General features: G+C 57.9%; 50 protein-coding genes and 1 pseudogene (1 of these 51 cut by a window edge). 21 read left to right on the forward strand and 30 right to left on the reverse strand.

What is annotated here, in order from left to right; all coding sequences use genetic code 11:
* On the reverse strand, positions 1–57 hold the 5' end (the start) of the coding sequence (locus AB4Z23_RS20645; protein WP_025591615.1) for a hypothetical protein. The gene continues 249 nt to the left of window position 1, outside the view; only the first 57 of its 306 coding nucleotides appear in the window; the start codon lies at positions 55–57; its stop codon lies beyond the left edge, outside the window.
* Positions 58–99: 42 nt separating this feature from the next.
* Here AB4Z23_RS20645 and AB4Z23_RS20650 point away from each other — a divergent pair, with 42 nt between their 5' ends.
* From AB4Z23_RS20650 to AB4Z23_RS20685, 8 genes are all read left to right on the forward strand, one after another.
* Positions 100–612, forward strand: a complete 513-nt coding sequence (locus tag AB4Z23_RS20650) for an RNA polymerase sigma factor (RefSeq protein WP_441360710.1) — start codon at positions 100–102, stop codon at positions 610–612.
* Between the two features lie 32 nt (positions 613–644).
* Positions 645–1,586 carry a FecR family protein gene (locus tag AB4Z23_RS20655; RefSeq protein ID WP_441360711.1) on the forward strand — a complete coding sequence of 314 codons (942 nt, stop codon included), beginning with the start codon at positions 645–647 and terminating at the stop codon, positions 1,584–1,586.
* Between the two features lie 133 nt (positions 1,587–1,719).
* Positions 1,720–4,161, forward strand: a complete 2,442-nt coding sequence (locus tag AB4Z23_RS20660; RefSeq protein ID WP_244561985.1) for a TonB-dependent siderophore receptor — start codon at positions 1,720–1,722, stop codon at positions 4,159–4,161.
* A 67-nt stretch (positions 4,162–4,228) separates the two neighbouring features.
* Positions 4,229–5,053 carry an ABC transporter substrate-binding protein gene (locus tag AB4Z23_RS20665; RefSeq protein ID WP_051365478.1) on the forward strand — a complete coding sequence of 275 codons (825 nt, stop codon included), beginning with the start codon at positions 4,229–4,231 and terminating at the stop codon, positions 5,051–5,053.
* Positions 5,050–7,029 (forward strand): Fe(3+)-hydroxamate ABC transporter permease FhuB, encoded by a 1,980-nt coding sequence (gene fhuB, locus AB4Z23_RS20670; RefSeq protein ID WP_441360712.1) that lies wholly within the window; start codon positions 5,050–5,052, stop codon positions 7,027–7,029. The genes AB4Z23_RS20665 and fhuB overlap by 4 nt, the downstream gene beginning before the upstream one ends.
* A 111-nt stretch (positions 7,030–7,140) precedes the next feature.
* Positions 7,141–7,866, forward strand: coding sequence for an ATP-binding cassette domain-containing protein (locus tag AB4Z23_RS20675; RefSeq protein ID WP_025591605.1), 726 nt, complete (start codon positions 7,141–7,143; stop codon positions 7,864–7,866).
* Between the two features lie 522 nt (positions 7,867–8,388).
* Complete coding sequence (ggt, locus tag AB4Z23_RS20680; protein ID WP_080850348.1) at positions 8,389–10,146, forward strand: gamma-glutamyltransferase; 1,758 nt, start codon at positions 8,389–8,391, stop codon at positions 10,144–10,146.
* A gap of 295 nt (positions 10,147–10,441) precedes the next feature.
* Positions 10,442–10,672: a BrnA antitoxin family protein gene (locus AB4Z23_RS20685; protein WP_003517125.1), complete on the forward strand. Its 231-nt coding sequence runs from the start codon at positions 10,442–10,444 to the stop codon at positions 10,670–10,672.
* Between the two features lie 282 nt (positions 10,673–10,954).
* On the opposite strand, the gene AB4Z23_RS20690 is transcribed toward AB4Z23_RS20685, so the two are convergent.
* The 3 genes from AB4Z23_RS20690 to AB4Z23_RS20700 all read right to left on the reverse strand — a co-directional run bounded on the left by AB4Z23_RS20690 (position 10,955) and on the right by AB4Z23_RS20700 (position 14,104).
* Positions 10,955–11,854, reverse strand: coding sequence for a sugar phosphate isomerase/epimerase family protein (locus AB4Z23_RS20690; protein WP_441360713.1), 900 nt, complete (start codon positions 11,852–11,854; stop codon positions 10,955–10,957).
* A 133-nt stretch (positions 11,855–11,987) separates the two neighbouring features.
* Positions 11,988–13,160 carry a Gfo/Idh/MocA family protein gene (locus AB4Z23_RS20695; RefSeq protein WP_065687609.1) on the reverse strand — a complete coding sequence of 391 codons (1,173 nt, stop codon included), beginning with the start codon at positions 13,158–13,160 and terminating at the stop codon, positions 11,988–11,990.
* Between the two features lie 20 nt (positions 13,161–13,180).
* A complete protein-coding gene (locus tag AB4Z23_RS20700; protein ID WP_441360714.1) occupies positions 13,181–14,104 on the reverse strand; it encodes a sugar phosphate isomerase/epimerase family protein in 924 nt (307 codons plus the stop codon).
* Positions 14,105–14,237: 133 nt separating this feature from the next.
* On the opposite strand from AB4Z23_RS20700, the gene AB4Z23_RS20705 reads away from it, so the two are divergent.
* The gene (locus AB4Z23_RS20705; protein WP_441360715.1) at positions 14,238–15,251 is read left to right on the forward strand and encodes a LacI family DNA-binding transcriptional regulator; all 1,014 of its coding nucleotides are present in this window, start codon (positions 14,238–14,240) and stop codon (positions 15,249–15,251) included.
* 394 nt (positions 15,252–15,645) lie between these two features.
* Here the strand turns inward: AB4Z23_RS20705 and AB4Z23_RS20710 are convergent, their stop codons facing one another.
* Entirely contained in the window at positions 15,646–16,662 is a 1,017-nt protein-coding gene (locus AB4Z23_RS20710) for an NADP-dependent oxidoreductase (protein WP_441360716.1), read from the reverse strand.
* Between the two features lie 91 nt (positions 16,663–16,753).
* Here AB4Z23_RS20710 and AB4Z23_RS20715 point away from each other — a divergent pair, with 91 nt between their 5' ends.
* Positions 16,754–17,656, forward strand: a complete 903-nt coding sequence (locus AB4Z23_RS20715; RefSeq protein WP_025591593.1) for a LysR family transcriptional regulator — start codon at positions 16,754–16,756, stop codon at positions 17,654–17,656.
* A gap of 116 nt (positions 17,657–17,772) precedes the next feature.
* Here AB4Z23_RS20715 and AB4Z23_RS20720 read toward each other — a convergent pair whose 3' ends face one another.
* Positions 17,773–18,639: an aldo/keto reductase family oxidoreductase gene (locus AB4Z23_RS20720; RefSeq protein ID WP_025591590.1), complete on the reverse strand. Its 867-nt coding sequence runs from the start codon at positions 18,637–18,639 to the stop codon at positions 17,773–17,775.
* Positions 18,640–18,756: 117 nt separating this feature from the next.
* Here AB4Z23_RS20720 and AB4Z23_RS20725 point away from each other — a divergent pair, with 117 nt between their 5' ends.
* Positions 18,757–19,686 carry a LysR family transcriptional regulator gene (locus AB4Z23_RS20725; protein WP_025591588.1) on the forward strand — a complete coding sequence of 310 codons (930 nt, stop codon included), beginning with the start codon at positions 18,757–18,759 and terminating at the stop codon, positions 19,684–19,686.
* Between the two features lie 11 nt (positions 19,687–19,697).
* On the opposite strand, the gene fhuF is transcribed toward AB4Z23_RS20725, so the two are convergent.
* From fhuF to AB4Z23_RS20740, 3 genes are read right to left on the reverse strand one after another with little or no spacing between them, the layout of a single operon-like run.
* Positions 19,698–20,495, reverse strand: a complete 798-nt coding sequence (gene fhuF / locus AB4Z23_RS20730) for a siderophore-iron reductase FhuF (protein WP_025591586.1) — start codon at positions 20,493–20,495, stop codon at positions 19,698–19,700.
* Between the two features lie 14 nt (positions 20,496–20,509).
* On the reverse strand, positions 20,510–21,331 hold the full coding sequence (locus tag AB4Z23_RS20735; RefSeq protein ID WP_025591584.1) for an iron-siderophore ABC transporter substrate-binding protein: 822 nt from the start codon (positions 21,329–21,331) through the stop codon (positions 20,510–20,512).
* Between the two features lie 44 nt (positions 21,332–21,375).
* Positions 21,376–23,487, reverse strand: a complete 2,112-nt coding sequence (locus tag AB4Z23_RS20740; RefSeq protein WP_421446051.1) for a TonB-dependent siderophore receptor — start codon at positions 23,485–23,487, stop codon at positions 21,376–21,378.
* 367 nt (positions 23,488–23,854) lie between these two features.
* Here AB4Z23_RS20740 and AB4Z23_RS20745 point away from each other — a divergent pair, with 367 nt between their 5' ends.
* Genes AB4Z23_RS20745 through AB4Z23_RS20755 form a run of 3 tightly spaced genes read left to right on the forward strand, consistent with a single transcriptional unit; the run spans position 23,855 to position 27,431 of the window.
* A complete protein-coding gene (locus AB4Z23_RS20745) occupies positions 23,855–24,601 on the forward strand; it encodes an AraC family transcriptional regulator (RefSeq protein WP_025591580.1) in 747 nt (248 codons plus the stop codon).
* Positions 24,598–25,455, forward strand: a complete 858-nt coding sequence (locus tag AB4Z23_RS20750) for an ABC transporter ATP-binding protein (RefSeq protein WP_025591578.1) — start codon at positions 24,598–24,600, stop codon at positions 25,453–25,455. Before AB4Z23_RS20745 ends, AB4Z23_RS20750 begins: the two co-directional genes overlap by 4 nt.
* Positions 25,452–27,431: an iron ABC transporter permease gene (locus AB4Z23_RS20755; protein ID WP_421446054.1), complete on the forward strand. Its 1,980-nt coding sequence runs from the start codon at positions 25,452–25,454 to the stop codon at positions 27,429–27,431. Before AB4Z23_RS20750 ends, AB4Z23_RS20755 begins: the two co-directional genes overlap by 4 nt.
* Positions 27,432–27,540: 109 nt before the next feature.
* On the opposite strand, the gene AB4Z23_RS20760 is transcribed toward AB4Z23_RS20755, so the two are convergent.
* The 4 genes from AB4Z23_RS20760 to AB4Z23_RS20775 are packed head-to-tail and all read right to left on the reverse strand — an operon-like array spanning position 27,541 to position 31,023.
* The gene (locus tag AB4Z23_RS20760) at positions 27,541–28,446 is read right to left on the reverse strand and encodes an efflux RND transporter periplasmic adaptor subunit (RefSeq protein ID WP_025591575.1); all 906 of its coding nucleotides are present in this window, start codon (positions 28,444–28,446) and stop codon (positions 27,541–27,543) included.
* 2 nt (positions 28,447–28,448) lie between these two features.
* Positions 28,449–28,655 carry a DUF1656 domain-containing protein gene (locus AB4Z23_RS20765; protein WP_025591573.1) on the reverse strand — a complete coding sequence of 69 codons (207 nt, stop codon included), beginning with the start codon at positions 28,653–28,655 and terminating at the stop codon, positions 28,449–28,451.
* Positions 28,652–30,655, reverse strand: coding sequence for an FUSC family protein (locus AB4Z23_RS20770; RefSeq protein WP_025591570.1), 2,004 nt, complete (start codon positions 30,653–30,655; stop codon positions 28,652–28,654). Before AB4Z23_RS20770 ends, AB4Z23_RS20765 begins: the two co-directional genes overlap by 4 nt.
* A complete protein-coding gene (locus AB4Z23_RS20775) occupies positions 30,652–31,023 on the reverse strand; it encodes a hypothetical protein (protein WP_025591568.1) in 372 nt (123 codons plus the stop codon). The genes AB4Z23_RS20770 and AB4Z23_RS20775 overlap by 4 nt, the downstream gene beginning before the upstream one ends.
* Before the next feature lie 71 nt (positions 31,024–31,094).
* Here AB4Z23_RS20775 and AB4Z23_RS20780 point away from each other — a divergent pair, with 71 nt between their 5' ends.
* Positions 31,095–31,901 (forward strand): AraC family transcriptional regulator, encoded by an 807-nt coding sequence (locus AB4Z23_RS20780; RefSeq protein ID WP_025591566.1) that lies wholly within the window; start codon positions 31,095–31,097, stop codon positions 31,899–31,901.
* 781 nt (positions 31,902–32,682) lie between these two features.
* Here the strand turns inward: AB4Z23_RS20780 and AB4Z23_RS20785 are convergent.
* From AB4Z23_RS20785 to AB4Z23_RS20825, 9 genes are all read right to left on the reverse strand, one after another.
* A complete protein-coding gene (locus AB4Z23_RS20785; RefSeq protein ID WP_025591565.1) occupies positions 32,683–33,444 on the reverse strand; it encodes an SDR family NAD(P)-dependent oxidoreductase in 762 nt (253 codons plus the stop codon).
* Between the two features lie 3 nt (positions 33,445–33,447).
* Positions 33,448–35,130 (reverse strand): SMP-30/gluconolactonase/LRE family protein, encoded by a 1,683-nt coding sequence (locus tag AB4Z23_RS20790; RefSeq protein ID WP_025591564.1) that lies wholly within the window; start codon positions 35,128–35,130, stop codon positions 33,448–33,450.
* Positions 35,127–36,110, reverse strand: a complete 984-nt coding sequence (locus AB4Z23_RS20795) for an NAD-dependent epimerase/dehydratase family protein (RefSeq protein WP_025591563.1) — start codon at positions 36,108–36,110, stop codon at positions 35,127–35,129. The genes AB4Z23_RS20790 and AB4Z23_RS20795 overlap by 4 nt, the downstream gene beginning before the upstream one ends.
* The gene (locus AB4Z23_RS20800; RefSeq protein WP_013637454.1) at positions 36,107–37,189 is read right to left on the reverse strand and encodes an ABC transporter ATP-binding protein; all 1,083 of its coding nucleotides are present in this window, start codon (positions 37,187–37,189) and stop codon (positions 36,107–36,109) included. The genes AB4Z23_RS20795 and AB4Z23_RS20800 overlap by 4 nt, the downstream gene beginning before the upstream one ends.
* A 2-nt stretch (positions 37,190–37,191) precedes the next feature.
* The gene (locus tag AB4Z23_RS20805; RefSeq protein WP_003492168.1) at positions 37,192–38,022 is read right to left on the reverse strand and encodes a carbohydrate ABC transporter permease; all 831 of its coding nucleotides are present in this window, start codon (positions 38,020–38,022) and stop codon (positions 37,192–37,194) included.
* A gap of 10 nt (positions 38,023–38,032) precedes the next feature.
* Positions 38,033–38,959, reverse strand: coding sequence for a carbohydrate ABC transporter permease (locus AB4Z23_RS20810; RefSeq protein ID WP_013637453.1), 927 nt, complete (start codon positions 38,957–38,959; stop codon positions 38,033–38,035).
* Between the two features lie 67 nt (positions 38,960–39,026).
* The gene (locus tag AB4Z23_RS20815; protein WP_142851296.1) at positions 39,027–40,298 is read right to left on the reverse strand and encodes an ABC transporter substrate-binding protein; all 1,272 of its coding nucleotides are present in this window, start codon (positions 40,296–40,298) and stop codon (positions 39,027–39,029) included.
* Between the two features lie 24 nt (positions 40,299–40,322).
* On the reverse strand, positions 40,323–41,489 hold the full coding sequence (locus tag AB4Z23_RS20820) for a mandelate racemase/muconate lactonizing enzyme family protein (RefSeq protein ID WP_142851297.1): 1,167 nt from the start codon (positions 41,487–41,489) through the stop codon (positions 40,323–40,325).
* Positions 41,486–42,394, reverse strand: a complete 909-nt coding sequence (locus AB4Z23_RS20825; RefSeq protein WP_441360717.1) for a dihydrodipicolinate synthase family protein — start codon at positions 42,392–42,394, stop codon at positions 41,486–41,488. The genes AB4Z23_RS20820 and AB4Z23_RS20825 overlap by 4 nt, the downstream gene beginning before the upstream one ends.
* A gap of 115 nt (positions 42,395–42,509) precedes the next feature.
* On the opposite strand from AB4Z23_RS20825, the gene AB4Z23_RS20830 reads away from it, so the two are divergent.
* Entirely contained in the window at positions 42,510–43,421 is a 912-nt protein-coding gene (locus tag AB4Z23_RS20830; RefSeq protein WP_142851298.1) for a 2-dehydro-3-deoxygalactonokinase, read from the forward strand.
* A 66-nt stretch (positions 43,422–43,487) separates the two neighbouring features.
* The gene (locus tag AB4Z23_RS20835; protein ID WP_142851299.1) at positions 43,488–44,114 is read left to right on the forward strand and encodes a GDSL-type esterase/lipase family protein; all 627 of its coding nucleotides are present in this window, start codon (positions 43,488–43,490) and stop codon (positions 44,112–44,114) included.
* A 464-nt stretch (positions 44,115–44,578) separates the two neighbouring features.
* Here the strand turns inward: AB4Z23_RS20835 and AB4Z23_RS20840 are convergent, their stop codons facing one another.
* Entirely contained in the window at positions 44,579–44,998 is a 420-nt protein-coding gene (locus AB4Z23_RS20840) for a DUF4112 domain-containing protein (RefSeq protein WP_333711597.1), read from the reverse strand.
* Between the two features lie 434 nt (positions 44,999–45,432).
* Here AB4Z23_RS20840 and AB4Z23_RS20845 point away from each other — a divergent pair, with 434 nt between their 5' ends.
* Positions 45,433–47,337, forward strand: a complete 1,905-nt coding sequence (locus tag AB4Z23_RS20845) for an AI-2E family transporter (protein WP_236774647.1) — start codon at positions 45,433–45,435, stop codon at positions 47,335–47,337.
* Between the two features lie 266 nt (positions 47,338–47,603).
* Here the strand turns inward: AB4Z23_RS20845 and AB4Z23_RS20850 are convergent, their stop codons facing one another.
* Genes AB4Z23_RS20850 through AB4Z23_RS20865 form a run of 4 tightly spaced genes read right to left on the reverse strand, consistent with a single transcriptional unit; the run spans position 47,604 to position 52,434 of the window.
* Positions 47,604–48,416: an inositol monophosphatase family protein gene (locus tag AB4Z23_RS20850; protein ID WP_333711596.1), complete on the reverse strand. Its 813-nt coding sequence runs from the start codon at positions 48,414–48,416 to the stop codon at positions 47,604–47,606.
* A gap of 1 nt (position 48,417) precedes the next feature.
* A complete protein-coding gene (locus AB4Z23_RS20855; protein WP_441360718.1) occupies positions 48,418–49,479 on the reverse strand; it encodes an ABC transporter ATP-binding protein in 1,062 nt (353 codons plus the stop codon).
* Complete coding sequence (locus AB4Z23_RS20860; protein ID WP_441360719.1) at positions 49,472–51,478, reverse strand: ABC transporter permease; 2,007 nt, start codon at positions 51,476–51,478, stop codon at positions 49,472–49,474. Before AB4Z23_RS20860 ends, AB4Z23_RS20855 begins: the two co-directional genes overlap by 8 nt.
* A complete protein-coding gene (locus tag AB4Z23_RS20865; RefSeq protein WP_441360720.1) occupies positions 51,475–52,434 on the reverse strand; it encodes an extracellular solute-binding protein in 960 nt (319 codons plus the stop codon). The genes AB4Z23_RS20860 and AB4Z23_RS20865 overlap by 4 nt, the downstream gene beginning before the upstream one ends.
* Positions 52,435–52,646: 212 nt before the next feature.
* Between AB4Z23_RS20865 and AB4Z23_RS20870 the strand changes: the two genes are divergently transcribed.
* The 3 genes from AB4Z23_RS20870 to AB4Z23_RS20880 are packed head-to-tail and all read left to right on the forward strand — an operon-like array spanning position 52,647 to position 55,720.
* Positions 52,647–53,891, forward strand: coding sequence for an ROK family protein (locus AB4Z23_RS20870; protein ID WP_441360721.1), 1,245 nt, complete (start codon positions 52,647–52,649; stop codon positions 53,889–53,891).
* Between the two features lie 37 nt (positions 53,892–53,928).
* A complete protein-coding gene (locus tag AB4Z23_RS20875; RefSeq protein ID WP_065662742.1) occupies positions 53,929–55,089 on the forward strand; it encodes a Gfo/Idh/MocA family protein in 1,161 nt (386 codons plus the stop codon).
* Positions 55,055–55,720, forward strand: a complete 666-nt coding sequence (locus tag AB4Z23_RS20880) for a GNAT family N-acetyltransferase (protein ID WP_441360722.1) — start codon at positions 55,055–55,057, stop codon at positions 55,718–55,720. Before AB4Z23_RS20875 ends, AB4Z23_RS20880 begins: the two co-directional genes overlap by 35 nt.
* A 279-nt stretch (positions 55,721–55,999) precedes the next feature.
* Here AB4Z23_RS20880 and AB4Z23_RS20885 read toward each other — a convergent pair whose 3' ends face one another.
* The 3 genes and pseudogenes from AB4Z23_RS20885 to AB4Z23_RS20895 all read right to left on the reverse strand — a co-directional run.
* Positions 56,000–56,497, reverse strand: a complete 498-nt coding sequence (locus AB4Z23_RS20885; protein WP_019565755.1) for a GNAT family N-acetyltransferase — start codon at positions 56,495–56,497, stop codon at positions 56,000–56,002.
* Positions 56,494–56,790 (reverse strand): type II toxin-antitoxin system TacA family antitoxin, encoded by a 297-nt coding sequence (locus AB4Z23_RS20890; RefSeq protein WP_019565754.1) that lies wholly within the window; start codon positions 56,788–56,790, stop codon positions 56,494–56,496. Before AB4Z23_RS20890 ends, AB4Z23_RS20885 begins: the two co-directional genes overlap by 4 nt.
* 182 nt (positions 56,791–56,972) lie before the next feature.
* A pseudogene (locus AB4Z23_RS20895) lies at positions 56,973–57,400 on the reverse strand (DDE-type integrase/transposase/recombinase); the annotation flags it as partial.
* Positions 57,401–57,503: the final 103 nt, after the last annotated feature.

The raw sequence follows: 57,503 nt of genomic DNA on the forward strand, positions 1-57,503 counted from the left end.
AAATCGGCTGCAATACGCAAGCGCTTGGCGGCGTAAAAACTTGATTGCAAATTTCATCTTATCTTGATTTGATCCCGAGCCAATGGTAGCAGCGTTTTCATGGAAAGCGCAAAACACCCTGAAATCCTCGAGACCTTTATGGGCGTACGCTCTCGTCTGATGCGCGTCATCTACCGTCGGGTCCATTGCCCGGCGACAACTGCCGATCTCCTTCAGGATACTTTTCTTCGCTTTTGGGAACGGCCGGGCCTGTTACGTGATGTTGTCGACCTGGCAGCCTATTTCATGATTACCGGCCGCAATCTTGCGCTTGATCACGAACGCCGCCGCAAGATTGCCCCCTTTTCGGACGGAATCGAAGGCCTTGAATCCATTGGTGATCCCGCACCATCTGCGGAAGCAGCTACCATCAGCCGTCAGGAACTGCTTCGCGTTCAGGCCGCACTGGAACACATGCCTGCCCGCGCCCAGCAGGTTTTTATCCTCGCTCGTATTGACGGCCTGACATATGTCGAGATTGGCGAACGACTGGGAATATCGCCCAAAACGGTCTTTGGTCACATGGTCGTGGCGCTTGAGCGGTTGCGTGCAGAGGTCAACTACGAGCGCTAAAAGTCGCATGGCGGCTAAGAATGAGGCGGCGGATGCAGGATTTTTCCCTTCAGGAGCACTGTCCTGACAATGATCCAGAGATATCACGCCGTGCAGCCGAATGGTTCGCGCTGCTTCTCGATGACAGCGCGACACCACTCGACCGTGCCAATTTCAGGGTTTGGCTCGAACAAAGCCCGGCCCATGCAGGAGCCTATGCCGAACTGGAACGTTTGTGGCTTGGAGCCTCGGCCCTGCCAGAGGTATCAAGCCCTGCATCTGTCAGACGGCGAAAAATCCTGAAATCCGGCGGTGCACTTGCTATCCTGACCGCCGCCGGGCTTGGGACGCACGCATATTTAAGGCAGCAAACAGATTACCGGACAGGCGTCGGAGAGACCGCGCGCTTTTCCTTGCCCGACGGATCGGTTGCCGAACTGTCGACGGCGAGCGCCATATCGTTAAATTTCACGGCGGGCCAGCGACACGTCATTTTACAACAAGGCGAAGCGTTTTTCACCGTCGCGCGGGACGCTGCTCGACCGTTCTCTGTTGATTATAAGGACCTCAGAGCTTTAGCGCTTGGCACTCAGTTTTCCGTTGGGATGCATGAGGAAGGTATCGTCGTCGCGGTTGCAGAACACACGGTAAAGGTCTCATCGTTGAGCCAAGAGCGGATCGTCCAGGAGGGGCAGTCCGTGCTTTTCGCCAATGACAAACTGTCGGTGCCATCACAGACGGATATTGAGACGAGACTCTCGTGGCGAAGCGGAAGGCTCGTTTTCATCTCGGCTCCGTTCGAGGATGTCGTTGCTGCCCTGTCAAAATGGCGCTACGGCAAGATGATTGTCATGGACAGAGCCCTGGCCCGCCGGCCGATCAGCATCATCGTGGACGTGCGCAGGGCCGGTCGGATACTGGAAAGTCTGGAGCACGGCCTGCCTATCCGTATTGCGAGCTACTCGCCTTTGCTGACGTTGATCTATCCGCAATAAAAATCAGAAAATCGACCGAGGTTTTTTCCAAGCTGAAACGTCCCCTGTTCAGAAGCCCGAAAATGCTCGGGTATTGGTCCGTTTGCAGGGGGCAAAACGAGTGACACATAAAAACCAAGCCGGCGGCTTTCGCATGAGACTGTACCGTATAATGTTGTTGGCGGCCTGCGCCAGTTTCACCACCGTCGTCTTGTCAACAGGAGCAGTTGCTCAGACCGCCAAGAGCTACGAATTTGCGATCTCCGGTCAGCCCCTGTCGGCTGCGCTGGTGCGCTTCTCATCGGTGACCGGTATCGATGTCGCTTTTGACGGTCCTCTGCCGGCAAACCTGCGCAGCGTCGGTACAGCCGGAAATCTCTCGGCTGAGGGCGCGCTCAGACGTCTTCTCGCGGGCACAGGCCTGACCTTCCGATTTACGACCGCAAATACGGTCCTTTTGATCAACCCGCAAAACTCCTCGTCAAGCGCCAGTGCGGTTGGCGCGACAATCCTTGAGCCCATCGTTGTGCAGGGAGAGAACGCTCGTGGGCCTGTAGAGGGGTTTGTCGCCACACAGAGCGCCACAGCGACGAAGACGGGCACCTCACTCAAAGACACTCCACAGGCCGTCAATGTTGTAACGAAAGACCAGATTGCTGCTCAAGGTTCGACCACGCTGACCCAGGCTCTTCGCTATACGCCAGGCGTCATCAGCCAATATGGCGACGATTCCCGCTATGACTGGTTTACGATACGTGGATTTCGACCAAGTCGATATCTGGATGGCCTGCGCCTACCGTTTGGATCGCGCGGCTATGCCCAGCCACGTGTCGAACCGTTCAGCCTCGAGCGCGCCGAAGTCCTGAAGGGTCCGGCATCGGTCCTCTATGGCCAGGGCGATCCCGGCGGTCTGATCAACATGGTATCAAAACGGCCGAGCGCAACTGCTCTCAATGAAGTGGAGATGCAGTTCGGCACCGATAAGCGTATACAGACAGCATTCGATCTCGGCGGTGGCGCTGGTGACGATGACAGTTTCCTCTACCGCATCGTCGGCGTCGGCCGGTTGACCGATACCCAGTATGACTATGTGCGCGAGAAGAAGGGATATATTGCGCCTTCATTCACTTTCAAGGCGGATGAGGGAACATCACTGACGGTTTACGGTAGCTATCAGCACATCGACTCTCCCGGCGGCGGCGGAGCGCCGGCGCTTCCCGCGAACGGCACACTCTATACCCGCATGTATCCGGAATTGCCCCGCAGTGCATTCCCAGGCGAACCGGGTTACGACCACTACAAGAGCGACCAGGCATCTGTCGGTTACGAGTTCGAACACGAAGTCGATGACACCTGGACCATCAGACAGAACCTTCGCTACTCCTATATCGGAACAGACACTCAGCGCGTTCAGCCCTATTGCCCGGCAGCCTGCAATCCCACGGCCTTCTACCGATATGCCTGGGCGTTTCCCGAAAGTGCCCGCGCCGTCACCGTGGACAATCAAGCGATCGGAAATTTCCAAACGGGGGACGTCGCTCATACCGCATTGTTCGGCCTCGACTATTCCTACGAAAGCAGCCGCTACGAAGAGTCCGCGCTTTCCCCAATTTTCACTCCCTTCAATGGACTTGACCCCGTCTACGGCGCAACGGCGATCACGCGCCCGCCGATCGCAACACGGATCGATCAGGACCGCAGCCAGATCGGGCTCTACGCTCAGGATCAGATGGAGTGGAACAATTTCGTGTTCTCGCTCGGTGGCCGCTACGACTGGGCAAATACAGATACGAGGACCCGGACGAGCGTCGCTGACAATCAGGTCGATCAGAGAGACGGCAAGTTTACCTGGAGGGCCGGCCTCGTCTATAATTTTGACAACGGTTTGTCGCCATACGCCGGCTACTCAACCTCCTTCAATCCGGCCAGCGGCACCGACCGTTTGGGTAACGCCTTCGAGCCTACTACCGGTGAACAGTTCGAGGTTGGGGTCAAGTACCAGCCCAACGGTAGCAACAGCTTCGTCACCCTTTCTGCCTATCACCTTATACAGGACAATGTCCTGTCGCCAGATACGAGCCCCGGATTCACGAACTACAGTGTGCAGACGGGCCAAGTCAGGATGCGCGGTGTCGAACTTGAGGGCAAGGCGGAAATCACAGACGCGTTCTCTGTCTTGGCATCTTATGCATACACCGACAGCGAGATCACCAAAGCCAATCCAAATGCTGCCGGTATCAGCAACGAGGGCAATCGCTTTGCCTTTGTCCCACGCCAGCAGGCATCGCTTTGGCTGGACTACACACTGCAGACATCGACCATCTGGGATGGTCTGAGCTTTGGCGGTGGCGCCCGTTACACTGGTCAGACTTTTGGCGACAATGCCAACAAATTCGACATCCCCTCATACACCGTATTTGATGCTGCCGTTCGCTACGATTTCGGCAAGGCAGACCCGAAGCTGGAAGGTTTGAAGGCGTCGCTGAATGTCAGCAACATATTCGACCGCAAGTATGTCTCGACCTGCATTGCTGCGACGGGATGCTATTGGGGCGAGGGTCGCACCGTCTACGCTACTCTCAAGTATAGCTGGTAGGATTGTGTCTGACGCTCGTTACCCAAATCGTGATTACAGGCTGACGCGGCGGCAATTCACCGCCGGGTTGGCTTCCGTTTTCCTGCCAGCAGTTGCAACAGCAAGCACGGAAACGCGTCGGCTCGCCGTGTTGGACTGGGGATGGGCAGAAAGCCTTCTCGCTCTGGACTACAAGCCATTTGCTGTTGCCGAAGCCCCTCTTTACGGTGACCGCGTTGTAACACCTGCACTTTCGACAGACACGATCGACCTTGGCCTGAGATCATGGCCGAACGTTGAACTGCTAAGAGCCCTGAAACCCGAGCTGATCGTGTCTCAAGCCGGATATGGTATCTCTGCTGAACGTCTCGGCGCGATTGCTCCCACCCTTGCGCTGCCACTTTACGGCCCCGCCCGGCAACCATTGCTTGCCGCAGAACACGCCCTCAAGGAGATTGCACGTCGCATTGGCAGGGAAGAGCGTGCGACAGATTATTTGGAACTATCCTACGCGAGACTGAACGCGATAGCTCACAACGCAAAAGACTACGACGGGCGCGCCCTTTTGATCATCAAGTTTACGGATGACAGGCTTATCGATATCTACGGCGCAGGTGGCTTGTTCGATGATGTCCTGAAACGGATCGGCATTGCCAACGCATGGGATGGCAAGACCAATAACTGGGGCTTTGCAACGGCGGGATTGGAGGCGATCGCGCGCTATCCTGAAGCAAGACTGGTCATCATCGAGCCGGGTCCACCGGGCCTTTTTTTGCAAAGCGCACTATGGAACGCCTTGCCGGCCGTACGGAATGGTCGTGTAGCGATGATTCCACCCACATGGGTATTTGGCGCGTTTCCATCAGCGATGCGGTTTGCCGAAGTCCTGCGGCAGAGTCTCGGCATCGCATGAGAAACCGTTTCATCACCCCACCGCGCCTCGCCTTTACCATCACACTGGCAGCGATCGCGCTCCACGCCTTTGCCGTTGTTCACTATGTGGCCATCTCCGACATTCCAGGGGCCTTATGGCAGCCGGATCCAGCTTCGTTCGGCCAGATCTATGTCTATTTCTCGATTGTCCCACGGTTCCTCGTCGCTCTGCTGGCTGGTGGTGCGCTTGCTTTCACGGGTGTAATATTCCAGCAGCTCCTGAAAAACCCTCTGGCAGAACCCTCGACGCTCGGGATACTTTCTGGCGCTCAGTTGGCGATCACCCTTCTTTCCCTTTCTACAGTTGCAGTTACGGCAGGCGAGCGCGAGATAGCCGGGCTTGTGGGCGGCCTCGTCGCCGTAACACTCGTTGCGGGACTGGGAAAAGCTTCAAACTTCGCACCGATGACACTCCTTCTCTGTGGGATGGTGATCAGCTTTTCCGCCGGCTCGGCCTCCGTCATACTAGCCTTGTTTCACCACGAATATCTGCGCGGGGTGTTCATCTGGGGAAGTGGTTCACTCATCCAGAATGACTATTCCAACGCGACCGCATTGGCCTTGCGCATGATCGTGCTGATACCGCTGCTGTTGCTGTTCTTTCGACCGCTTTCAGTTATCGGTCTTGATGAAAGCCGTGCCCGCAGCCTCGGACTGTCCCCGGGCGGGTTGCGCGCGGCGGTACTGTTTATCGCAACCGTACTGTCGGCTGTTGTTGTAGCCCGCGTCGGCGTCATCGCGTTCGTCGGCCTTGCAGCCACCAACCTCGCCCGAATAGTTGGCGCTCGAACGCTCCGCCAACGACTGCTGTGGGGAGGACTGCTTGGTGCCGGCCTCCTGCTGTTCGCTGACAGTCTCGTGCTTGCTGGAGCGCCCGTCGTCGGTGAGGTGCCGACGGGTACCGCCACCGCAATCGTCGGCGCCATAGTGATGTTGGTACTCATCAAACATGTACCCCATTCCATTGACCAGCTTAACAGCAATGCCCTGAACCAAAGAGAGATCCCTCTGGCAGGCTGCTTTTTGCTGCCTGGTTCTCTTGCCATTGCTGCCGTTATCGCGTTGTTCTCGCTGACCGAGAGCTTCATAGCTGGCGGGGTGGAAACATCCGTGTTGTTTGCCGGTCGATGGCCAAGGGTCCTGACCTCGGCAAGTGCTGGCGCAATGCTGGCCATTGCGGGTTCCCTCACACAAACGATCACGCGTAATCCCATAGCGAGCCCGGAAGGGCTCGGCATCAGCGCCGGAGCCGGACTGGGGATTATCGCAGCTTTCTTCGCCGGAGGAATGGCGTCGCCTATTTTGCCGCTTGCCGGCGGCATAACCGGTGCAGTCGCCGCGTTTGCGATCATTCTGCTTGTGGCAAAAGGGAAAAGCTATGCGCCTGGACCTGTTCTTCTGTCTGGCATAGCCATCAGTGCGCTCGCGACTGCGATAATTTCGCTCATTGTTGCCAGTGGCGATCCGCGCGCAAGTTACATTCTGGCGTGGACCATGGGTCCTACCTTTCGTGCGACCAGCTTCGTCGCGAGCATCGCTGCAGCGTTGGTTTTGATCGGGCTGGCCATCTCGCCACTCTTGCGCCGCCCGCTAGAGGTCTTGGCGCTTGGGGACAGCACTGCACGCTCTCTTGGACTCAATCCGGCGCGATCCCGCCTCGTGCTTTTGCTGTTCATTGCTGTCCTGACGGGAGCTGCGACCGTAATTGTTGGCCCGTTAAGCTTCGTCGGCATGATGGCACCGCACATCGCCCGAGCGGCCGGGGCACGCGGCCAAATCCTGACGCTTCTCACGGCGAGCGCGGTCGGCGCAACGCTGATGATCTCAGCCGACTGGTTGGGACGGGCTGCCGACTTTCCCTATGAGATTCCCGCAGGCGTCATCGCCGCCTTTATCGGGGGGCCATACTTTCTGTGGGTGATCCGCTCGCGGGGCAGACAAAGCCCCAGGCTCTAAAATGAGGTAACAGCCTTGGTTCAGATATCCGAAGACAGCAGAACGAGAACCATCTCGAGGATACCCCTTTTTGAGTTGGAGCGGGCCAGTTTCTCCGTCGGAACTCGGGTTTTGCTCGAACCACTGACAATAAGTTTGCCAGCACGGCGAATTATCGGCCTGATCGGGCACAATGGCTCTGGCAAGTCGACATTGATCAAGCTCCTGGCCCGCCAAAATCCACTGAGTGCTGGCAAGATTTCCTTTGATGGAAAAGACTTGCATGAATGGGGCAGCAGGCCATTCGCTCGTAAGGTGGCCTATTTGCCCCAGCAGGCGCCCGATACTGCAGGTATGCTTGTCAGCGAGCTAGTCGCGCTCGGACGATATCCATGGCACGGCGCTCTTGGCCGGTTTGGCCTTGAGGACAAGATGAGGGTGGAGGAAGCGATGAGGCTGACAGACGTGGCGCGTTATCGCGCCCGCTTCATCGACACGCTTTCAGGTGGGGAGCGGCAGCGGGTCTGGCTCGCGATGCTCGTTGCGCAAAACCCCGATTGTCTCCTCCTTGATGAGCCGACCTCGGCCCTTGATATCGCCCACCAGATCGACATTCTCACGCTTGTTCGCCGGCTCGTTGACGAGCGTGGACTTGGGGCCATTGTCGTGCTCCACGACGTGAACATGGCGGCTCGCTTTTGTGACGAAATCCTGGCACTTCATTGTGGAAAACTCATTGCACGTGGAGGACCAGAGGACATCGTGGCCCCGGATCAACTGCAAGCAATCTACGAGACCCGAATGGGCGTTATGCGCCATCCTGATAGCGGTCTACCGCTAGCATATCCACGCAGTTGAAAGGGTCAGAACCGGCGACGCCGTTATTAAGGCAGATGCGTGGAGACAACAGCGCCCGCATTTACTACCCTTGCGCTCCGTCCTATGTCATTAGCTCCAGCTCGTGGCCTGGATGAACACCAAACTGCCCATCTATACTGTCGGAAAAATAATGCGAGCCTGCCTTCCGGTTTCCTGAAGAAGGCAGAGAAGTCCGCCGCCATATACCAACTCGAAAGGCTTGTCGGATGGGAAATGAGCAGATTTCCGTTTTCCAACGACAGGTCGACCCTTCGACATGATGGACATGCGGCGAGACAGCCACCATAGTGCCGAAAAAGAGCGGCGCGCCAGACAGACGCTTAACAGCGGAGCGAGCCAACGGACGGGGCTGAAATACCGGTGAAGGCCGAAGCTTTGCAGCAGTGAAGGAAGAGTTCTAAAAGTGGCCGTGCCGTGGTCGATAAAGGTTCGGCCTGCCTGCTGGCTCAGTTGAATGCCCTGCTACATTAACGAGTTGTACGTCGCTGGAGGATTTGGCTGATGAAAATGAAATTTCTCGGTGAGGCATTTTTCGCCTTGATGCTTTCCACCGCAGTCGCCTCCGCGCAGCAGGCGTCCGACACGGTGGCGCCCGAAAAAGCGACCGATATTGGGGCTGCCAAACGCATCGAGGCAAAGAGCTTCATGGTAGCGGCGGCCAATCCGCTGGCGACTGAGGCAGGGCGTGATGTGATTGCCAAGGGCGGTAACGCCATCGATGCAATGGTGGCGGTGCAGGCCATGCTCGGCCTCGTTGAACCGCAGAGTTCCGGTCTCGGTGGGGGTGCCTTCCTCGTCTATTACGACGCAAAAAGCGGCAAGTTGACCACGTTTGACGGCCGCGAGACGGCGCCGATGGAAGCCACACCGAAGCTATTCCTGGATGACAAAGGTCAACCGCTAAAATTCATGGACGGAGTGGTCGGCGGCCGCTCTGTTGGCACGCCGGGAACGGTGCGACTTCTGGAGGAAGCCCACAAACGCTATGGAAAGGCCGAATGGGCAAGCCTGCTGAAGCCGGCGGAAACGCTGGCTACAGAGGGCTTTAAGGTGTCACCGCGTCTTGCCTCCCTCATCGCGTCCGAGGGAGACCGGTTGAAGAAATATACAGAACCCCGGTCCTATTTCTTTGACACCTCCGGGGCCGCCCTGCAGGCCGGCGCTCCTTTGAAGAACCCGGCCTATGCCGAGACGCTTGCGGCGCTGGCCAAAGGCGGCGCCGATGCCTTTTACAAAGGGCGAATTGCCGAGGCGATCGTCAAGACTGTGCGCGAGGCGGCCGACAATCCCGGCGTGCTGTCGCTGGCCGATCTTTCCAACTATCGGGTCGTCGAGCGCGAGCCGGTCTGCTTTGTCTATCGTGCTCTTGACGTTTGCGGCATGGGGCCGCCGTCGTCGGGCGGAATCGCCATCGGCCAGATTCTTGGTCTGGTGGAGAATTTTGATCTCAAGGCGCTTGGGCCAAAAAATGTCGACAGTTGGCGCATTATCGGCGACGCCCAGCGTCTCGCCTTCGCCGACCGCGAGCGTTACGTCGCTGACACCGGTTTCGTGCCACTGCCGATCAAGGGCCTGTTGGACAAGACCTATTTGGGCGGGAGGGCAAAGCTGCTCGACGGCGATAAGGCGTTGACCAACGACGCCGTCAAGGCCGGCGAGCCGGAATGGGACCACGCGCTTCTTTTCGGCCGGGATGCGGCGATCGAGTTGCCCTCCACAAGCCATTTTGTCATCGTCGACAAGGACGGCAACGTGGTCTCGATGACGACAACGATCGAAAGTGGCTTCGGCTCGCGTCTGATGACGAACGGCTTCCTGCTCAATAATGAGTTGACGGACTTTTCCTTCAAGACCCATGATGGCGGTCTGCCGATCGCCAACCGCGTTGAGCCAGGCAAACGACCGCGCTCCTCCATGGCCCCGACGATCGTGATGAAGAATGGCAAACCGCTGCTCGCCATCGGTTCGCCGGGCGGCAGCCAGATCATCGGCTATGTAGCGCAGGCGCTGATCGCCTATATCGATTGGGGCATGCCTGTAGAGGCGATCGTCTCCCAGCCGCATCTCATCAACCGCTTCGGCACCTACGACATCGAGGCCGGTACAAGCGCGGAAGGTCTGGCAGGGCCACTGAAGGCGCTGGGTTACGAGGTGAAACCGGGCGAGATGAATTCCGGTTTGCATGCCATCGAGATAACCGCCGAAGGTTTGATCGGCAGCGCGGATCCACGACGCGAGGGAGTGGCGGCAGGGGAGTGAAATGATCCGCCAGCGGAAAGGGCATGAGAATAGATCAACACGAAGGGTGTGTATCTCGCCAAGGGGCGCTAACACCTTGACAAGAACCTGCGGCCTCCGAATGCAATTGTCGATAACGGTGCACGATCTCTTCCAGATTGCGCGGGTGAGGCTGACGGTTTATCTGCAGCAATTACGTTCTTCCGGCTAACCACTACACGTGGGTTGCGACCACCGCTGTGTTTAACATACAGCCTGCAAACAGAAACTGACAGGCTGCGCTGTTCGAGCGCACGACACAAGAGGATATATGACCATGGCAACACCCCGACGACCGTCCAATCCGAAAGACGCAGCCGAGGCGCTGTTCAAACCGGCAAAGAAGGTCGCAGCGCCAGCCGTTGAACGGCCTGCAATTCCTAACACCAAAGAGCTTGTATCATTGAAAATCGACAGCGATGTGCTCGCGCATTTTCAAGCCGACGGTCCGGGCTGGCAAGAGCGCATCAACGATACCTTGCGAGCCGCAATGAATGGGTCCAATTAAGCTCTTGAAGGGTCCCGACCACGTACTTCGTCAATAGCTGCCGCTTCTCGGCCTCGCGGCTCGGTGGGCAAGCGTGGCGCAATCATGCGCCATTCACAATCAGCCCGGACCTCTGTCGAAACGAGAAGGCCTTCTCCGCGTTGAAGGCGCTCGTACCAGAGGTGGCCCAGTGAAAGATCCCGCGACTGTGGGATAGCATCGAAAGGCCAGTTGATCTGGTCGAGCCACAAAAGCCTGGTCATATCGCAGGGCCTTTTCGACCACTCCGCGATTGCGGAGGAGTTATTTTGGCCAGTACTTGTTCACATACATCTGTGTCTCACGAAGCATGAAACGGGCACTGTCTTCGGCTCGGTCCTCCCACGCGAAAACGCAATTTGAAAGGACACCGTCGAATTTCATGTCGGCAAGAGTTGAGAAGAGTACTTCCCAGTTGATCTCACCTTGGCCGAAGTCGGTGTGTTGATGGACGCGCACCTTCGCTCCAGGCGGATTTACAATGTAGCGCAGTTGCGAAGACTTGTTATGGTCATAGGTGTCTGCGAGGCGCACATGTGCAAGAAGCCCCTCGGTCGCTCGCAGGTTAGCAACCATGTCGGGACCGTAGAAGAAGGTATGGGGCGCGATGAACGATGCCTTTACGGCCTTTGAATTGATCGTCTTGATGATATCGATGGCAGGGGCGATTTCCTCAATCCAGTCCTCTGGATGCGCTTCGAGCGAAAGGATCAGCCCTTCGCGCTCCAGAATTGGCACGAGGATATCCATCGCACGGAAAAACTGCCCCTCACACGTCTCTGGACGATGCAACCCACTGCGGTCATTCAGGCTTCGATCCGGGGATCCCCCTCGCCCGAACTCCGAGACCAACATCGGGCACTCCATCTCAGCCGCAATTTCGATGGCACGCTTCCAGTTCTCCATCGCCGTTTCCCATTCGTCTTGGTATGGGCTGGCCCAGCGGTACATTGGCTGCAGCGTTGCCAGGCCCACCCCATGGTCCTTGAGGGCCTTCTTGAAGCTCTTTACCCTCTCGGGATAAACCTTCGGACGCGTCCACCAGGAGAGAAAATCCGGACGGGGTGAGAGCTCAACATAGTCGTATCCCAGCTCGGCGGTCTTTCGGCAAATTTCCTCCAGAGATAAATGACGGATCATGTGCGGATCGAGTGTGTGTTTCATCAAAACCTCCTGATAATATAAATTCGCCCCTTCACGGGAGCGTCGATGCGGACAAGCATCGCTTGCTGGACCACGTCGCGTGGGTGGCAATCATTTATGGAGCTGCGCCAATGGTGCTGCTCCCTCCATCGCGCTACCGATAATCGACCCAGACCCCGCCGAGATCGGCGGAACGAACGCAGTTCTCAACCCAGCGAACGCCCTCAACCCCTGCCGCAATCCCCGGAAACCGGAGGCTCGCAAGGCGTTCGCCATCGTTTTCGTTGCGCGCCTCCATAGCGATAGCAAAGCGGTCGTAGAGGTTAGCCCAGGCCTCGAAGAGGCCCTCGGGATGGCCTGCACCGATACGATCGTCGGCAAGTGCCTTTGCGTGCAGGTAGCCCATGCCACGCTCAAGAATGCGTACCGGCTCGCCCTGAACCTCAAATCGTAGCTGGTTTGGCTGCTCGTCCCACCATTCGATCGAAGCCTTTGATCCGACGACGCGCACCTTTTGTCCATGCATGGAACCCGCATTGATGGCGCTCGACCAGACGGTGCCAAACGCGCCATTGTCATATTCCATCAGGGTCATGGCGTTGTCTTCGAGCGGTGCACGCGTCTTGACGAAGCTCTGCCGGGTGCACAGAAGCCGTTTGATACGGAGGTCGGGCAGGATGACCTCGGAAATATAAAGCGGATGTGTACCGATATCGCCGAGCACATAACTTGGACCTGCGAATTTCGGATCGACGCGCCAGCGGGTCGCCGGGTTTTGAAGCTCGACAGCCTCGTTGTGAAACCCGTGGGCGAATTGCAGGTTGACCAGACGAATTTCCCCGAGCTCGCCGGCAGCAACGAGCTCTCGGGCATGCTCGATGACTTGGTGGCCGCTATAGCCGTAGGTCACTCCAACAATACGGCCGCGCTCTGCGGCGATACGCTGAAGATCCTCGGCCTCGGCCACCGTGAAGCACAGTGGCTTTTCACACACAACGTGCAGCCCGCTTTCCAGTGCAGCCTTGGTGATCTCGTAGTGGGTATTGTTGGGCGTTGCGATCGATACTGCCTCGATCCCATCCGGACGCTTTGCCTCCTCTGCGAAAAGCGCACGCCAGTCGGCGTAGCATCGCGAGGGCTCGAGCCCCAGTTCAACACCGAAGGCGCGGCCGCGATCGGCATCGAGGTCGAAGGCGCCAGCGACCAGATCGAAGTAGCGGTCACGCAGGGCGGCGCTGCGGTGAATATAGCCGATCTGACTGCCGCGACCACCACCCACCATAGCCCAGCGAAGAGGTCGTTTTGTCTGACGCGTTCCGTAAATCATGAGGTTTCTGTCCCGGATTGTTAGAAGCCAGCCGACTTGAGATAGTCACGGCTGAGTTTTACGTCGGCGAGGCTACCGCCCGCGTTGCGCGGATCACGCTCCTGCTCAACGGTGATAAAGCCTTCATAACCAAGCTCATCAAGAAGGGCGCGAATGGCGGGATAGTCGATACAGCCCCTGCCGATGGGACACATGACGCCCTGCGCGCAGGCTTCAAAGAAGCGAATGTGCTCACCCATCACGCGGCCGAAGACGGCCCTGTCAATGTCCTTGAAGTGGATGTAGTCGAGACGATCGGCGTATTTGCGCAGGGTTTGGACAGGGTCCATGCCGGCATACCAGGTATGGCCAGTGTCGAGGCAGAAACCGGCAACCTCCTGGGGTATGTCAACGGCGAGACGGGCAATCTCGTCCTCGAATTCGATGTAACCGCCGGCATGCGGATGAATGGTGGCGCGAACGCCATATTTCTCGCGGGCAAGAGCGGATATCGCCCTGATATTATCCATCATGCCGTTCCATGCCGCGTCATCGAGCCGGGGTGCCCTGTCGGAATGACCCGCCGCATAATCGCGTTCGTCGTGTCCCCAATCCATCACCGTCAGATAAGGTGCAGGAAATCGCTGGCCCGGCGTCTTCGGCGGCGTCGGCAGACGGGTGATCAGAGCGCAAATCTCGTCCGTCTGGCGCAGCAGGCTATCGCGGTTTTCCTCAGCGACAAGATCATTGAAGATCGTTCCGGCGACGATATAGAGCCCTCGACTTGTCAGAGCCTGAGAGACCATATCGATGTTCAGCGGAACATAACCATAGGGCCCAAGCTCCACTCCCCCATATCCGGCCGCCTCGACTTCATCGAATACCATTTCCCACGGCGGTAGGTTTGGATTGCGCACGTCATCGACGCCCCAGCAGCACGGTGCTGTGGTGACTGTTATACCCATAATATTCTGGTCCTTCCCTGGTGTCGCTCACTTGGTGGGCGACCCTCCCTGACGCAGAGATTTAGCTGGAGATCTCCGATTTACAAAGTTGGAATTTGATGGGATTCAATCAGAAAACCGGGCGGAGAGGTAAATGACTGCACGCAAGATAAGCATTTCGGATGTTGCAAAGGCAGCCGGGGTCTCGACCGCGACGGTGGATCGGGTTCTCAACAACCGTGGCGGCGTGCGTACCGACAAAGAAGACCGCGTTTTGGCCACTGCACGGGCGCTCGGTATTGACCGGGCCCTAGATCGTACCCCTTCACGCGCGCTACGCGTCGCGGTCCTTATCCAACCGCCAGTCAACCCGTTTCACGCGTCTTTGCGCGAGGGTATCGATCTTGCATCGCGAATGTACGCAACACTGAACGTGCAATTCTTCGTCCATCACATCGATCCACGAAAGCCGGCGGCGATCGGCGCAGCCGTCCGCGATTGTCGCTCCTATGATGGCCTCGTCATCACCAGCCCTGACGATATCAGGGTTCGAGAAGCCGTAGCATTCCTATCGCGCAATGTCCCGGTGGTTACTCTGGCGACCGACCTCACAGATTGCGGGCGTGCCGCCTATGTGGGGCCGAACGACAGGCAGGCCGGTCGGGTGGCTGGCGACCTGATGGGCCTTTTCCTCGGACGGCAAGGCGGCCGCGTCGTCGTGGTTGCCGGCTCACGCGATATCACTGGCCATCGCGAACGGGAAGCCGGGTTTCGCGACATCATGACCGAGCGTTATCCTGAATGCAGTCTGGCCGTGGTTCTGGAGACCGGAGAAAATCAAGAGGAAGCTGGCCGTGTCGTAGAGATTGCATTTCGGGATGACCCGGGATTACGAGGCATATATCATCTGTCCGCGGGTGCTTTGCCGATTGTCAGTGCCCTGCAACGCCTTGGCCGAACCGACAATACGGTGGTCATCACCCACGAACTCACGCCCAATCGACGGATGCTGCTAAAATCCAGAAAGATCAACGCGGTTATCGACCAGAGACCCCTTTTGGAAGCACGCCTGGCAGTTGAGACCATCGCAAAGCTCCTCGGTAGAATGCCTGGAGAAGCGGTCTCTATCTCAACGGACATCCAGATCTTTCTCGCAGAGAATGCCTAGCGTGGTGTATCAGATTTTCCTTGTTAAAGCTGGGTATAAGCAGAGCCGCACCGCCTTTGCCGACGACCCCTTGATAGGATCAGAAGAGGCGATCCGTTGTTGCAATTCAGGATTTGATTGAGCTTGAGCCATCAAACCGTTCGCCAATGACCGTTTGAAACTATGTTGATGACTAATTGAAAGTGAAAACGTGACCATTTGAAATCAACGTGGCGACTTCCATAAAGCGCTGTAAGCACAAGGACAACGACCAGATACGAAACGCCATCAACAAAGGCTCCTGTTCGCCAGACTGGCGCTCTTGCAGCGATTGGCCGGTCGATTCGACCGCAAAACCCTTGGGCAGCGAGTTTGCAAGCTTCGGCGACCGGGGCCTTGACTGGTCAAGTGGTGATCAGGCGGCAACCAGCACGATCTTGCCCTGGATGCTACTTTCTGAAGCACGACGATGCGCTGTCGATGCCTCGGCCAGCGGATAGGTGCTGTCGATCACCACCCGTAAGGAGCGATCATCGAGCAGACGACCGGCCTCTGCCAATTGCGCACCGTTCGAACGCACCTGTGTCGTTGAGACGGTGATCTTTCGCCGGGCGGCTTCGTCATGGCCTAGAAAACCCAGCGGGTTGACGAGAAACAGGGCGCCGTCCGGCTTAATGCTGGAGAGAAAGCGTTCCATATTCGCGCCGCCGACGGCGTCAAGCACCAGATCAGCATCCTTCACCACTGCTTCGGCAGCCGCCTTCGTATAGTCGATGAAAATATCGGCACCGAGATCATAGAGAAGCGCCTCGTTTTTGCCGGAAGCAACGGCAATCACCTTCGCGCCTCGCCACTTCGCGATCTGGACTGCAAGATGGCCAACGCCGCCGCCGGCGCCGTTCACCAGCACGATCTTGCCGTCGAGCGGAACCGGTGCATGCTGGAAGGTCTGGAATGGGTTCGGCAAATCATGTCCCAAATCGACCAGAAATTGCCAAGCGGTCAAAAGCGACATGGGCGCACCGGCAACCTGGATGTGGTCTATCCCGGCGGGCTTCAACGCCAACTCCGATACCGGAACGCGAACATATTCGGCATAGGCGCTGCTTCCCGTCATGAGGTCATGCGGGAAGCGGACCATCGCATAGACCTCGTCGTTGACCTTGAACTGCGACACGTTTTCACCAACGGCCGCAACCGTGCCGGAAACGTCCGTGCCAAGGATCAGCGGAAAGCTTGGACTGGGCTGCCATTCCGGCGGGAGAGCCCGATAACCATCGCGCAGATAGAGATCCGGCGGGTTGAGGCTGGCGGCATGGACGCGAACAAGCACGTCGTCCGCCGACATTTCCGGCCGGGGCGCATCTTCATAACGAAGAACATCTGGCCCACCGAATTCGTGCAATCGCACAGCTTTCATCATATCAGTCATCACGGCCTCGCTTGAATATTCGTTTTGATGACTGAAGATACGATCATCTCCTTCGCTTGATAATCATCAGATAATTCGCTTTAATAGTGCCATGAAGGAACAAATCGGAATTGATAGACTGACTGGGTTGATCGCATTCGCTCGGGCCGGCTCGCTCGGAAGCTACACCGCCGCCGCCCGCTCCTTGTCCATCTCACCCTCGGCGGTCAGCAAAAGCATTCAGCGGCTGGAAAAGCAGCTCGGCGTTTCGCTTTTTGCGCGTACGACACGTTCCCTGGCCCTGACGACCGAGGGGCGCGATCTTCATGAGCGTGCGCTCAGGCTGCTGCACGACGCAGAAGATATAGAGCAGGCGGCAAAAGCAGCGCGCACCGAGCCCGCTGGCACTTTACGGATTGCAGCATCGTTGCCTATCGGCCTGCACGTAATAGCGCCGATGCTTCCTCAGTTTCGCAGGCTCCATTCGAGGGTCAATATAGATCTACGTTTGAGCGATCACATGGTTGATCTTATCGAAGGCGGCTACGATGTAGCGGTCCGCATTGGTGATGTGGCAGATTCGCGCCTGCTTTCGCGCCGCCTTCTGCCACATCGGCTATGCTGTTATGCCTCGCCCGAATATCTGGCCGGGCGCAGCCCGCCGACCAGTCCAGACCAATTGGAAGAGCACGAGACTGTCAACCTGCGCTACCAGAGTAGCGGCCAGCTGTTCCGCTGGCCTTTCCACGTAGGGGACAGGGAGGTGGAGATTGTGCCCACCTCGAGCATTATCGTTGACGCGAGCGAAGCCGTGCTTGCGACGATCGCAGCAGGTGCCGGAATCGGAATGGCAACCAATTTCATGGCCAGCACTTGGGTGAGGCGTGGAGCGCTTATTCCTGTTCTGGCCGATTATGCGGTGGAACGGCACAACATCACGGCGCTGTGGCCCGAGAGCCGGCGGTCAAACCCGGCCGTCCGCGCTTTCCTCGACACCTTAGTGAAGTTGTCCTGACAATGGCAGCGAATGTCTGCTTCTGGGGCGACGCTGACTAGGCAGCATTTGCCAAAAGCGGGCGTGAGGACAGATGACAACCCATCGACAAATTCCCCAGATTTCTACAAGCGGCATTAAGCAGCCACCTTATCCAGCTCCAACAGTGCCTCCGAGGGGAGCTCTATCCTGGCCGCGGCGAGGTTTTCTCGCAGATGTCCCCGTGACGATGTGCCCGGGATCAGGAGAATGTTCGGCGATCGCTGGAGAAGCCAGGCAAGCGCAACCTGAATCGGCGTGGCGTTGAGCCGGGCGGCCACGTCAGACAGCGTAGAGGATTGCAGCGGCGAGAAGCCGCCAAGAGGAAAGAACGGCACATAGGCAACCCCTCGGGAGGCGAGTGTGTCGATTAAGGTTTCGTCCTGCCGATGCGCAAGATTGTACTGGTTCTGCACGCAAGCGATGTCGGTGATCTTTCCGGCGTCCTCGATTTGCTTCGCCGTGACGTTAGACAGTCCGATATGCCGGATCAGTCCCTGTTGCTTTAAACCCGCCAGAACTTCAAGAGGCTCGTCCAATGAGCCTTCCGCGGGGCCGTGCACGTCGAACATAGCGCGCAGGTTGACCACATCGAGCACATCCACTCCGAGATTGCGGAGGTTGTCATGAACGGCCCGTGTCAGCTCCGCGCGCGAGAACGCCGGATACCACGAAGCGTCCGCGCCCCTGCCTGCGCCGACCTTGGTAACGATCACAAGGTCGTTGTCATAGGGATGCAAAGCTTCGCGGATTATCTCGTTTGTAACATGCGGGCCATAGAAATCGCTGGTGTCGATGTGGTTGACGCCGCTTTCCACCGCCTCGCGCAGGACAGCTATGGCCTCCGGACGATCGCTCGGAGGCCCGAAAACGCCCTTGCCTGCAAGCTGCATCGCGCCATAGCCCAGCCGGCGCACCGTATGATCGCCAAGCGTGAAGGTTCCTGAAGTTGCAATAGTGCTCATGGTCCATCTCCTTGTGTTCCTCCAAAATAGACAGGTGGCATATACGCTACAAGAAGCTATAATCCGGACAGGTTGTCCGTGAAGACGGACAATTGTTTTTAACGTTTGGAGAGCTGGGTGTCGGATTTAACTGATCTGAATGCGTTTTTACTGGTGGCTAGATCCAAAGGTTTTCGGCAGGCCGCGCGCGAAGGTGGAGTCAGCTCCTCGGCGTTGAGCGATGCGGTGAAGCGTCTCGAAGAAGACCTTGGGGTACGACTATTCAATCGCACCACCCGCAGCGTGCTCCTGACGGATGCAGGAAGTCTCTTGCTAGAGCGCACCGGACCCGCATTCGCAGAGGTGGCATCGGCACTCGACGAGGTGAAAAGCAGCCGCGGCCGCACCTCGGGGGATCTCAGACTCAATGTTCCGATGAGTGCGGCAAGGCTGGTCCTGCCTCCGATCGTGCCGCCGTTCCTAAAGGCCTATCCGGAAATAAGGCTGGAAATCGTGACCGATGAGAATTTCGTCGACATCATAAAGAGCGGCTGCGACGCAGGTATCCGTTATGACGAACGGCTCGAACAGGATATGGTGGCTTTGCCGATCGGACCACGCCAGCAGCGCTACGCCCTTGCCGCGTCGCCGGGTTACCTTGCAAGAAGGGGTAAACCGCAACATCCACAAGACCTGCTTTCGCATGATTGTATTTTAGGCCGGTTTTCGAGGCGCGCGCTTCCCTCCTGGGAATTCGAACGCGATGGGGAAGAAATCGCCATAAATCCTAAAGGTAGCCTCGTTGTTCAGTTCGGCGGCGGCACCGATCTTGGTATCGACGCAGCCATTGCCGGTTCTGGCATCATTTATATTTTTGAAGACTGGCTAAGGCCACACTTCGATAGAGGAGATCTGGTACCGGTGATGGAAGAATGGTGGCTGCGGTTTTCCGGCCCGTTCCTCTATTATTCCGGACGGCGGCTTGTGCCCGCGCCTTTACGCGCATTTATCGATTTCGTGAGACAATCGCACAAAGATGCAGCGAAATCCTTGCAGCCCGGCCCGTGAATTCAAAGCCCTTAGTTCTGTGTCTTGCCGCCGGCATTGGTCGATTCATCGTGCATATCGCGATAACACGCATCATGCATCGGACTAGAGCGACTATTCAGACATGGGCACGTCTTGCAGTAATCCAGTCCGTTAATCAGATATCGGATGCAACAGATGCGGCGGAGACGCTTTGGCTTGCCCTCGTATTGACGGTAGAGGATGGGCCTGAAAAGCGGGTTACGTGAGCCATCTGTCGTGTGAGGCGATTCAAGCAGTTCCAGCGCGTCGGCCACGCCCGCATCGGGGAACTGGTTTTCCATGGCGTAACTGCGCGCGATGGCTTCGAACATGTTTCCCGCGTTTGACCAAAGGACATTGCGTGACAGTCCGCTCACATCCGAAACAGTTCGGATAACTCCCTCGATATTGCCACTGAACAAAAAGTCGAAACGGTCTTGTGCTGATTTCGCTTGAACCGGGCGACCAAAACCAGACAGGCCAAGCGAGACGATCTCCCCTTCTTCGCTGATGTCAATGCTCAAGTCTGCCGGTGTAAGAGGCATGCGCCAATCCAGCAGCATCGCAGCTGTAGCAATCGGTCTCATTACCTTGGCGAAGTACCGCTTCGACCACTCGCCAGCAACGGCGGCAAGGGGCGCGCTCGGCCCATGTCGGCGACCGTAATTGCCGAGTATCACTAAGAGATTATCGTGCTCCAGCAATTCAATGAAGGTCAGGTCGGTACGCCGCCTGCGCCGGAAGAAATCTCTCCACTGCGAGTGCGCCGGTTGCCGCAGCAATTCGCCAAGAACCTCTGACCTTCGCATACGCTCCCGCCCGCCTAGACGAACCGGGAGACGATCTGGCGAGCCAGATGCTGCAACGAGGCCGTGGAACCGAACGGCCAGGAGGGTGTGCCAGTCAAACGGACATTTCCTTGCGCAACGACAGGCAGCATAGGCCAGAGCGAAGCGTGGAGAAGATCAGCCGGAACGGACTCGCCAAGGATGAACAAGGTGCTGTCGCTATCGAGAGACGCAAGTCCTTCTAGATCGATTGTCGTAAAGCCGAAGGATTGCGCCGGCATTTCAATGCCATCGGCAAAACCGATTTTCCTGAGAAGGCTCGAAATTGCGGCGTTGGGTGCAAAGACCCGTAACCGCGGAACGCCAGGTAATGGTTGCGCGACAACCAGCTTGCGGCCTGCCTGCCAGGCATCGCGCAATTTCAGGTTTTCGATATCATCATCGAAACGTGCGAGGAGCCTTTCGACATCATCCGATCGGGAAAGTGCTGCGCCCGCCTGACGGGCGCTCTGATAGACGCTTACCAACATGTCACCGTCGTTTTCCTGATCGTCGATCAGGTGAACCGGAGCGACCTTACCGAGCGCACGGGCGATGGACGCGTGCCGGTAGCGAGACGTCAAGATGAGGTCAGGTTGCAATTTGCGGATCGCTTCCAGGCTTGGCTGCTGTCGTCGTCCAACGTCAACGGCGTCCGAAAGGCCTTCATTTGCGACATTGACCCATGTTCTGTAGCCGGAGATTTCCGTGCACCCAACGGGCGATATTCCAAGGCAAAGGGCAATCTCGGTGGCAGTCCAATCGAGCGTGACCAGGCGTGAAGATCCTGAGGCGGCGAGTGCCACTGGCGCAGCCATTAAAGCCACCGCGCCGCTCAAGAACGATCGTCTGCGAATACCAGCTACCACTTCACGCTCACTGTTCCGACAACGGTCAAACCCTGCCCGTAGTAGCACTGCGTGGGGGTGTTGCAACCGGCGACGTAGGTCTTGTCGCCGAGATTGTACCCGTTAAGCTGGAGCGAGTAGCGACCATGTTCGTAACGGGCAAATGCGTCCACCAGCGTATAACCAGGAACGAAGAATGAGTTCGCCGTATCCCCGGCAGTCTTGCCGATGCGACGGACACCTGCACCAAGCGTCAATTTGCCGTTCCAGCTATCTGGCATCGGCAGATCATAGCTCACGAACAGCGATTGCTGCTGCTTTGGAACGGTATACGGCATCTTCCCGATCTGGGCTGGCGTCTGGCTCTCGGTTACCACAGGATCCTGCCAACTCGCCGCCGCAGTAAGGTTGAGGCTGTCCCAAAGCGTGGCGTTGGCCTCCAGTTCAATCCCACGAACGCGCACTTTGTCAGTCTGGTAATAAACGCTTGCAACACGATTGACGACATTCTGTTGCGTTGCCTCGAACCCGGACAGGGTCAGGCTGAAATCGTCCCCCTGTGGCGCGAATTTCACACCGACTTCCTTCAACTCGCCTTTGGTTGGCTTCAGCGGCGTTGGCGTCAATGTCAGCACCGGGGAGAAGGACGTTGAATATAGCGCGTAGGGTACAAGGCCGTTATCGAAGACATAAGCGGCACCAACCCTGCCCGTGAAAGCTGAATCGTCCTGCCGGTATCGGGTGGTAAGACCGCTGGCAAGAGCGGTGCTGTCGGAGTCGTTACTGACATAGTCTTGGCGACCGCCAACGGTCAGACGAAGGCCGCCGAGTTCCATTTGATCCTGCAGATAAAAACCAACCTGACGCTGCGTCTGATCAAGGTGTGTCGTCAGTGCTGCCGGCTGTACGCCAATGCCGTAACCCGGATTGAACAGGTCGAGAGTGGGGCCACTGCGTGATCCTGTCCTGTTGACGAGGTTTTGCCACTGCACATCGATACCGCCGAGAAGCGTATGGCTGATTGGCCCACTGTCGAACCTGTACTCAAGATTGGTGTCCAACGCCACGGCGTTGAGCGTTGGCTGCGCATTGTAGACGAGGCGTGAAAGCGTGCGCTGGTTAGCGGAAAGACCATTGCCGAAAAGGTTTTGATAATTGACGTCCAGGTATGAGTACCGGAAATTCTGGCGCAGGACGAGATCGTCGTTAAATGCGTGTTCCAGCCGATATCCGATATAGGCCGTTTCCTTGTCGTAGATCGCCAGCGAGGGATCTCCGTCCGAAAAGCTGCGCGGTATCGTTAAACCGAGACGATTGGGATAGATGCTCCCGACGGCAGGAATAAGCGAGGGCACCTGGCCGGCGTCATCCTTCATGTAAGCGCCATATACCGTGAGACTGGTATCTTCATCCGGCGACCACCTGACCGTCGGGCTTATGGCGAAACGGTCGTTTTTTCCGAAATCGTTCATTGTTTCGCTGTCGCGGATAATGCCTTCCAAGCGATAGGTAAGATCGGAATCCGCACCGAGAGGGCCGGTTACATCAAACCCTGCTTCTTTCTGTTTGTAACTTCCGAAACGGGTGTAGACTTCTCCGCCAGCTGTCTCTGATGGATCCTTGCTGATCATGTTGACAACGCCGCCGACATTCGTTTGGCCGAAAAGCGCGGAACTTGGTCCGCGCAGCACTTCCACCCGATTAAGGAAGTAAGGCTCCACGCGAAAGCCAGCATAGCCGCCTGTCTGGTTTGCAATCTGTGGCACGCGCAAGCCGTCGAGATAAAGATCGGCGCCAAAGCCGCGAATGCTGAAGTAATCGGAACGGGGATCGTTGCCGTAGCGTTGGCCGTTGACATTCGCGCTATAGAGCAAGCTGTCCGCCACCGTCTGTACGGCTCGATCGGTCATGGCGCCGCGGGTCACGACGGAGACAGATTGCGATGTCTCGGCTATCGCCGTCGTGATCTTGGTGGCTGAAGCCGACTGCGTTGCTACGTAGCCACGTTGTTCGACACGGGCCCCTTTTGTCGCCGCTGTCCCCTGGACAACGATCGGCTGAAGCACGGTGGAAGCATTTGTCTCTTGTGCCTCTGCCGTTCCCTTCTGGGGGACGAGCGCGCTCAACGCAACGCCCGACACGAAAAATAGGAGCCGCTTTCTGGTGTCGTGGCAGGTTGATGTGCGAAGGCGAAGGACGGTGTTCTGCATTCGAGGACCTGTGATAGGAATACTGCGCGAAGGGTACCCCGGACTGTCCGCAGTGTTTGCCAAATCCCGCACGCTTGGCCGCTTAACTAGACTTTTTTTATCAGCATTGTCAGGTCAAAATCGAGCTTTTCCGGGCCATTTAGTGGCCTTATCTGGCTGAATCGTAGTTTTCTGTTTTGTCGGGCCAATCTTTCCTTTTGAAATATAGACGCTGCGCGACTATGGCACTGCGTTGGATGCGGTCGTGAGACTGCTATGAGAAATCCCATCGCCTGGAACCATGATGAAACAGCCGCAAAGGGCAGCCGATCTTCAAAATGTGCCGCGGCCCGTCGCTGCCATGGCACGGACCTACGAGCAAAGCGTCGATTTTGGCTGGCACAGCCATCGCCGAGGCCAATTGTTACAGATCATCGACGGATTCATGACCGCCCGTACCCCCGACACCTCATTTATCATCCCCTGTGGCTACGGCTTGCTGATTACCCCGGAGATACCACACGCCGTTCATTCACACGGGCGGGTCTCCATGCAGTCGGTCTACATCGAACCGGATCCAGGCGTCGCCATGCCATGGGAGCCGACGCGTGTCATCTCAACCTCCACACTCCTTTCGGCAACGGTTGGGGCGTTTTTGAACGAACCGACCCTTTATGACGAAAATGGCCGCGGCGGACATCTCGCGGCACTGATACTCGAGGAGATCGCAAATGCGCAGGAAGGCCCGTTTGCGCTTCCAATGCCAAGTGACAAGCGATTGCAACGGCTGTGTCGGGATCTTTCTGAAACACCGTCGCTCGATCTCGATATAGATCGCTGGGCAGACAATCTCGGCATGAGCAGGCGCACCATGACCCGGAAATTCCGAATTCAGACCGGCATGAGTTTCGCCGAATGGCGGCGTCGCTTGCGCATGGCGCATGTCATGCGCCGCCAAGCCGAGGGAGCGCGCCTGGAGGAGGCAGCGGCGGACGTCGGTTATCGCAGCTTGTCATCTCTTCGCAAGGCCATGCGTGAGGTGGCAGGATGAACAGCCCGCCGAGCAAACAGAGGACGCAGGCCATCGCGGCTCAGGCGTTTGGTCTCAGCGTCGTCTATGATCAGGCTCAAGCGCTCCGAAAGGTCGATGCCGTTGCGCTTGAGGGCCGGATTACCGTCATATGCGGCGCGAACGGCTCCGGGAAAAGCACGCTTCTCAAATGCCTCGCCGGACTCGAAAACCCGACGGAAGGCGAAATCCGCTTGTCCGGACAGCCGCTCAACGCGTTGTCACGACGCACCGTCGCCCGCCAGGTTGCCGTCCTGAGCCAGACACCAGAGGTTCCCACCGGCCTGAGCGTCGAAGAACTCGTTGAACAAGGCCGTTATCCTCACCGTCCCTGGCTTGGTCGACTGTCGACACGGGACCGCAGGATTATCGAAAGCGCCATTTTTCGCGTCGGCCTTCAAAATTTGCGTGCGAGGCAACTCACGACCCTGTCCGGCGGTGAAAGGCAGCGAGCTTGGTTGGCGATGGCTTTGGCGCAGGAGCCGCGCATCCTTTTTCTTGATGAGCCCACGAGCTTTCTCGACATCAGACACCAGGCCGAATTGCTGACCCTCCTGCGCAAACTCAACACAGAGGAAGGTCTTACGATCATCGCGGTGCTTCATGACCTCAATCAAGTCATGGATATCTCCAATGACGTCGTCCTGATGCAAAAGGGTCAGGTTCTTGCGGCTGGGCCGACGCATCAGGTGCTGCGGACTGACCTGTTGCAGCAAGCCTTTGAGTGCCACGTCGATCTCGTGCCACATCCAGATGGAAGCGGGCGAACCTACTGTATGGTCGACTGGATCGGCGCCGGCAACCGGCAAAACCGTCAGGCCTTGGCTCAAACATGAATTTGTCTTGCCTCCCCCTTCGTCGATTTGCTCCAGCCCTTGTCTGGTCCGTCGGCGTGGTCCTTCTGCTGGTCCTGGCAGCGCTGGAATTGAGAGTGGGAAGCAGGCTGGTCGGCTGGAGGGATGTGTTTCTTTTTCCGACAGGCCCTGAGACGCTCGCGCAGGCAATTTTGGAAACAACTCGGGCGCCCCGTCTGGTCGCAGCGATATCAACTGGCGCCGCGCTTGCGCTAGCAGGTTCGGTTCTTCAGACCGTCTTGAGGAACCCTTTGGCGGCTCCGGATATACTGTCTGTAACCAGTGGCGCGCAGCTTTTCCTCGTCGTATCGACCTTGCTGCTTCCCTTGTCTCTGCCGCCCATCGTAGTGACGAGCGCCGGCGGCCTTGCTGGCGCGGCCGCGTGCCTTGCACTGGCCGGCGGCTTTCAAGCCCCGCCGGGCCGGCTGGCTCTTTCCGGTGTCGCCGTGTCGCTTTGTTTTTCCGCGGTGTCATCGGCAATCGTGCTTATTGCTGACGAACGGGCGTCCGGTCTGTTACTCTGGTCTTCCGGCATTCTGGACCAGACCGGATGGTCCAGAACCGCAACAGCAACCCCGTTGGTGCTCCTGTCCTTCGTGGCGCTCATCGTGATGGCGCGCGCCCTCGACTTGCTGGGACTGGGCGACAAGGCTTCGGCTAGTCTGGGGGTAACACGGGCCGTCACGCTTTTCGGTCTGCTCATCGGCGTTCTTCTTTGCGGCTGCGCCGTAACCCTTGCAGGGCCCATCGGCTTCGTCGGCCTTGCAGTCCCGAACGTATTGCGCGCATTGGGTATAAGCCGGCATCACCGCCACCTGCCGCTTTCAGCGGTTTGGGGAGCAAACAGCCTCCTCCTTGCAGATGTCGTCACGCAATCTCTGGCGCGCAATGGCACGACCATACCTACAGGCGTTGCGATTGCCTGCCTCGGTGCACCGGTCATGCTATTCCTGCTGCGCAGGGCAAAGATCGGGGGGGAGCGCCGCATAGGTTTGCCCATAGGCATCGCGCCCCCACCTTTCCTCCTCGCCGTTGGAGCCCTTGTCGCTTTGGGCCTGTTGACGATGGCGGCAAGTCTCGCGACAGGCGACGGAATATCATTGACACTTGCCGAGGTGACAGGAAACCTCGACCTGCGCGCGCCTCGCCTTCTTGTCGCACTCGGCTGTGGCGCGTTGCTCGCTGCTGCTGGCACGGTCCTTCAGGCGGTGACGCGCAACCCGCTATGCGGGCCAGAGACGCTGGGCCTTACACAGGGAGCAGCGTTGTTTAGCCTCGTCGCACTTCTGCTGGGACTTTCACCAGCAACGCCAACTTTCCAGGTCGTCGCTCTGTTGGGGGCCATCACCGTGCTTTTGCTGCTCCGGTTGCTGGCGCCGAAGAATTCTCCGGAAAAATTGGTTCTGGCTGGAGTCGCAATCGCCGCAAGCCTAGGCGCGGCCGCAACAATCATTGTCTTGGAGGCGCGCTTGCAAACGGCTCAGGCACTTTCTTGGCTCGTCGGCTCGACGCACGCCCGCGGCTACGCCGACGCCTTCATGCTGATGCCGTGGGTTTTTGCATTGTCGGCTATAGGCCTGTTGTTCAGTCGCCATCTCGACGCCTTTTTGCTTGGGGACGAAAAGGCCCGCGCACTGGGCCTGGCGACGGGAACCGCGAGCAAATACGCGATGGTCTATGCCGCCAGTGCGGTGGCGATCGCCGTTTCTTCCATCGGGGCCGTCAGTTTCGTTGCCTTGCTCGCACCGCACGCGGCTCGACTTCTTACCGGAGCACGCCACGCAAAAAATCTCCCTATCGCAATGATGCTGGGCGCTGTGATGCTGGCTTTTGCCGACACCGTCGGTCGCAGCATTATCGCGCCGCTCGAACTTCCGGCAGGCATCATCACCGCTATTATCGGCGCACCCGCCTTCATGATCCTGCTGCGTTCCGGATTGAGGTCACGGTTGTCTTGATCGCACCGAAGTAGCGCAGAACTCCGATACGATTGTTTGCAGGTGTTCGCTCTTATGAGACCAACGGATCACGCAGCGTCGGGCCAACCGACCCAGCGACAATGCTTGATCATTTCTTGGGGAGAGGAGGTGCCGCCCGGTCCCCTTTTTGCTCAATCGAAACGGTCGCCGTCCTTCCCGCGACCAGCCGAACCGTCGTCGGAGCCTCATCGATCTCGATCCGCACCGGGATTCTCTGGGCAAGTCGAACCCATGAGAATGTCGGCGTCACGCTTGCCAGCGAACCCGCACTATCGCTTCGTTCCCGATCCTCGATCCCCGCAGCAATTCCCGCGACATGCCCGGTGACCGATTGGGCTTCACCCATGATATTGATCGTAACTGGATCACCGATATGGATTCTCGGTAGCTTTGTCTCTTCAAAATACCCTGCAAGATAGATGGATTCTTTTTCCACCAGGACGCCCACCGCAGTTCCAGCCAGGACATAGTTACCCCGGCGCAGCGAAAAGTTCGTAATTGCCCCGGACGCCGGCGCTCTCACGATTGTCCGCTCAAGGTTCAGCTTTGCCAGATCCCGCGCGACCAGTGCAGATCGATAGGCGGCCTCTGCCTGATACATCCGGCTTTCCGCTTGCTGTCGCTCCTTGAGGCTGGCTGCTTCCTTTGAGGCAAGCAATTGATACCGCTCGAAATCGGTTTTCGCCATCTCCGCAGCCGCCCTGCTACCCGTTACCTTCGCTTCTGCCTCGCGCAGCGCGAGGCAGAAGCGGTCCGTTTCAATGCGAAATAGGGGCATTCCTTTTTCCACCTGCGCATTGTCTGATACCAGAACCTCGGCGACAGGCCCGGAAACATCTGGTGCCAATCGGATGATATCAGCGCGGACATGGGCGTCACGGGTCCATGGCGCCTCCATGTAGAAAGACCACAAGTGCCAGCCCAGAATCGCAGCACATGCCGTCATCGACAGGGTTAGAAGCACTTGACCCGTGGTGAGCGTCAGATTTTTCATGATCATTGAAACCAGTTGATAGCGGCAGAAAATCCGCCGACAAGGGTAATGTAGAGCGCAAGGTTGAACAGAGAGCGGTGCCAAACCATTCGGTAGAACCCGATCTTGCCGAGAAGCGATGTGAGAAGACGCAGGCCTGCATACGCAAACAATGCGTGCGCCGCGAGCGAGGGCAGAAAGATGCCATAGAGTTCGACCTGCTCCGTCACGCGGGTTTCCTCCCCGCCCCGGCTATTGGGTAAACGGGAGCGTAAGCGTCCGGAGCAATGCAGAGGCGAAGTGCAACGGCGCGCATCAGAAGCTCGGTATCCATCGCGGTGGCGGCCGCGGGGGAAAGGATCATACCATCCAGCGCCTGCACCGCCTTTTCCACGCAGCCCTCACCTTTAGCGGCACGGGCACCATACAGGGCTGCGACCGCCTGAAAGGCCGGTTTGGCAGCGAGCCGGATACCGCTCGAAGCCTTAGGCACAAGCTCGTACATTGCAAGCAGATGCAGCCCTGCCCGGACATCCCTCAAGACGTCGCAGTCGCCGATTTCCAAGACCGCTGGTCGTTTTGCCATTCGTAAGGCCAACAGACCGGCAACGTCGATCATGCGATGGTGGGTGATCAGGAAGTCGGACTGCTTGCCAACCGCGATGCTTACGACATGTTTCCGGATAACAGAAAAAAGCCTTCTGGCATTTGTCTCGCTTCGCACGGATCGAAGCAGGCTGCAAACCGTGATCGTCCAGACCATTGCGAGTATGGTCGCCGCTGCGGCATTGACGAAGCTGATGAAGTCTGTCGCTGGATAGGCCTGAAGGGTAAGAAGCAGCGGAAAATTTATGCAAAGACCCATGCCGACGAGGGCGAGCGAAGGCACCGCGAGACATAGGCCCGCCGGTATCAGAAACAGTCCCAAAACAGCGGCGAGCGACGCAAAACCGTCGATTGCCGGAAGGATCGCAAAGCCGTAGATGAATGCCGCAATCGCTGCACCGATCGTCACATTGACAAACTTGCGCATGGCAGGGACCGGATCATCCATGGTGGCGAGGAGGCAACAAAGGACGCCCGATATCTGGGCGAAGGTAACCCCGTCGGACCATCCGGTTGCGATCCAGAAGAAGAGGGAGGTAACAAGGCATACTGCAACCGTCAGCGATGACAGCAAAGCCATTCCGATATCCCGATGCGGTGCAGGCATTCTGTCAGACGCGCCAGCCGCTCTAGGTCCGCCCTCATCTTCAATGGATTTTCTAAGAGTGAGGCACTCGTCAGAGAGCCGAACAACAGCCCGCAGATCTCGGGCAAATTTGACGAGAAGAAGTTCTTCCCATGTCGGAGGCGAGGTGGAGAAGGCGAGCGCATCGATCGTGGAGGAGTAGCCTCTCGGTCTCGAATCCGTCTCGACGATTATCGCCAATGCCTTTTCCCGGCCAGCCGGGTCAAACCTGCCCAGTGATCGTCGCAAATCCTCCAGTTCGCTCAGTAGCGGCAGAAAGGAAAGCATCCGGTGCTGCAGCGACCTTACCAGTGCCACTCTGCTTTGGTATCTGGATCCGTCATATTGAAGATGAACCGCGAACGACCGCAGATCGGCAGCCTCTGCCGCCAAGGCGTGGCGTTCCATCCGGCTTTGGTTTCCGTCCTTTTTTCCGGTTGCTGTGGCTTCGAAAAGCTCCTGCGCCCTGGCCATCCATCCATCGATCCGGTTGAGAAGGGTCGTCCCCACGTGAACCGGAAAAACAACGTGACTGACAATCGACGCGCAGATGATTGCGAGGCCGATCTCCTCGGTGCGGGAAACGACAATATCGAAGGTGTTTACCGGAGCGTTGACGAGCGGCAGTCCTGCAAGAAGCACGGTATAGCCCGCCAACAGGCAAATATAACTACGCGGTGTGCGATCAAGGAGACTGACGAAGGTACACCCGGAGACCCACAGGACGATCGCGCCGGAAAGAAGTATAGGTTCGTTCACAAGATTCGGGACCATGAGGATCGTTGCACCACCGCCGATGATTGTGCCCAGCAGCCGATATGCCGATTTTGACGAGATCGCGCCGGACAGGGGATGAGCGACGATGTAGACGGTTGCAACCGCCCAGGACGGCCGGTTGAGATCGAAGCAGATGGCTGCAAGATATGCCGCCATCGCCGCAAGAAATGTTTTCAGCGAAAAGATGACGTTCCCGCTGGTGACAACTGGCCGGGAACTCACACCTCATCTCCTGGCAATGTGGCCTTGCGCTCGATGCCTTTTTCATCGTTGGTAACATTGTCTGCGAGGCCGTAGGTCGCTGGCGACACATAGAAAAAGAATGGTGCAGCGAGGCAGGCGTGCAGGTAGGCTTCGGCAGGGTCAGCGCGCATAACAGTCGACATGGCCGGAGGCTGGCGGGCAAGCAACGCTCGGGCTTTCGAAAAAAGAATGCCTTTAATCCTTTTCAGAACAGCGGCACGATCCGGCCTTGTCCCCATCAGGGATGGGGGCAGGATGCAGAGCCTGCGAGGTCCTTTCGAGGACAGACGAATTTCGGTCCGGACGATATCCGACCACCAGCGGTCGTTGTGTTTTTGAAGTGTCATGATCACCCTCCAGCTTCTTGCAGGATGACCCTATCGACAAACCGATCTGACGAATTTAGATATTCTCTCTAATGATCACTAAATACCACCATTCACCACTGTCTCTGTCCGGTGCCCTCGCCGACCATGATGTCGAAAGCTCTTCATCGCGCGTTCGCGCTGTGAGGATCGACGTGTCTCAGAACGAACGCGAGGCTCCCGAACACCACCACCGTAAGGGCCAGCTTGTCATGCCGCTGCTGGGAGGCGTGACTTGTCGCGTCCCAAGAGGCATGTGGATGGTTCCGCCTCATTGTGGCGTCTGGGTTCCAGGGGGCATGCTTCACAGCAATGTGGCCACCGCCAACGCACGTTTGTTCTTCCTGTTCATCGAGCCGGGGGCTGCCGATCTGCCGAACCGGTGCTGCACGCTTTCCCTGTCTCCGCTCGTCAGGGAACTGATCATCGAGATGGCCGACCAATCGGCTGCCGCGACTGCTGACTTAGAGCTCATGGAAACGCTGCTTCTGTCGGCATTGTCGCGGATGCCGGTCGAGCATCTTCACCTCCCGCTAACGGACGAGCCCCGGCTTGCAGGCATTGCATCCGAGCTGGCAGACGATCCATCCAATCGCAGTACGATGGCGCAATGGGCAAAACGAGTGGCGATGAGTGAGAATTCGCTCGCCCGTCTCGTTCAAAGCGAAACGGGCCTTACCTTCGGCCGCTGGCGACAACAATTGCAGGTGATTGTCGCAATCCGAAGCCTTGCAGCGGGGGCAACGGTGCAGCAGGTTTCGGGGGATCTTGGATATCAATCCGTCTCTGCATTCATAACCATGTTCAAGAAAGCGCTTGGCACATCGCCTGCCCGATATCTGGGAAACTTCGACCGCTGAACGTTAGAAGCTACAGCGACACCTGAAAGGAAATCGGCCGGCTGGCGGAGCTTCCTCCCAATGGACACTCTCCTACCGCAATGGTTTTTACGACCCGCCTCCCACGTGCCGCCATGCGCGCATTTCTCGATTACATGAGAAGCTATAACGGTCAAACGAAGGGCGCTAGAACGCCTCGACATTGTCGATCAGCTGATCGACCAGCGACTGGACCGCTGCGCTTCTTGCCCACGCCACGTACGGCGTCAGGATGAAGTTCGGCAAATCAAGCAGACGCATGAGTGGACGATAGTATGCGGCAGCTCGGTGATGACAACGTCGAAGCCAGGCCCGCTGATCTGGCCGGTTTTTAAGGCGAACTCAGCGCGGGCCCGTCAACGAGCCGGTGGGAACAGCGCGGTTGAAATCATGCTGCGGGCCGAGGGCATCTAAGGGAAGTGCAAGGTGATGATGTCGCTAACCCCTGGTATGATGCCGAGGCGCTGGTGATAAAGCTTCGTCAGTTTGGGATAGCTGATGGACTCCGTCATCGCTTTTATCGCCAGACAGACCGACGGCTCATCAGCCAGTTCCGGTTGCCGTCAGACTTCCGTCGGTAGGGATGAAAATCGCTGACGACCCCCCGTGCAACCGCGCGATCCCGCTTTTATGGCTTCAAACACAATCACCGCATTATCGGCGCTGGTTTTTCGAATGACGACCTCTCCAGACGATCACCGCAAAAGTTGCTGGGCCAACACCTGCATTCGGGACGTTTTGCATTTTTTCAATATCCGCCCGCTCAATAACCTCCGGTGAGAAAAATCGTTTCGCCCGTCATGAAACTACATGCCTCCGACGCCAGAAAGACAGCTGCCCCCACCATCTCTTCCGGTCGCCCGGCACGCCCCATCCAGTTCAATGAGCTTACATATTCATTCCAGCCCTCCGGGTCCTCGATGCGGCGATGAGCGTTGCGGTCCGTATCGATGAGGCCGGGAGCGAGAGTATTGAGCAACACGTTGTCGCGGGCATAATCTCTAGCCTGACTTTGAATTAAATTGTGCTGTGCGGCCTTCGTCGCCGCATAGGCGGTAACGATGCTTTTGGGCCTTAGCTGATTGACTGATCCTATGGAGACGATCCTGCCCCATTTCCGAGCCGACATTCGCGGCAGTGCCGTCTGTAGCATGTCGACCGTCGAGCCCAGATTGACCGCCAGTTGAAACGCCAGATCACCTGGCGTCACCGCCGATAGAGGGGCATTGATCTGGGCACTGGCGTTGATAACAAGGATGTCGAGTGGTGCGATCGCCTCTGCTCGCTCGATAAGATCCCGACCAGCCCCGACTTCGGAGAGATCGCCTGCCAGATGATCCGCCGCTCCCCCTTGCGTAACAATCCGCTCATGTACAGCCGCTGTGGCGCCCGGCTTGACGCCATGCAGGATGACATGGGCACCTGCCCCAGCCAGCCCTTCGGCAATCGCCGCTCCTATCCCACGGCTTGAACCGGTAACGAGCGCCACGCGGCCCTTCAGGCCAAAGATGTTTTCAAGGTTCATCCTTTATCCTTCGAACAATGAGACATGCGCACCGGAAACTCCCGGGCGGCAGGAAAACAGTCCACCTGACAGAGGCGCGTCGGCGAGTGTCGAGGCCGGCAGGCGAGTGCGGGCGCTGGTGATGAACAGCGTCGACAGATCCGGGCCACCAAAGGCGATGCTGGTGGGACGGGGCACCGGCATCTCAATTACCTGGTCGAGCTTCCCGTTTGGAAGATAACGGCGCACGGACCAGCCATCCCAGATCGCACACCAGACCCCTCCTTCCGCGTCCACCGCAAGACCGTCCGGCCTGCCGTCAGCGACGGGAATGCGTGCGAATTCGCGGCATCCCGACAGCGTTCCGGTCGCGGGATCGCAATCATAGGCGTGGATGAGGCCAGGTACCGTGTCAACAAAGTAGAAGGTTTTCCCATCCGCGCTCCAGCCGAGGCCGTTGGAGACGATGATGCCGCCTTCCTTGCGTTCGAATGCGCCATCGGTGCTGATACGATAAAGCGCACCCGTGGGCTTGGAGGCGTCAATCCTCATCGATCCCACCCATATCGCACCGTCAGGCCCGCATTTGGCATCATTCAAGCGGTTGTCGACGATGCCTGCCTCCGGGCTGACGAAGGGTGTGAGGCGACCTGATGCAAAATCCAGCCATTCGATCCCATCCTGAGACGCCACCAGCAGACGCTCACCGCGAACCGGAATGACCGCGCTGACCAACTTCCCGGTCTCGCAGGTTTCGTTCCGGCCACTCGCTGGATCAAACCGGTGGACAGCGGGATGAAGAATATCGACCCAGTAGAGCGTATTTTCGCCATCGTGCCACACTGGACTCTCGCCAAGCTGTGCGCCCCATGGCAAGACGCAACTCAGCTCGGCACTCGGACGGCCGGTGACAGACCGGGGTCTGGGCCTGGAACTAATGGCGACAGCCCCAGCCGCACCCGTGATACGGCGGGCGGCAGCAATCAATTCGCGCCCGGCTGGATGGATATTGGAGGAACTGAGTCGCGATGATGGGCCAAGCGCAACAAGCACGCCGATCGGCGTATTGTCGCGACCCATGACAGGGGCGGCTGCCGAATTTACACCTGGCAAGTGCTCCTCGTAAGAAATCGAATAACCACGTGCCCGGGTCAACGTCAGGTCGGCCTGGAGCGCATCGAGCGTGGTGATGGTTTTCGGGGTCTGCACATCCAGCGTCAGACGGTCCAAGAGGGCACGGCCGACGGCGGGGTCCTGAAAGGCGAGCAGTGCCTTCCCGGGTGCCGTGCAATGCAGGGGGACGCGGCGCCCCACCTCGACGCGCACAGAAAGGCCATTCGGCGAACGTTCGGCCAGATATTGCGTCATCGTGCCGTCAAGCCGGCACAGCGCAACCGTTTCCCCCAGTTCGGCCGCCAGCCGCTCGAGTTCCGGGGTCGCCGCCGAGACGAGATCGAAACTCTCCCAGACCCTATGGGACATTTCCAGAAAACGCTGGCCCAGAACATAAGTGCCACGGGCCGCATCCTGACGGACGAGACCATAGGCGATAAGGGTGCGCAGGATGCGTGCAAAGGTCGGCTTCGGCAGGCCGGAGGCGCGCAACAACTCGGCAAAACGTAGCGGTTCCGGCGCGTCGGCAACCATATCGAGCAGGGTCAGCCCTTTGGCCAGCGCCGCCGTGCCGCCCGGGGTATCGGGCTTCATCGCCTCTGCTCCTTCGCGCGTCGCTCCAGCCTTGCGGCCGCCGCTTCGTCCAGCATCCGGTCCATCGTCCATTCTGCTTCAAACCCCAAAGTGTTTCTGATCCGCTCGTTGGACGTATGGTAATAAACGCCGTCGCCGGGAAAATCGACTGTCACGATGGGAAGGCCGGTCAGCGCCGCAATCTTCGGCAGAAGCTCGGCGAAATCGGCCGGTTCGTCGGAACCGAGATTGAAGGTGCAACCCGCCGCCTCGGGGTGATCGAGAGCGAGCAGAATTCCTGCCACCATGTCGCGCGTATCGGTGATGTGCATACGGAATGGACGGCCGTTTTTGTTGCGCGACAGAATGTGCGACGGCTCACCGATATCTCGGGACTGGAGCAATTCGGCGATAGCAACGTTTCCGAAATTCTGCTGCTGGCGAATGCGTGGCCGCAGGAAAAACCGGGGACCGGAAAAGAAACTCCTTTCGTCCAGCAGTTCCGCCGCATCCTGCGTATGCGAAAACCGCAGGATCACCGTTTCCATGGTGCCGCTTCGCTGGTGAAAGCGCACCAGCTCTTCGCCCAAAAGCTTGGTCAGGCCATAGGGCGAATTGGGGCAAAGCGGATGATCCTCGGTGACCGGCAGGAATTCCGGTCGGTTTTCCGGATAGACCTCGCCTGAGGAAGCGAACACGAAACGCCGCACGCCAGCCGCTGAAGCCGCATCCAGAAGCCGGCGCGTACCCTCGACATTGACAGCGAACATACGATCGCGATCCGCCGGAGCCCAGGACATGAAGGCTCCCAGATGCAGGACGGCGCTCACGCCCTTCATAGCTTCGGACAGTGCCTGCGCATCCTCCAGCGACCCGACGACTTCCTCGCCGCCGGTTCCCGATGGCCTGAGATCAAAACCGCGAACGGTGCGGCCCTGTGCGCGCAAGGCGGCGACAGCGGCACGGCCGACACGGCCCGCCGATCCGGTGACGAGGATCATAGCCGTTCTCCGGTCTTTGCATCGAAGAGATAAAGCTTGGCCGGATCGAACCCGAGCCGGAGTGCCTCGTTGCCAGGAAGATTGCCGGTATGCGAGACGCGCGCGATCAGACCCTTGGACTTGCCCTCCTCGCCATCGGCCACCCTTGCGCCTTCCGCGTCGAAATAGACGTATTTTTCCGATCCGAGGCTTTCCACCAGCGTCGGGTGAACATCGAAGGTGACCGGCGCATCGCCGAGAACGAGATGTTCCGGCCGCAGACCGACGATCACGCTGCCTTGGCGATCAGCCGCGCCCGGCACGGAAACATGTTGTCCAAACAGGGTAACAGTGCCGTCACGCAGTTGCGCATTGAGGAAGTTCATGCCCGGCGAGCCGATGAAACCGGCAACGAAAAGATTGGCCGGGTTGTTGAACAGTTCGTCTGGTGCGGCAATCTGCTGGATGATGCCGCCCTGCATGATCACGACCCGGTCCGCCATGGTCATGGCTTCCACCTGGTCATGCGTCACGTAAACGGTAGTGACCCCGATGCGTTTGTGCAAAGCGCCGATTTCGGCACGCATATGGACACGCAGCTTGGCATCGAGGTTGGACAGCGGCTCGTCCATGAGGAAGGCTTGCGGCTGGCGCACGATGGCGCGACCAAGCGCGACGCGCTGCCGCTGACCGCCTGACAGATCCTTGGGCTTACGATCCAGATAGGGCGTCACTTCCAGAATGCGCGCCGCATCGTCGACCCGGCGGTCAATCTCATGCCGGTCCGTGCCGCGCATCTTCAGCCCGAAGCCGATGTTCTGGCGAACCGTCAGATGCGGATAGAGCGCATAATTCTGAAACACCATGGCTATATCGCGGTCCCCGGGCGCCAGATCCGTGACTTCATTGTCGCCGATGAAGATCTGCCCTTCGCTTGCCGGTTCGAGACCAGCAAGGATTTTCAACATCGTCGACTTGCCGCAACCGGAAGGTCCGACCAGCACCACGAACTCGCCGTTCTCGATCTCAAGCGAAAAGGGCCTGAGCACGTTGAGCGCGCCATAGGACTTGCTGACGTTGCGAATGGAAATATTGGCCATGCTTATTTCTCCGCGCCAGCGGTCAAACCGCCGACCAAATAACGTTCAAGGAACAGATAGATTGCGATGATCGGCAGCGCGATGAACACCGATGCGGCGGAGATGTCGTTCCAATAGGTGACATATTCGCCCTGCATCGTGGTGATGCCGAGATTGGCGGTCCAGTTGTCCGGCGAGTTGACCAGAAAGGTACGCGCATAGGCGTAATCGGCCCAGCTGAGCACAAAGGCGTAAAGCGCGGTGGCGGCAAGCCCCGGTGTTGCGATGGGAAGCACGACACGCACCATGGCGCCGATCGGCGAGCAGCCGTCGACCATGGCAGCCTGTTCCAGTTCCTTCGGGATCGTGTCGAAATAACCCTTCAGCATCCAGGTTGCGAAGGGAATGATCATGGTCGAATGTGCAAGCACAAGCGTCCATAGGCTGCCGATCAGACCGAAGCTCGAAAAGATCGAAAACAGCGGGATAACGAGTAGCGTGGCGGGCAACATCTTGGCTGTGAGAACGAACATTCCCATGGTAGCGCCGCCCCGCATCGAATAGCGGGACAGGGCATAACCGGCGCTGACCGAAACCAGCATCGACAGCGCAACCGAGCCGACAGCGGCAAGCATCGAATTCCACAGCCACAGAAGGATCGGCTTTGCCGCCCAGACACGGGCAAAAATGTCCCATTGCGGATCGTCCGGCCAGAAAGTCGGTGGCAGGCGGTAGAGTTCGTCGGTGGTGGAAAGGGCGGTAACCAGCAGCCAGTAGACCGGGAACAGGATCATCACCAGCGTAAAGATCACCGTCGCGTAGAGGGCAAGGCTCTGTGCAAAGCTACGTTTCATCAAAGCCTCCTCAGTAGATTGATTTCGAGCGCCGGCCGAGCATCAGCAGGCTGGCAATGATGCAGATCACCAGCGTCAGCACGCCGACGGCGGCGGCGCGACCGAAGTTGTGATACTGGAAGGCCTGGTCGTAGGTCATGATCGACAGCGTCTGGGTTGAACGCAGCGGGCCGCCGCCGGTCAGAACCTTGATGATGGAAAAGTCGCGGAACACCCAAAGCAGGGTCAGCACCAGCGTGACCCCGAGAACCGGCATCAGCAACGGCATGGTGATCCAGCGGAAACGCTGCCAGACACTGGCGCCATCCACCTTGGCAGCGGCGTAATAATCGGTGGGAATGGACTGCAGACCCGCCAGACACATGATCGACACGAAAGGAAAGCCCTTCCACACCATGGTGATGGCAACGGCCCAGAAGGCGGCCGTGGAACTGCTGACCCAGGGGATCATCTGGTCGGTGAAACCAAGCTTTATCGCCAGCCAACCGAACAGGCCGAAGGACGTGTCGAACATCCATGCAAAGATGACGACCGCGATGATTTCTGGCACCGCCCAGGGCAGCGCCATTCCCAGCCGCGCGACGGTGCGGCCCTTGAAGCGATTATTGGCGAGAAGCGCCGTGCTGAGGCCGACTGCGACGCTGCCGGCGGTTACGACGATGACCAGCTTTAGCGTCACCCAGCAGGCCAGCCAGAATTCCGGCGAGGAGAACAACCATGTGTAATTGCTCAGCGAAAACGGCCGGCTGGCACCGCCAAGCCGTGGTATCTTGACCTGCTGGAACGACAGGTCGATGGCCAAAACGAGCGGCCAGACGATGATGGCGGCAACCATCAGGACTGCGGGCGCAATCAGAATATAGCCGAGGAGATGTTGCCGGCTGGGGCGCGCAAGATCGAAGAACTTGCGACGCCCAGCCCGAACGGGTTCGGTCATGGATGGTCCTCCTGCCGGATGCGGATGATGGCCATGGCCCTTTCCGGGCCATGGCAAGACAACGGGATCAACCCTTGATGGCTTCGGCCTTTGCCTGCATGGTTTTCGCCACCGCCGCCGGATCGAGATCCTGAATGATCATCCGCTGGCTTTCTTCCATCACCATCTTGCTGAACTCGTTGTAGAAGAGCTCAAGTCCGGTCGGAATGCGGTCGATCCCCGCCTCGGACGCGGCCTTCATCGTCTCGATCAGCACCGGAAAATGCGGGATGGTCTTTTCGACACCCGAGACGTCGGCGGTCGGGCTTGGCGGGGTGTTGCCGCCAAGGGTGGCATAGCTGCGCTGGAATTCCGGTGACATCGTCAGCTTGATGAAATCCCAGACCAATGCCTTCTGGTCGTCGGGAATATCGGCTGGCATGGCGAGTACATTGGACGAGCCGCCAAGCGGCGGATGAAGCGGCGGGGCGGCGTAAACGATATCAGCCTTGGCCGAACCCTTTTCGGTCGTACCGTAAAGCCAGGGCCCATCAAGCCGCATCGCCATCTTGCCATCGGCAAACAGCTTGCGCACGTCGCTGGCGCTCATGTCGACCGGGCTGATCCCGCTTTTCATCACGGTTTTCCAGCGTGAAAGACCCTCCACCATCTGCGGCGTATCGATGGTGATATTGCCGTCCTTGTCGGTCCAGTAGGCGCCAGCGTCGAGGATGTAGTTCAGCATCTCCGTCAGATATTGACCTGGACCGCCTTTCGTTTCATGGCCTGTGCCGAACTGGTCGATGATGCCGTCGCCGTTCAGATCCTTGGTCGTCGCCTTCGCAGCGGCCAGAAACTCGTCATAGGTCTTCGGAACCGCGACGCCCGCTTCTTCGAGAAGCTTCTTGTTGTAGGCCATGACGAAACCGAAATAGTTGGTCATAATGCAGACGGTTTCGCCATTCCATTCGCATTTCTGCTGGCCGGCCCAGCCCGTCATGTCGATGTCGTCCTTCTTCAGCCACGGGTCGAGCGGCTCCAACCATCCACTATCGGCGAACATTTGAAACTCGAAGGACGCCAGATGCACGATCTGCGGCGGCTGGTTGGCCGCAAAAAGCGTCGTCATCGTGTCGGCATACGAGCTGCGCTCGGCCTTGGTGAATTCGATTTTCACGCCCGGATGCTGTTTTTCGAAGGCGGCAATGGCCGAATGCCACCATTCGCCAGTGCCGGCATCGTCCGTCTGCCAGGAAATGAATTTCAGAACGGTATCGGCCCTGGCCGGGGCAAGGCTGCCCATTGTCATCAAAACGGCGGTCGCGGTGCCGAGCGCCAATCGGCTTATTGTTTTGTTCATGGCTTCCTCCTCCAAAAAACCAGTTCAGATACGTTCAATCAGACCGAGTGCCGCCTCCGACGGCCTTACCCCAAGTCCGGGTCCGGACGGCAGGTGATACCTGCCCTCCCGGCAATCCATGTCGCCTTCCAGCAGGTGACGGTTCGGCTCGAAGATCGAATGCTGGAATTCGTGACCTTTGAGCGTTGGCAATGTCGACGACGCCTGCAGGCTGGCGGCAAGAAATATGCCGGCGCCAACGGTGGCGTGCGGGATGACATCGATGCCGTGCTCGGAAGCAAGAGCACCGATACGGATGAAATTGGTGATACCCTTATGGCCCATTTCCGGCTGCACGATCGCAATGCGGCAGCGCTCGACGCGGGCGCGCATATCCCAATGGGTGCGCCATTCCTCACCAACTGCAATCGGCACTTCGGTGTTCTTCGAAACCTTCTCCAGACCCGCAATGTCCTCCGTCCAGACCGGAGCCTCTGCGAACCACGGGTCGAAGGGCTGCATTTCGGCAATCAGTTCCAGCGCCCGTTCCGGCGTCTGGTTCCAGTGCATGTCGGCGGCGATCTTCGCATCGGGTCCAAGCACCTTCCGGAGATTCGCCATTTCGGCCGCCGGGCCATCGTCTGCCACCGGCGTTGCGAACTTGAAGGCGTTGAAACCGCGGTCCTGCCAGTATTTCGCCAATTCCCCGCGGGCCTTGAGCGTCTTTTCAGGCAGGCCTGAAACATAGGCCGGAAACGTATCCACGCCGCCGCCGAGCAGGTCGCGAACGGACTTGCCGGCTTCCTGTCCGGCAATATCCCATAGCGCAATATCGAGCGCGGCGAGCGCATCCACGTAGAAGCCACCGGTATAACCGCGCACCCGCATCATGTCGTAAAGGTCGTCATAGATCGCCGAAGGGTCCGAAGCATCGCGGCCGATCACGAAACCGGCGAGAAGATCGTTGATGAGAGCGGCGACCGCACCGGGGGCGACGATACCGTAGGTCTCACCCCAGCCCACGACGCCGGCCTCGGTCCTCATGCGCACCAGCACGCTGCGGTCGAAGGTCGGGTAAACCGTGCGATTTCCCTTGCGTACGATATAGCCGTTGGGATTGACCACCTCACCTTCACGCAAGGCGCCGAGATAAGGCACTTTGCGCGGCTGGGTCAGGGTGAAGACTTCGACGCTTGCGATGGGGCTGTTCATGCGGCCTCCACGGCAACGAGGCCAAGTTCGACCAGATTGGTGTCGATATCGGCAATGGCCGCCGCATCAAGCTCGGGTGTCGGCGCACGCACACCGACGCCTTCGATCACGCCGCGACGGGCCAGCACATATTTGGTCAGCCGCATACGATAGACCGCCTGCAGCACCAGAAGAGGCAGGGTGCGGACATAAATCCGACGAGCCTCCTCCTGCCGCCCGGCAACAAGCGCCCGATCGATGGCAACATGTTCCTCGGCGATCTCCAGCGCCGGCATTGCGGCCGTAGCACCTCGGGCATATTCGTCGAGAATGTAACGCGCGCCGCCCCCGCCGATGACGCCCTTCAGTGTCGAAGGCGCATGGGCGACGATGTGGCTGATGGCTGGGCCGGCAGGAAGCGTCTCTTCCTTGACATAGGTCACCTGCGGCAACGCCCGCACGATCTCCACGATCGCCTGCGGCGAAAGGTCGGAGCCGCGCGGCGCGGGCGCGTTCTGCAGGATGATTTCAACTTCGGGCAGCGCCTCGACGATCCTGCCGAGGAATTCGATCAGCGCCGGCGCATCCGTGCCGACCGACTTGGGCACCTGCACCATCAGGTGGCGGATGCCAAGCGCCGATGCCGCCCGCCCGTGCTCAACCACATCACGCCAGTCGGCCGCACTTGCCCCGGCCACGACCGGCACCCGCCCGGCTACCACATCGACGACAATTTTCAGCAACGCCGCACGCTCGGCGGCATTCAAAGTCTCCACCTCGCTGGCGAAACCGGGAAACACGACACCATCGACGCCCTTGTCGAGCGCAAAGACCACCAGTCGCTTCATACCCGCTTCGTCAATGCCGCCATCAGCCAGAAACGGCGTAGGCAGAACAGGCAAAATCCCCTTAAGGCCAGCCACCATCTTTCTCCTCCCGATTAAGTATCATATTTTGATACCTTGAATTCACTAATTGACACTATATAGACTTGCGACCTATGACAAGCCCCAAGATGAAATGAACGAGGAGGTTCAAGACATGGCAGCACCGGCGACATCGATCATCGTCGATTGGGGAACGACATCATTGAGGGCGGCGCTCGTTGATGAAGGCGGCGAAGAACTCGATCATCTTGAAACCGCCGACGGTATTTCGAGCCTTGGCAAGGGTGAGCACGAGGCGGCGCTGATGGATGCACTCGCACCCTGGTTCTCAAGCCATGGGGCCTTGCCCGTCGCCGCACTCGGAATGATCACCAGCCGCAACGGCTGGGTCGAGGTCGCTTATGTGCCGTGCCCGGCCGGCCCAGCGGAACTTGCCGCCGGCACGGTGCGCAGTTCGTTGCCGAACGGGTCCGATCTCGTCTTCCTGCCCGGTCTGACCGACCCCGCGCGCCAGCCCTTCCCGGACGTGATGCGCGGCGAAGAAACCCAGATCGTCGGCCACGGCCTAGGCGAAGACGCCACCTTGATCATCCCTGGAACACACAGCAAATGGGCGCGGGTGAAGGCGGGAAGGATCGATGGCTTCCAGACATTCGTCACTGGTGAAATCTTCAACCTGCTTATCAATCACTCCTTCATCGCGCGCGGTTCCACGCAGCCGCCGGTCGATGATCAGGAGGCCTATCGCTGGGGTCTGACAGAGGCAAAACGATCCGCCGCCATGCTGTCGCTGCTGTTTTCGGCGCGAACCGGCGGGCTTGCGGGCCGGCTTTCGCCGGATCAGTTGCGATCCTATGTGCGGGGACTGGTCATCGGGCAGGAGTTTCGGCAAGCCCGCGAGGCCGGATGGTATGCGGAAGGAGACGAGGCAGCTATCGTCGGCAATGACGGGCTGAACGATCTCTATCTGGTTGCCGCCGATGTGTTCGGGCTCAAGACATCCATGGGTGCGGATGACGCCCTCACAAAAGGCGCTCTGACTGTCCTGCAGCAAGCGCTTTTATAACCCTTGCCGATCGCCGGTTGCCGAAATGGCGGCATCCGGCTTTCAAGACAATCTTTAGGGCCAATCATGTACGACTTCCCAGCCAATATCGGCACCAGCCGCCACGAAAATGATATCATTGCCGTTCTGGCCCGCATTCAGCGCATCGGCCTTCCAGACAATCCGATCGCCTTTTATGGCTCATCCTCGTTTCGAATCTGGAGCTCCATCACCGAGGATCTCGGCTCGCTGGAGATCGTCAATCTGGGATTTGGCGGTGGCACTTACCTCTCTGCCAGCCACTACCTCGACCGGCTCCTGGTTCCCTTGAAGCCAGGTAGAGTGGCGCTTTATTTCGGCGAAAACGATATTGCCAGCGACGGCCTCAAAGCGCAGACGACGCTTGCGCACCTGCAGGATTTGCGCGATCGCATCTCTCGAGCGCTACCGCAGGCGCACGTCTTTGTTCTGGCGATCAAGCCCAGTCCGGCGCGCTGGATATACCGCCACGAATTCGATCTTTTCAACCAGACGGCGCACGAATGGTGCAACGGCCGCGAACACACGACATGGCTTGATCCGAACGCCGGCCTCATTGGTGAAAATGGCCTGCCGATGTTCCGTTATTATTTATCCGATCTGGTTCACCTGAATGCGGCAGGCTACGCGGTCTGGTCGGAAGCGCTTAGAAAAAAGTTGGGTCTGCTGAACTGAGACAAGGGGTATCTTTATCTTTAGCTCTTGAAAGGAGCCGAACTGTCCCCAGCATTGTTCACAGGCTGATTTCCATTGGATTTATAGAGCACGTCCGTTGAACGCGGAATCGCGTTTAGGCCCCCCCTTACTGGCGGAATTCTGATTCTAGCGCTCCGACTGGCGATTTGGTCGCAGGTAACATGACCTCAGCTTTCAGTGACGATCTGGTGTTTTGACAGCCATCGCGTGGATTGCGAGCGCGCAGGAAAGCCGGCTGACCCCGGCGAAACAGGGACGTCTCCGTCCGCCAGGGCGGCCTCTATCCGGCACTGAAGGATCTTAGTTGAGCCTACCCGCCCTAAGGCGACAGCCAACAATGTGCACAGGCTGAAAGACGTGGTCTCGACCACCGACGACGAAACGGTACACCTCGACTCCGACTCCAGAACCGCCGCCAGGATTTTTCGGGCCATCGTCGAGGCTTATTTCCGCTTCCGCCGTAACTCGTCGCCATGAATGCCAAAGTGCTGGATGATCATATCGACGTTACGGCGGTGCGATTTGAAATAAATATCAAACAGATCACCGAAGACAGGAACACTGCCCACAAGAGCATCCATGGCGATGTTGCCAACCATTCGCGCAAGCTTTTGCTGCGGCACACCAAGGCGGCGCGCTTCATTGACGATATACAGGCCGACAATCGCGCCCGCACCATCACCAATCAGTGGCAGCAAACCCATGATGGAATCTGCACCAAAACGGATTCCCGTGCCAGGAATGCGGATCGCTGTGTCCATCATACGAGCGATGCCCGACAGCCGCCGCAGACGGCGGAGCCGCTCAGCACTATCCACGAAGTCGTCCGATGTGCCGTGGGCGTTCCACGTTCTCGCTGTCATACAATCGTGCTCCATAAAAGAGATATGCCTCAGCCTAATATGAATGGGGATGTGGAGAGTTGCGTTCAAGAGCGTTGCGCAAGCTATCTCCATCCATTGAAACCGAACCAGTTACGCTCAATCGCCTCGATCCTGCCTATGTGACAGCACCAATCGCCCTTCATCGCTCAGGCCCTACACCCCTTTTTCGATTCCGATAGGCCACAGTAATTTCTAAGAAATATTTTCCCTTACATTGGCGCTACTACAGGACTGCAAGGTCGAGAGAAAGATGTGAGGCACGCCCTTGCATCTTTAACGTCTTTCGCGAGTTAAAGCTGATCTTCATAAAGCAGATGCGGACATGGCACATATTTTTTGAGTTCATCGGTGCATCTAAAGGCGGACTGCTGATGGACACTGGCGCTTTAACAACAAACTACATCGGAAAACTTATGGCCGTTTCTCATCAAGGTCCGCTGGCTAACACCAGGCTTTCTGGACGAACGATTCTCATTCTGATTGGCGTCGCGGTCATCCTGCACGTGGGTCAGGAAATCTTCGTGCCATTAGCCTTGGCTCTCCTCCTGACATTCACTCTGGCACCTATTGTCTCTTTTCTCCGAAAACACTCTGTGCCCAAGATTGCCGCCGTTATTTTGGCGGTCGCCTCAGCCTTCATGGCAATTGCGCTGTTCAGTTTCGTCGTCGCCACGCAGGTGACAAATCTTGCCGAAAACATCCCGACATATCAGCGCAATATCGTCACCAAGGTTCAGGCGCTCAGCCAAGCCGGATCAGGGAATGGTGTGCTCGAACATCTGAGCAAGGTTGTCGAGCGTGTCGGCGCCGAGTTGCAGACACGCGCCGTCGAAAGTCAGGACGAGCAGTCGACCGCACCAACCATGCGAGAGCCGATGCCCGTTGAAATCGTCACGCGATCCCATCCGGTCGAGACACTTGGCAATTTCATTCTTCCGCTTATCAGCCCGTTTGCAACGGCAGGTTTGGTCATCGTTCTTGTGATTTTCATGTTGATCGAGCGCGAGGACCTTCGCGACAGGTTCATCAGGCTGGTTGGACTTGGTGACCTGCATCGCACGACGGCAGCGCTGCAGGACGCTGGAAAACGGGTTGGGAAATACCTTCTGATGCAATTGGTGGTAAATGCCCTTTACGCCTTTCCCATCACCATTGGGCTTTGGGTGCTTGGCATTCCGAACGCGATCCTGTGGGGTCTGCTGACGCTGGTTCTGCGTTTCGTGCCCTATATTGGTCCCGTTATCGGAATGGTATTGCCGCTGTTCCTCGCCCTTGCAATCTCTCCCGGCTGGTCGTTGGTCGCGTGGGTCGCGGCACTTTTCATTATCACCGAACTGATCAGCAATAACGTCGTTGAACCTTGGCTTTATGGTAGCCACACCGGCTTGTCTCCGATGGCGATCATCGTCTCCGCAATCTTCTGGTCCTGGCTCTGGGGACCGCTGGGGTTAATGCTGTCGACACCTCTCACGGTGTGTCTGGTCGTTCTTGGCAGATATGTCCCCGAGTTCAGTTTTCTGGACGTTCTGCTCGGAAATGAACCAGTCCTCCAACCGCAGGAAAAGCTTTACCAGCGGCTGCTCTCCGGCGACCCCAACGAAGCGACTGACAACGCCGAAGAGTTTCTCGAAGAGGAATATCTCATCGACTACTACGAAAAAGTTGGTCTTCCTGCCTTGATCCTGGGCGAAGCGGACCGCCAGCGCGGCGTGATGACAGAGGCTCAGATCGCGCTTCTTGCCTCCAGCGCCCATGCCCTCATTGAAAATCTTGCAGAGATTGCGAGCGAAGAGGAAAACGAGGGACTGTCGGAAGACGAACAGACTTCAGCGCCAGAGACCAAAGAGACAATCGCGCTACCGGACGGTAAAGGCAGATCAATTCTATCCCTGGGAGGCAGAGGGGCCATGGACGATGCAGCGTCTGCGATGTTATCGCAAGTTCTCTTGGTTCAGGGTGCGCAGATCAGACAAGCAGACTATACAGTGATTGAAGGGCGAGATTTAAAGGCTCTGGTGGCTGACGATATCGACACCGTTGTCGTTACGTTTCTCAATGAGAACTCGAAATCGCACGCACGACAGATCGTGCGTCGTTTGAAGCGTGTAAGACCTTCTCTTCGTGTCGGCATTTTGTTGCCGATGGGAGAAAGCGGGCGCGAAGCGCCAATCGACCCACAAGACATAAGCGCCGACTTCGTTGCCGCTTCGCTGACGCAGGCCGTCTTGTCGGCCCTGAGCGACACAGGCCCTGTGGCCTTGAAAAGCCCCGTGAGAAAAGTGGCGCGCCAGCGCCGGGTGCAGCCGGTGGCTGCCTGAACGCAGCCACGAGAAGTCTGTCGATGTTACCGAGGGGCACGCATCTTGTCTCCTGGATCATAACGCATAGGACCACCCGAAAGCTTCAGCCCCTGGACTTGCGCACGCTCATCACCGCACAAACCTGCATTCTGGAAAAAGCACGATGCATCGGTACAAAGATTGAAAACGTTACGCGTCTCTAGGTATCTACGGCGAACTAAGAGCAGTCAGGTCTAAAGCTTGACAGTTGCGACATCAAAAGCGGCCTGCGGTTGTGAGACCTTTCAGCTTGGAGTCTCCGCTTGCTGAAACTTGGATTTGAGCCACTGATGTATGGATGACGTTCCCGCCAACAGTGAACCGCCGTCTTCTACAACACCGCCATTGAGGGAGGTAACAAGCGCTCCGGCTTCCTGGGCAATAATCTTGCCAGCCGCGTAGTCGTAATGGCTAAGGCCGTCTTCGAAATAGCCATTTAACCTGCCCGCGCCAACATATGCGAGATCAAGTGCGGCCGAGCCGAGTCTGCGGATGCCTGCCGTCTCGTTGGTGATGGTATCAAGGGCCCGGAAGAAAGCACTGCGGTCCATCGACTTCAACTGTCCGTGGATCGGCATAGATAGAGATATGATGGATTCTTCGGGCTTTTTCTCTTCCAACCGTGTCAGTTCCTTACCGTTCATCTGGGCACCCTGCCCTCGAACTGCCGTGAACATCTCGTCCCGCAATGGGTCAAGGACGACGCCCAGTATTTCGCCATCGTCGTCGCAAAGCGCGATGCTGACAGCAAAATAGGGGATGCCCCAGATGAAGTTGCTGGTTCCGTCGAGCGGGTCTACCACCCAGCGGCGTCGTGCGTCTGGCTTGCGCGTACCGGTTTCTTCACCCACGAAACCGTAGCGATCACCTGCCCTTGCCAGAACTGCGGCAATAGCCTCCTCGGCAGCAAGATCGGCCTTGGACGCATAATCACCCAAAGCTTTTCGTTGAACACTATCGCGGGACATGGCGCCGAAATGCGTCCTCAGTTCAGCGCCTCCGGCAAGTGCGGCGGACAATGCAAGCTGCATCAGTTCGTCAAGCGACAGGTCCGCCATCTCATACTCCCGAGGGTAGAAAAGTTATCGTCTCGAAATCCACACCGACGCGCGAGTCGAGATCGAGTGCGTGCCGTGTTTCCACCGAGATGGTCGCACCGTTCTCAAGTCGAAGGCTCTGCGTCCAGGCCTTGCCCATGAAGCGGCGATCTTTCACCGTTGCATTGACGAGAGCGCTGCCGTTTTCGCGGGTCATTACCTGTTCGGGACGCACGACAAGTGTGCCTTTACCGCGGTGGCCGCTTCCTGTGATAGGAAGTCTCGATCCGTCAGCCATCTGGAAGCCGGTCTCATCAAATTCGCCCTCCAGAAAGTTTGCGCTGCCGACGAACTCGGCAACGAAGCGGTTCGCCGGTCGCGAATAAATTGTTTCGGGATCTGCAAGCTGCTGCACGATTCCATTCTGCATCACGGCGATCCGGTCCGACATTTCGAGGGCTTCTTCCTGATCATGCGTCACATAGATTGCTGTGAGACCGAGTCTCTTCTGCAGACTGCGCAGTTCATGGCGAAGAGCCACGCGAAGACGCGCATCAAGGTTGGACATGGGCTCGTCCATGAGAAGCAGCGGCGGGTTGATGACAAGTGCACGCGCCAGCGCGATGCGTTGCTGCATACCCCCACTCATTTCTGCGGGATAGCGCTTCTCGACGCCGTGAAGCTCGACCTGGGCCAGTGCGGCCCGAACCCTTTCAGCAACTTCGTTCTTCGGAACCTTACGCAGCTTGAGCCCGTAAGCGACATTGTCGAACACGGTCTGGTTTGGCCATAGCGCATAGTTCTGAAAGACGAAGCCGATATTTCTGTCCCAGGCGGCGAGCGAGGTCACGTTCTGCCCGTTGAACAGTATTTTTCCGCCGTCGATTGGGTGGAAACCTGCAATGGCGCGCAAAAGTGTCGTCTTGCCGCAACCGGACGGCCCTAGCAGCGTGAAGAATTCGCCGGGCCTGATCGTGAGGCTGATGTCTTTCAGAACTGCATGATTGCCAAAGGTCTTGGAGACGGCGTCGATGACGACCTCGCAGCCTTGGGTTGGAGTTTTGGAAGATGAGGTTTCAACCACCGGAATTTCCTCGAATTTGGCCGTAGCGGACAATGAAATAGAGAGGGATGTAAATGATCAGCATCAGCAGGATGGTCTGTGCTGCAGAGACACCGAAATCGGCATCGACCAGCGTGTTTTCGAAGATCACGGCTGTCATCGGCTTCCACGGCGGACGATAGAGAACGATGGTAGACGACAGCTCCGTGACGATGTGAAGGAAGGTGAGCGTTGCACCGGTTACCGCACCCGCCAGGACCAGAGGTGCCGTTATGGTGAAGAAGACCCTGAATGGGCGCGCTCCAAGACTGATTGCGGCCTCTTCGAGAGCCGGGTGAACGCGCCTCAGGGCCGCCTCTGACGCCTTCACCGTAAAAGGCAGGTTACGAATGAGATAGGCAAGGAGAAGGATGAACCAGGTGCCGGTCAGTTGCAGCGGCGCCTTGTTGAACATCATGATGAGACCGATACCGAGCACCGTGCCGGGAATGACATAGGGCATCATGACGGTGAGGCTGAGAACGGGGGCGATGATCCGGTAGCGCTTGCGTATAATCACATATGCAATCCCCAACCCGATTGCTGTTGCCGCCAGCGTTCCGGCAATACCAAGCGACAAGGTCACCCAAGCCGGCCCCATGCCGGTGCGCCACATAGTGGCGTAGTTTTCCAGCGTAAAGTTCGCCCTGGGTAGGCCGACCCGCCATTCCATGAAGCTGGAAACCAGCACCGTCAGGTGGGGCGTGAATGCCATGAGAAGGGCAATGATGACCGCGCCAAGCACTGTGACATGAGCAAGAGGCGATAGCGGCTTGCGTTCCAGCGCCCGCGACGACACCACGGCAAAACCGCGTCGCGCCAAATAGATTTGCTGCGCCATGAGGAACAGGCTCGAGATGGTGATGAGCACAATCGATCCTGTGGCCGCAAGCGCCGGATTGCGTCCTGCCTCACTCAGGAAGGACGTATAGATCAGAACCGGCAGTGCGTTGACATCGAGGCCAATGATGCGCGGCGTTCCGAAGTCAGACAGGGCTGCCATCGTTGCCAGATAGAGACCGGTGATGATGCCGGGGAGTGCCAGCGGAATTTCGACCGTCATGCGCACACGAGGCGGCTTGGCACCAAGGCTTTCCGCTGCCTCGATATGGCCAGCGTCCAAACTCTGAAACGAGCTGTGACTGAGCAGAAAGATGATTGGAAAGACCAGCCAGGTGATGACCCAAATGACGCCATGCAAGCCGACAATCGAGACATCGAGGCCGAGATAGTTGGTCAGAACGCCGTTTCGTCCCAGAAGCAAGCGCCAGGCGTATGCCCCCAGAAATGGTGGAGACACGGACGCCATAGTGACAAGAAAGACGATAGCAGTGCTGCCCGCGACCCGGTAACGTGCGATAAGATAAGCCAGCGATACGCCGATCAAAGCGGCAAGTCCGGTGGACGTCAACGCGATCAGCAGGCTGTTTACCGTGGCGGAAAGGGTTTCCGAGCGTGTAAAGAAATCGGTATAGTGGACAGCAGAGAGCGACAGCGATTTGTTTTCGAAGGTGATGTAGGCGTTCGCGGCATGTGAGAGCAGGACGGCGTTGAGCGACTGCGCCTTGATATCTAAAGGCGCTGGTGCAGTTGTCGCGAATAGCCCCCGGGGCGCCTGCTGCGAAAGCGTGAACCGAGCCGAGCCCAGATCGAGTTCAAGTAAACCTGCCTCGTCCTTATCAACCGAAATCGGCTGTTGCGAAGAGAGGCGCAGCGTTCGGTCATCCTGGACGTCTACAGTCAGACTGTCAGTCGAACCCAGCGTTATCGCAACGCCGTCAGAAAGTTTAGCAACGCTGTATCGGGCGGTCATTTCCGGGACGAATTGCAAGCCGTCTTTATTATGCAGAAGAGTAAAACGGCCGCCCTCCTCCAGGAGGGAGGCGGCCGTGAGGCGAACCTGCGGGACAACAATCGTCAGGCCGCAGAGCACGAGCGCGACGATTGAAAATATCAGCCAATTGTCGCGCAGCACCTTCATTTTCCGCGAAGCTCCTGAAAGCGAGCCACGACCACAGGGCGCGGATCGACAGCGGATACGATCGTGAGCGTAGCCATGTCAGGCAGAGCGGCGGGAGGCGTTACATCCTTGCGTGCCGAGCGTCGAACGGTGGCGTCGCGAACAATTTCATGCGCCATTTTGCTGCCGAGGAAATCGATGAAGCTCTTGGCGTCTTCGATGTGCTGCGCGCCCTTGACTATGGCTTGCGCATCGATCTGGCCGGTAACCGCATCAGTCGGATAGACGATTTCGATCGGCAGACCTTGAGCCTTCCACTTGGCACCCAGATCCTCGTTGATCCAGCCAACTGCTGCTTCACCGTCGCGCACGGCGTTGAAGGCATCATCGGAACCGGGAGCAATGCGCGCACCCTTGGCCATTTGACCGACGAAATCCCAACCGAAATTGCCAGCAAGAGCGGAAAGAATGACATAGCCGGTGCCGGATTTTGCAGGGTCTGGAATAATCAGGCCACCGTTCTTTGCGAAGTCCTGTGAGACGAGATCTTTCTGCGTCCTTGGTATGGAGCCGGCCTCGACGCGTTTGGTGCTGACGACCAGCGGCTGCAGCAGCACCGTGAACGGATGCCAGATGTGATTGGGATCGTTAGTCACCATGTCGGCGTCGGACTTGCTTTCGAACGATTGGAAGAGGGCTGCATTTTCTTCGAAGGTCTGCGTCGGTCCGCCCCACATGACGTCTGCCGAGGAATTGCCACCTTCTGCACGCAGGCGCTCGATCAGCTCGCCAGTACCGCCGCGCACGACGGTCACCTTCACATCCGGATTTTCCTTGGCAAAAGCGTCGAGGATGGGAGCAGATGTCGCCTCCCCATGAGCGGTGTAGACCACAAGTTCTCCGGCATTCGCAACACTGATGATCGACGCCGACGCCAACGCGCCCGCCATGATACGCCGCAAGGTCCATTTCAGCATGACTATGTTCCCTTTTTAAAGTCACTGAGAAGAAGGCGACCCTATTAATCCATTTACCAGATTAAAAATCAAGCCGCCTTTTCTGCGGAATTACGGTCCTTGCGTTACAGTATTATGACTGAAGGCTAAGATCATCTGCATTGCGAACTGCTTGACGCCCATAGGCTGGGCTGATAAATTCCATTTAATTTATTAAATAGGAATTGGCCCCGATGAGCTTGATGGGCAGCAATCACACATATTCCGGCCGCTACAACCGTCGCCTCGTTTTCGATCTGATCCGATCCGGCAATGGCATAAGCCGGCGTGACCTTGTTGATGTGACAGGCTTGAAGCCGCAGACCATGTCCAATATCTGCAAGGACCTGATAGACCGTTCAGTGGTTGTGGAAACCATCCAACAAGAGGGCGCGCGCGGTGCGCCGCAAAAGAAGATGTGGGTCAGGGCCGAGGCCGGTTGCTGCCTGGGTATTCACGTGGATCGCGACGGGCTTCTGGGCATCGTCTGCGATCTGGCGGGGCGGGAGTTGGGTCGCGAAACCGCATCCGCATCGCTCGAAGATCCATCCGACACCATCCGTGCCATCGCCGATATGACACAGCGTCTGCAGTCGGTTACGGTGGATCGTCCCGCCTGGGGCATCGGCATCGCGATGCCCACATTGCAGGAGGCGGAATTCGAACATCCCGTCGGCCCGCCGGGTTGGGATGCGTGGAGCCGTATGCCGGTGGCGGAAGCCATCGAAGATGCATGTGGCCTCCCCACCATCATCGAGAATGACGCCACAGCCGCAGCAGTTGCCGAACTGAGGGTGGGAAGTGCGGGAGGACTGAGCCACTACGTCCATATTTTCGTCGGGCACGGACTTGGGGCAGGCATTATCAATGACAGCATGCCGCTCCAGGGATTTTGGAACAATGCCGGAGAAATCGGTCTCCTGACATGGCCGGCGGAACTTGCCAATCCAGATGCGGGGAAACAGACACCGTTTTCGATCGACGAGCTTGCAGCGATGCTGTCGTGCGAAAGCAGGGAAATTGCGCGGCCTGGGGCATTGGAGAAACTTTACGCTCAACGCGACAGTATTCTGATGCGATGGCTGGATCTCAATTCAAAGCGCCTGCGGTTACTGGTGTCGCTGCTTGAAAACATCATGGACCCGCAGACCATCGTGGTTGGAGGGCACTTTCCACCAGCGCTCATCAATTCCCTGATCGACCGGGCCTATCCCCTTTTGCCGTCAGTCAGCGCCCGAAGCCACCGCGAAATTCCCCGGCTGTGTGCTGGCGCTCTAGGGCCGGAGGCCGCCGCGATCGGCGCTGCCATGCTACCTGTGATTGCTCATGGCAGCCCAGACTTCAGGCGCCTCTCATCCATGCGCGGACGCAGCCAGACAATCGATTTCGAAAGACGCTTCGATCGGGTCGCAGGCGCGCCAACGGATGACGACACGTGATCCTGATTTACATAACTCTTGCCGACAGGACTAAAACATGAAAATCGCAATTGCCGGGCTCGGCTTTCGGCTTGCCAATGTCATTGCCTCCTTCCGCAAGGCCTGCCCTGAGCTGGAAATTGTCGGCTTGATGGACCCGCAGCCTGCTGGGCTGCCAGCCATTCAGTCCGCAGGCATGGCGGCGCCGCGACGTTTCGAAACCATCGAGGCTATGCTGACGCAGACGAAGCCGGATCTTCTTATGGTCGGCTCGCCCAATCTTTTCCATCTGGAACATATCACCGCCGGATTGCGCGCAGGCGTGCGGGTTTTCACGGAGAAGCCGGTGGTGATCGACGAAAACCAGACGATGACGATGGCGCGTCTGCTTGCCGAATATGGCGATGAAAGCGTTCTGGTGGGGCTCGTTCTGCGGTACTCTGACCTTTATCGGGATCTGCGCGCAGCGCAGACGCAAGGTCAAATCGGCGCCATCACGTCGATTGAAGCATCCGAGCATATCGCACCCTACCACGGAGCATTCTTCATGCGGGACTGGCGACGGCATACGCGCTACGCCGGGCCGTTTATCTTGGAGAAATGCTGCCACGATCTCGACCTCTATGGCAGCGTTGTTGGGCAGCGGGCGATGGCCGTTGCCAGCTTCGGCGGCCGAAAGTCGTTTATCGCGGAAAACAAACCGGATCAGTTCTCCGCGTTTCAACAGCGGGAATTCTATAAAAAGCCGAGCGGCTGGCTAGAGGGTGGCGCGGTATTTGAGAGCGATGGCGATATTATCGACTATCAGACCGCGATTATCGAATATAATGGCGGGGCGACGATGACGTTTCATACCAATCTCAACGTTCCAGATCAGTTCCGCCGCTTCTGCGTGATCGGTAGCAAGGGAATGGCCGAGGGCGATTTCATCCGCAATCGCTTCGAGGTGCACTCTGCAATAACAGGCGAAAAGCTAGTCGAGCGGCGTTACGAGGGGCACGAAAGCGATCACTATGGCGCAGATGATCAGATGGCCTCGGATATCTACAGGCATCTGACCGAGGCCTCTCCGCTGCCCGTCAATATCGTCTCAGCCTTGGAAGCGGGGCTCGTGGCAATCAAGATTGATGAGGCACGCCGGGTCCGGCGCACCATCGAGCTTGCTGAAACCTGGCAGCGCTTCGATGACGCGCTTCGCACCCCGCATGTGGCTGCCTGAGGCCACGATTATGACCATGCCAGGGTCTCTATCCTCCGTAATCATCCGCAACGCCCGACCGTCCGATGAGACGGCGATCCTCGACATATGTGTGCGCACTTCAGATCGAGGCAAAGACGGATCACAATACTACTCTGACCCGAGACTTCCCGGACTCTTATGGGCGCTGCCCTATGTCCGCTTCTGCGCAGAAACTGCATTCGTGCTGACGAAGGATGACGTCGTCATGGGCTACTGTGTCGCCGCGCCCGATACGATTGCCTATGAAAATTGGCTAGAGGCCGCATGGTGGCCGTCCTTGCTGGAAGAGCTCCGCGATTTCGAAACACGGACAGTAGAGGATGAGAACGTTCTTTCCTATATTCGAAGCGCAAGAAAGACCCCGGCTGAGGTCACACGGCCCTACCCCGCCCATCTGCATATCAATCTTCTGCCTGAGATCCAAAATGGCGGCCATGGGTCGTCGCTACTGCGACATCAACTGGATTCTTTGACGAGGTCTGACGTGAGAGGCGTCCATCTAGGCGTTAATCAGTATAACGAAAAGGTCGTAGCATTTTACGTCAAATTCGGCTTTGTGGAAATTGACCGGACACCATCGATCGTGATGGCGAAGCGACTGATTGAATGAAATACTTAAAGCGCGTCGCGATTTCTAACGTCGCTCTTCAAGCTGTAGCGCCTTTTGTTTTCTTTTGTCGAAGCTCGAGGATAACCAAAACTATTCCAGAAATGATTTTCATGGCGAGCTGGCCTTTAAAGTCCACTCCGTTTTGCGACAAAGTGTCTTTTCGCCCTGAAGGGGTACGAACCCACCGCACGTCATTTGTTGTCAGACTTTTTCGAGCAGTTCCATTGGCTTAGAAACACAGTGGAATGGACTCAAACGAAAATTATTGATGAATTTCGTTTAGGTGTTCAGCGCGTTATTGAGGTCGTGCAAACCGACCATCAGCATCATGGGATCGGACGGAGAAGACAGGAAGCCGACGGCTTCGTAGAAGGCTCGTGCGTCATCAGAAATCGCATGGACCAGCACGCCGCGGATCCCGAGCACTTCAGCGGCATTCAGCAGGCGCAAACCCGCGTCGCGCACCAATGCCCTGCCGATACCACGCCCTTGACAGGATTGATCAATGGCGAGGCGGCCAAGCACTGCAACTGGGATTGGATCAGGCATATTGCGCCGAAAGCGACCAGGCACTTCCGGCGGTTTCACGGAGCCAGAGGCCAGGGCGTAGTACGCGATGACGCGGCTCTCGTCGCACACGACAAAGGTCCGCGACGCGCCGCCTGCTTGATTGGCCCGGGCACGGCGCCGAAGCCAGTCGTCCAGTTCAGGTACTCCAGAATTGAATTCGGCCAGTTCGTGATGATCGGCCAGGGGGACTGGTGCGCTGAGAGTCACGCCTCATCCCAGGGCGCTTTGGTCGACATCGTGCGCTTTAGACGCTCATTGGGCTGTGCAGGCGCATCGAGACGGGCAAGATATTCGGCATAAATTTCGGGGCTTACCGTGACGATTGTACGGTCGAGCAGCACCTCCTCCGCACGGCGCTCGGAAGCTTCCAACATGAAATCTGTGCGCGTTTTGCCGAGCAACTCTGCGGCGCGATCGATCAAGTTGCGAGTAGCAGGTTTGATGCGCATATTCAGCGGCACACTTGCGTCCGGGCTCTTACCCGTGTGTGAGGTCGGCATGGGAAACTCCTATCCAAGCGCATTTATATAGCGTAACGACATTATCTTTACAAGCGTCGTAAAGATAATGTCGTTACATTCGCCTGCGGACGAGCGCACGACAGACGCCGGCTTGAAGCATAACCTCATGGGATGTTGTCACGTTAAGTTACCTAGGCCGAGAAAGGTAGCGGCTCGAATTTTCAAGCGATGCAGGCAGCAATTTTCGATGCATCGAACGCTTCGAGGCGGTAGCGAATTGTTTGTGCGGCGCGGCGGCGGGCGGAAACAGAAAAGCGATGTGGGTAGCGCAGTGCATAGAAACGAACTGTTGCAATGCTCCTGGCGATTGGCGACCCTGCAGGGTTCGTTCTCGGTTGGAAACGGCAGATGGCTGTTCTCGGCCCGATTGTTGAAGCTCTTGTGCGATCAATTGTTAAGGCCGGCAGCCACGTCCGCATTTGCCGCACTCGTAGGAGCGCAGCTTGTCAGTGATGATCCGCTAGGGAGCAAAACCACAGCGCTTCATCAAAGACACGAGTAGGCGCTTGGCCTCCCTTTTGTCACGTCGCTTCTGTAATATTTCTTCGAGAACGACGCCATCCTGATCGACTGCGCGCCCAATCCAAAACGTGGGTAACGGCGAGCCGGTTAGCGTGACAACACCTCTTGACGGGCTAAGGCCACTAGGCGCTGCAGGAGGCATACGCCGCCGCTCGGAAGACGTTGATCGC

The organism is Agrobacterium sp. MCAB5 (assembly GCF_052114365.1).
In the GTDB taxonomy this organism is placed as follows: domain Bacteria; phylum Pseudomonadota; class Alphaproteobacteria; order Rhizobiales; family Rhizobiaceae; genus Agrobacterium; species Agrobacterium tumefaciens.

What these genes read in the sequence shown, in the direction of transcription:
- AB4Z23_RS20685 (WP_003517125.1), top strand. Translation starts at nt 10,442, where the DNA reads ATGGCAACACCCCGACGACCGTCCAATCCGAAAGACGCAGCCGAGGCG.
- AB4Z23_RS20775 (WP_025591568.1), bottom strand. Translation starts at nt 31,023, where the DNA reads ATGACACTTCAAAAACACAACGACCGCTGGTGGTCGGATATCGTCCGG.
- AB4Z23_RS20690 (WP_441360713.1), bottom strand. Translation starts at nt 11,854, where the DNA reads ATGAAACACACACTCGATCCGCACATGATCCGTCATTTATCTCTGGAG.
- fhuF (WP_025591586.1), bottom strand. Translation starts at nt 20,495, where the DNA reads ATGCGAAGGTCAGAGGTTCTTGGCGAATTGCTGCGGCAACCGGCGCAC.
- AB4Z23_RS20890 (WP_019565754.1), bottom strand. Translation starts at nt 56,790, where the DNA reads ATGCCGACCTCACACACGGGTAAGAGCCCGGACGCAAGTGTGCCGCTG.
- AB4Z23_RS20755 (WP_421446054.1), top strand. Translation starts at nt 25,452, where the DNA reads ATGAATTTGTCTTGCCTCCCCCTTCGTCGATTTGCTCCAGCCCTTGTC.
- fhuB (WP_441360712.1), top strand. Translation starts at nt 5,050, where the DNA reads ATGAGAAACCGTTTCATCACCCCACCGCGCCTCGCCTTTACCATCACA.
- AB4Z23_RS20750 (WP_025591578.1), top strand. Translation starts at nt 24,598, where the DNA reads ATGAACAGCCCGCCGAGCAAACAGAGGACGCAGGCCATCGCGGCTCAG.
- AB4Z23_RS20880 (WP_441360722.1), top strand. Translation starts at nt 55,055, where the DNA reads ATGACGCGCTTCGCACCCCGCATGTGGCTGCCTGAGGCCACGATTATG.
- AB4Z23_RS20745 (WP_025591580.1), top strand. Translation starts at nt 23,855, where the DNA reads ATGAAACAGCCGCAAAGGGCAGCCGATCTTCAAAATGTGCCGCGGCCC.
- AB4Z23_RS20795 (WP_025591563.1), bottom strand. Translation starts at nt 36,110, where the DNA reads ATGATCCTCGTCACCGGATCGGCGGGCCGTGTCGGCCGTGCCGCTGTC.
- AB4Z23_RS20700 (WP_441360714.1), bottom strand. Translation starts at nt 14,104, where the DNA reads ATGGGTATAACAGTCACCACAGCACCGTGCTGCTGGGGCGTCGATGAC.
- AB4Z23_RS20865 (WP_441360720.1), bottom strand. Translation starts at nt 52,434, where the DNA reads ATGCTGAAATGGACCTTGCGGCGTATCATGGCGGGCGCGTTGGCGTCG.
- AB4Z23_RS20660 (WP_244561985.1), top strand. Translation starts at nt 1,720, where the DNA reads ATGAGACTGTACCGTATAATGTTGTTGGCGGCCTGCGCCAGTTTCACC.
- AB4Z23_RS20860 (WP_441360719.1), bottom strand. Translation starts at nt 51,478, where the DNA reads ATGAAGGTGCTGCGCGACAATTGGCTGATATTTTCAATCGTCGCGCTC.
- AB4Z23_RS20835 (WP_142851299.1), top strand. Translation starts at nt 43,488, where the DNA reads ATGTACGACTTCCCAGCCAATATCGGCACCAGCCGCCACGAAAATGAT.
- AB4Z23_RS20850 (WP_333711596.1), bottom strand. Translation starts at nt 48,416, where the DNA reads ATGGCGGACCTGTCGCTTGACGAACTGATGCAGCTTGCATTGTCCGCC.
- AB4Z23_RS20800 (WP_013637454.1), bottom strand. Translation starts at nt 37,189, where the DNA reads ATGGCCAATATTTCCATTCGCAACGTCAGCAAGTCCTATGGCGCGCTC.
- ggt (WP_080850348.1), top strand. Translation starts at nt 8,389, where the DNA reads ATGAAAATGAAATTTCTCGGTGAGGCATTTTTCGCCTTGATGCTTTCC.
- AB4Z23_RS20735 (WP_025591584.1), bottom strand. Translation starts at nt 21,331, where the DNA reads ATGGCTGCGCCAGTGGCACTCGCCGCCTCAGGATCTTCACGCCTGGTC.
- AB4Z23_RS20845 (WP_236774647.1), top strand. Translation starts at nt 45,433, where the DNA reads ATGGCCGTTTCTCATCAAGGTCCGCTGGCTAACACCAGGCTTTCTGGA.
- AB4Z23_RS20710 (WP_441360716.1), bottom strand. Translation starts at nt 16,662, where the DNA reads ATGACTGATATGATGAAAGCTGTGCGATTGCACGAATTCGGTGGGCCA.
- AB4Z23_RS20705 (WP_441360715.1), top strand. Translation starts at nt 14,238, where the DNA reads ATGACTGCACGCAAGATAAGCATTTCGGATGTTGCAAAGGCAGCCGGG.
- AB4Z23_RS20825 (WP_441360717.1), bottom strand. Translation starts at nt 42,394, where the DNA reads ATGGTGGCTGGCCTTAAGGGGATTTTGCCTGTTCTGCCTACGCCGTTT.
- AB4Z23_RS20820 (WP_142851297.1), bottom strand. Translation starts at nt 41,489, where the DNA reads ATGAACAGCCCCATCGCAAGCGTCGAAGTCTTCACCCTGACCCAGCCG.
- AB4Z23_RS20790 (WP_025591564.1), bottom strand. Translation starts at nt 35,130, where the DNA reads ATGAAGCCCGATACCCCGGGCGGCACGGCGGCGCTGGCCAAAGGGCTG.
- AB4Z23_RS20695 (WP_065687609.1), bottom strand. Translation starts at nt 13,160, where the DNA reads ATGATTTACGGAACGCGTCAGACAAAACGACCTCTTCGCTGGGCTATG.
- AB4Z23_RS20760 (WP_025591575.1), bottom strand. Translation starts at nt 28,446, where the DNA reads ATGAAAAATCTGACGCTCACCACGGGTCAAGTGCTTCTAACCCTGTCG.
- AB4Z23_RS20875 (WP_065662742.1), top strand. Translation starts at nt 53,929, where the DNA reads ATGAAAATCGCAATTGCCGGGCTCGGCTTTCGGCTTGCCAATGTCATT.
- AB4Z23_RS20870 (WP_441360721.1), top strand. Translation starts at nt 52,647, where the DNA reads ATGAGCTTGATGGGCAGCAATCACACATATTCCGGCCGCTACAACCGT.
- AB4Z23_RS20830 (WP_142851298.1), top strand. Translation starts at nt 42,510, where the DNA reads ATGGCAGCACCGGCGACATCGATCATCGTCGATTGGGGAACGACATCA.
- AB4Z23_RS20655 (WP_441360711.1), top strand. Translation starts at nt 645, where the DNA reads ATGCAGGATTTTTCCCTTCAGGAGCACTGTCCTGACAATGATCCAGAG.
- AB4Z23_RS20650 (WP_441360710.1), top strand. Translation starts at nt 100, where the DNA reads ATGGAAAGCGCAAAACACCCTGAAATCCTCGAGACCTTTATGGGCGTA.
- AB4Z23_RS20805 (WP_003492168.1), bottom strand. Translation starts at nt 38,022, where the DNA reads ATGAAACGTAGCTTTGCACAGAGCCTTGCCCTCTACGCGACGGTGATC.
- AB4Z23_RS20840 (WP_333711597.1), bottom strand. Translation starts at nt 44,998, where the DNA reads ATGACAGCGAGAACGTGGAACGCCCACGGCACATCGGACGACTTCGTG.
- AB4Z23_RS20785 (WP_025591565.1), bottom strand. Translation starts at nt 33,444, where the DNA reads ATGAACCTTGAAAACATCTTTGGCCTGAAGGGCCGCGTGGCGCTCGTT.
- AB4Z23_RS20715 (WP_025591593.1), top strand. Translation starts at nt 16,754, where the DNA reads ATGAAGGAACAAATCGGAATTGATAGACTGACTGGGTTGATCGCATTC.
- AB4Z23_RS20815 (WP_142851296.1), bottom strand. Translation starts at nt 40,298, where the DNA reads ATGAACAAAACAATAAGCCGATTGGCGCTCGGCACCGCGACCGCCGTT.
- AB4Z23_RS20810 (WP_013637453.1), bottom strand. Translation starts at nt 38,959, where the DNA reads ATGACCGAACCCGTTCGGGCTGGGCGTCGCAAGTTCTTCGATCTTGCG.
- AB4Z23_RS20780 (WP_025591566.1), top strand. Translation starts at nt 31,095, where the DNA reads ATGATCACTAAATACCACCATTCACCACTGTCTCTGTCCGGTGCCCTC.
- AB4Z23_RS20720 (WP_025591590.1), bottom strand. Translation starts at nt 18,639, where the DNA reads ATGAGCACTATTGCAACTTCAGGAACCTTCACGCTTGGCGATCATACG.